The 57671-nt window shown below is 36.9% G+C and carries 42 protein-coding genes and 1 other RNA gene (2 of these 43 cut by a window edge); 35 read left to right on the forward strand and 8 right to left on the reverse strand.

From position 1 onward, the window contains the following. Positions 1-1936, forward strand: the 3' portion of a protein-coding gene (gene metG, locus WMO42_RS09965) for a methionine--tRNA ligase (protein WP_055306988.1). The gene continues 71 nt to the left of window position 1, outside the view; only the last 1936 of its 2007 coding nucleotides appear in the window; its start codon lies off the left edge, out of view; its stop codon occupies positions 1934-1936. Positions 1937-2063: 127 nt separating this feature from the next. Here the strand turns inward: metG and WMO42_RS09970 are convergent, their stop codons facing one another. After that, on the reverse strand, positions 2064-3284 hold the full coding sequence (locus tag WMO42_RS09970; RefSeq protein ID WP_055177401.1) for a helix-turn-helix domain-containing protein: 1221 nt from the start codon (positions 3282-3284) through the stop codon (positions 2064-2066). 194 nt (positions 3285-3478) lie between these two features. Between WMO42_RS09970 and WMO42_RS09975 the strand changes: the two genes are divergently transcribed. From WMO42_RS09975 to WMO42_RS10025, 11 genes are all read left to right on the forward strand, one after another. After that, positions 3479-5734, forward strand: coding sequence for a glycoside hydrolase family 2 TIM barrel-domain containing protein (locus WMO42_RS09975; protein WP_349172629.1), 2256 nt, complete (start codon positions 3479-3481; stop codon positions 5732-5734). 12 nt (positions 5735-5746) lie between these two features. Further along, positions 5747-7138 (forward strand): MFS transporter, encoded by a 1392-nt coding sequence (locus WMO42_RS09980; protein ID WP_022501305.1) that lies wholly within the window; start codon positions 5747-5749, stop codon positions 7136-7138. 648 nt (positions 7139-7786) lie between these two features. After that, the gene (locus tag WMO42_RS09985) at positions 7787-9616 is read left to right on the forward strand and encodes a Firmicu-CTERM sorting domain-containing protein (protein ID WP_055177405.1); all 1830 of its coding nucleotides are present in this window, start codon (positions 7787-7789) and stop codon (positions 9614-9616) included. Next, a complete protein-coding gene (gene xrtG / locus WMO42_RS09990; protein ID WP_055306986.1) occupies positions 9616-10227 on the forward strand; it encodes an exosortase family protein XrtG in 612 nt (203 codons plus the stop codon). Before WMO42_RS09985 ends, xrtG begins: the two co-directional genes overlap by 1 nt. Continuing rightward, positions 10202-11740, forward strand: a complete 1539-nt coding sequence (locus tag WMO42_RS09995; RefSeq protein WP_349192194.1) for a TIGR03111 family XrtG-associated glycosyltransferase — start codon at positions 10202-10204, stop codon at positions 11738-11740. Before xrtG ends, WMO42_RS09995 begins: the two co-directional genes overlap by 26 nt. A gap of 23 nt (positions 11741-11763) precedes the next feature. Further along, entirely contained in the window at positions 11764-12834 is a 1071-nt protein-coding gene (locus tag WMO42_RS10000) for a hypothetical protein (RefSeq protein WP_349192195.1), read from the forward strand. A gap of 45 nt (positions 12835-12879) precedes the next feature. Beyond that, complete coding sequence (locus tag WMO42_RS10005) at positions 12880-13344, forward strand: 6-carboxytetrahydropterin synthase (RefSeq protein ID WP_022501300.1); 465 nt, start codon at positions 12880-12882, stop codon at positions 13342-13344. A gap of 8 nt (positions 13345-13352) precedes the next feature. Next, a complete protein-coding gene (locus tag WMO42_RS10010; RefSeq protein WP_349192196.1) occupies positions 13353-15944 on the forward strand; it encodes a 6-pyruvoyl-tetrahydropterin synthase-related protein in 2592 nt (863 codons plus the stop codon). After that, positions 15931-16707 (forward strand): TatD family hydrolase, encoded by a 777-nt coding sequence (locus WMO42_RS10015; RefSeq protein WP_055177414.1) that lies wholly within the window; start codon positions 15931-15933, stop codon positions 16705-16707. Before WMO42_RS10010 ends, WMO42_RS10015 begins: the two co-directional genes overlap by 14 nt. 65 nt (positions 16708-16772) lie before the next feature. Then, positions 16773-17639, forward strand: coding sequence for a 16S rRNA (adenine(1518)-N(6)/adenine(1519)-N(6))-dimethyltransferase RsmA (gene rsmA / locus WMO42_RS10020; RefSeq protein ID WP_055307005.1), 867 nt, complete (start codon positions 16773-16775; stop codon positions 17637-17639). A gap of 90 nt (positions 17640-17729) precedes the next feature. Then, positions 17730-18818, forward strand: a complete 1089-nt coding sequence (locus WMO42_RS10025; RefSeq protein ID WP_349192197.1) for a DUF6128 domain-containing protein — start codon at positions 17730-17732, stop codon at positions 18816-18818. Here WMO42_RS10025 and WMO42_RS10030 read toward each other — a convergent pair. Continuing rightward, complete coding sequence (locus tag WMO42_RS10030; protein ID WP_022501295.1) at positions 18806-19348, reverse strand: GNAT family protein; 543 nt, start codon at positions 19346-19348, stop codon at positions 18806-18808. The two genes, WMO42_RS10025 and WMO42_RS10030, sit on opposite strands and share 13 nt — an antisense overlap. A 58-nt stretch (positions 19349-19406) precedes the next feature. Beyond that, positions 19407-19952, reverse strand: coding sequence for a tRNA adenosine(34) deaminase TadA (gene tadA, locus WMO42_RS10035; RefSeq protein ID WP_022501294.1), 546 nt, complete (start codon positions 19950-19952; stop codon positions 19407-19409). Positions 19953-20404: 452 nt separating this feature from the next. Between tadA and WMO42_RS10040 the strand changes: the two genes are divergently transcribed. The 19 genes from WMO42_RS10040 (at position 20405) to WMO42_RS10130 (ending at position 46483) form a co-directional block, all read left to right on the forward strand. Further along, positions 20405-20770: a GntR family transcriptional regulator gene (locus WMO42_RS10040; RefSeq protein ID WP_022503089.1), complete on the forward strand. Its 366-nt coding sequence runs from the start codon at positions 20405-20407 to the stop codon at positions 20768-20770. Between the two features lies 1 nt (position 20771). Next, positions 20772-21647, forward strand: coding sequence for an ABC transporter ATP-binding protein (locus WMO42_RS10045; protein ID WP_022503088.1), 876 nt, complete (start codon positions 20772-20774; stop codon positions 21645-21647). 13 nt (positions 21648-21660) lie between these two features. After that, the gene (locus WMO42_RS10050; protein ID WP_055306981.1) at positions 21661-22344 is read left to right on the forward strand and encodes a hypothetical protein; all 684 of its coding nucleotides are present in this window, start codon (positions 21661-21663) and stop codon (positions 22342-22344) included. Between the two features lie 19 nt (positions 22345-22363). After that, a complete protein-coding gene (locus tag WMO42_RS10055) occupies positions 22364-23071 on the forward strand; it encodes a hypothetical protein (RefSeq protein WP_055306980.1) in 708 nt (235 codons plus the stop codon). Positions 23072-23142: 71 nt separating this feature from the next. Beyond that, positions 23143-24471, forward strand: a complete 1329-nt coding sequence (locus WMO42_RS10060) for a diguanylate cyclase (RefSeq protein WP_116444289.1) — start codon at positions 23143-23145, stop codon at positions 24469-24471. A 43-nt stretch (positions 24472-24514) separates the two neighbouring features. Next, positions 24515-24777: signal recognition particle sRNA large type (gene ffs, locus WMO42_RS10065), an RNA gene on the forward strand. Between the two features lie 664 nt (positions 24778-25441). Beyond that, positions 25442-27103 (forward strand): DNA polymerase III subunit gamma/tau, encoded by a 1662-nt coding sequence (dnaX, locus tag WMO42_RS10070; protein WP_349153850.1) that lies wholly within the window; start codon positions 25442-25444, stop codon positions 27101-27103. Next, positions 27103-27453, forward strand: a complete 351-nt coding sequence (locus WMO42_RS10075) for a YbaB/EbfC family nucleoid-associated protein (protein WP_022205992.1) — start codon at positions 27103-27105, stop codon at positions 27451-27453. Before dnaX ends, WMO42_RS10075 begins: the two co-directional genes overlap by 1 nt. Next, the gene (gene recR, locus WMO42_RS10080) at positions 27453-28049 is read left to right on the forward strand and encodes a recombination mediator RecR (RefSeq protein ID WP_022503083.1); all 597 of its coding nucleotides are present in this window, start codon (positions 27453-27455) and stop codon (positions 28047-28049) included. The genes WMO42_RS10075 and recR overlap by 1 nt, the downstream gene beginning before the upstream one ends. Positions 28050-28185: 136 nt before the next feature. Continuing rightward, positions 28186-29718, forward strand: a complete 1533-nt coding sequence (locus WMO42_RS10085; RefSeq protein WP_349192200.1) for a hypothetical protein — start codon at positions 28186-28188, stop codon at positions 29716-29718. Beyond that, positions 29708-30412 (forward strand): DUF6063 family protein, encoded by a 705-nt coding sequence (locus tag WMO42_RS10090; protein ID WP_022503081.1) that lies wholly within the window; start codon positions 29708-29710, stop codon positions 30410-30412. Before WMO42_RS10085 ends, WMO42_RS10090 begins: the two co-directional genes overlap by 11 nt. Before the next feature lie 41 nt (positions 30413-30453). Further along, positions 30454-34914, forward strand: a complete 4461-nt coding sequence (locus WMO42_RS10095; protein ID WP_349192201.1) for a hypothetical protein — start codon at positions 30454-30456, stop codon at positions 34912-34914. A gap of 117 nt (positions 34915-35031) precedes the next feature. After that, the gene (locus tag WMO42_RS10100) at positions 35032-38076 is read left to right on the forward strand and encodes a hypothetical protein (protein ID WP_349192202.1); all 3045 of its coding nucleotides are present in this window, start codon (positions 35032-35034) and stop codon (positions 38074-38076) included. 50 nt (positions 38077-38126) lie between these two features. After that, positions 38127-40118: a transketolase gene (gene tkt, locus WMO42_RS10105; protein WP_116444285.1), complete on the forward strand. Its 1992-nt coding sequence runs from the start codon at positions 38127-38129 to the stop codon at positions 40116-40118. 155 nt (positions 40119-40273) lie between these two features. Continuing rightward, a complete protein-coding gene (locus tag WMO42_RS10110) occupies positions 40274-41359 on the forward strand; it encodes a hypothetical protein (RefSeq protein WP_349192203.1) in 1086 nt (361 codons plus the stop codon). Continuing rightward, a complete protein-coding gene (locus WMO42_RS10115) occupies positions 41349-42740 on the forward strand; it encodes a hypothetical protein (protein WP_349192204.1) in 1392 nt (463 codons plus the stop codon). Before WMO42_RS10110 ends, WMO42_RS10115 begins: the two co-directional genes overlap by 11 nt. A 91-nt stretch (positions 42741-42831) precedes the next feature. Beyond that, the gene (locus WMO42_RS10120; RefSeq protein WP_090140346.1) at positions 42832-44112 is read left to right on the forward strand and encodes a DNA cytosine methyltransferase; all 1281 of its coding nucleotides are present in this window, start codon (positions 42832-42834) and stop codon (positions 44110-44112) included. 267 nt (positions 44113-44379) lie between these two features. Continuing rightward, positions 44380-45591, forward strand: coding sequence for an iron-containing alcohol dehydrogenase (locus WMO42_RS10125; RefSeq protein WP_022502522.1), 1212 nt, complete (start codon positions 44380-44382; stop codon positions 45589-45591). A gap of 724 nt (positions 45592-46315) precedes the next feature. After that, positions 46316-46483, forward strand: coding sequence for a hypothetical protein (locus tag WMO42_RS10130; RefSeq protein ID WP_022502521.1), 168 nt, complete (start codon positions 46316-46318; stop codon positions 46481-46483). A 714-nt stretch (positions 46484-47197) separates the two neighbouring features. On the opposite strand, the gene WMO42_RS10135 is transcribed toward WMO42_RS10130, so the two are convergent. From WMO42_RS10135 to murC, 4 genes are all read right to left on the reverse strand, one after another. Further along, positions 47198-48379, reverse strand: coding sequence for a ribose-phosphate pyrophosphokinase (locus WMO42_RS10135; protein WP_022502520.1), 1182 nt, complete (start codon positions 48377-48379; stop codon positions 47198-47200). 255 nt (positions 48380-48634) lie between these two features. After that, positions 48635-49633 (reverse strand): ATP-binding protein, encoded by a 999-nt coding sequence (locus WMO42_RS10140; protein WP_022502519.1) that lies wholly within the window; start codon positions 49631-49633, stop codon positions 48635-48637. Positions 49634-49646: 13 nt separating this feature from the next. After that, on the reverse strand, positions 49647-50774 hold the full coding sequence (locus WMO42_RS10145; protein ID WP_055177435.1) for a DnaD domain protein: 1128 nt from the start codon (positions 50772-50774) through the stop codon (positions 49647-49649). Positions 50775-51077: 303 nt separating this feature from the next. Beyond that, the gene (gene murC, locus WMO42_RS10150; protein ID WP_349192205.1) at positions 51078-52457 is read right to left on the reverse strand and encodes a UDP-N-acetylmuramate--L-alanine ligase; all 1380 of its coding nucleotides are present in this window, start codon (positions 52455-52457) and stop codon (positions 51078-51080) included. Positions 52458-52669: 212 nt separating this feature from the next. Between murC and WMO42_RS10155 the strand changes: the two genes are divergently transcribed. Further along, positions 52670-53944: a glucose-1-phosphate adenylyltransferase gene (locus WMO42_RS10155; RefSeq protein ID WP_055177438.1), complete on the forward strand. Its 1275-nt coding sequence runs from the start codon at positions 52670-52672 to the stop codon at positions 53942-53944. Further along, positions 53941-55056: a glucose-1-phosphate adenylyltransferase subunit GlgD gene (gene glgD / locus WMO42_RS10160; RefSeq protein ID WP_022502515.1), complete on the forward strand. Its 1116-nt coding sequence runs from the start codon at positions 53941-53943 to the stop codon at positions 55054-55056. Before WMO42_RS10155 ends, glgD begins: the two co-directional genes overlap by 4 nt. A gap of 97 nt (positions 55057-55153) precedes the next feature. Here the strand turns inward: glgD and WMO42_RS10165 are convergent, their stop codons facing one another. Next, positions 55154-55990 carry an AraC family transcriptional regulator gene (locus tag WMO42_RS10165; protein ID WP_022502514.1) on the reverse strand — a complete coding sequence of 279 codons (837 nt, stop codon included), beginning with the start codon at positions 55988-55990 and terminating at the stop codon, positions 55154-55156. Between the two features lie 367 nt (positions 55991-56357). Here WMO42_RS10165 and WMO42_RS10170 point away from each other — a divergent pair, with 367 nt between their 5' ends. Both WMO42_RS10170 and pth read left to right on the forward strand, forming a co-directional pair. After that, positions 56358-57023, forward strand: a complete 666-nt coding sequence (locus WMO42_RS10170; protein WP_022502513.1) for an ABC transporter ATP-binding protein — start codon at positions 56358-56360, stop codon at positions 57021-57023. Between the two features lie 160 nt (positions 57024-57183). Further along, a protein-coding gene (gene pth / locus WMO42_RS10175) for an aminoacyl-tRNA hydrolase (protein WP_022502512.1) crosses the window boundary here: on the forward strand, positions 57184-57671 show its 5' portion. It continues 73 nt past the right edge of the window; the window shows 488 of its 561 coding nt (coding positions 1-488); it begins with the start codon at positions 57184-57186; its stop codon lies off the right edge, out of view.

Here is a 57671-nt window from a genome sequence, read left to right on the forward strand (position 1 = left end):
TAATACTTATGAGATAGTTCTTGCCGATAGTATTGCAAGATTCAGACGTCAGGAGGGCTATGATGTTTTTTTCCAGACAGGAACTGATGAGCATGGACAGAAGATTGAATTAAAAGCAGAAGAAGCAGGAATTACACCTAAGGAATTCGTTGATAATGTTTCTACAGAGATAAAGAGAATATGGGATTTAATGGATACATCTTATGACAAGTTTATAAGAACTACAGATGATTACCACGAAAAGCAGGTTCAGAAGATATTTAAGAAGCTCTACGATCAGGGAGATATATATAAGGGTTCATACGAAGGTATGTACTGTACACCTTGCGAGTCTTTCTGGACAGAGTCACAGCTTGTTGACGGAAAATGTCCTGACTGCGGACGTGAAGTTAAGCCAGCTAAGGAAGAAGCTTATTTCTTTAAGATGAGTAAATATGCCAACAGACTTATCGAGCATATTAATACACACCCAGAATTCATACAGCCTGTTTCAAGAAAGAATGAGATGATGAATAACTTCCTTCTTCCAGGACTTCAGGATTTATGTGTATCAAGAACATCATTTAAGTGGGGAATCCCGGTAGATTTTGATGACAAGCATGTAGTATATGTATGGCTTGATGCACTTACTAACTATATCACAGGTATCGGGTATGATGCTGATGGCAACTCATCAGAACAGTATAAGAAGTTCTGGCCGGCAGACCTTCACCTTATTGGAAAGGATATTATAAGATTCCATACTATATACTGGCCTATATTCCTTATGGCACTTGGTGAACCACTTCCTAAGCAGGTATTTGGACATCCTTGGCTTTTACAGAATGACGGCAAGATGAGTAAGTCTAAGGGAAATGTTATATATGCAGATGACCTTGTAGATATGTTCGGTGTTGATGCTGTAAGATACTTCGTACTTCACGAAATGCCATTTGAGAACGATGGTGTTATCTCATGGGAGCTTATAGTTGAACGTATGAACTCAGATCTTGCTAATACACTTGGTAACCTTGTCAACAGAACAATTGCTATGTCTAACAAGTATTTTGGCGGTGTAGTTAATAAGACAGGTGTCACAAGTGAGGGAGCAGGCGTTGATGAGAACGGTGCAAGCCTTGACTTCGATGCTGACCTTAAGGCTGTTGTTACAGGAACAAGAGATAAGGTTCAGAACAAGATGGCTACACTTCACGTTGCTGATGCTATGACAGAGGTATTTGCATTATTTAAGAGATGTAACAAGTACATTGATGAAACAATGCCTTGGGCTTTAGCAAAGGACGAGAGTAAGAAAGAAAGACTTGAAGAAGTTCTTTACAACCTTGTAGAGAGTATTACAATCGGAGCTAACCTTTTAAAGGCATTTATGCCTAATACAACAGAGAGTATTTTAAAGCAGCTTTATCCTGACAATCCAGCCGCTGGTGACAGGGATTTTGATGATCTTGACAAGTTCGGCTTAAGAGAGTCTGGAAGTAAAGTTACAGATAAGCCAGAAATCCTTTTTGCAAGACTTGATATTGAAGAAGTTATGAAAAAGGTTGAAGAATTACAGGAAGCACAGAGAAAGGCTAATGGAGTACCAGAATATCCGGTAGTTGAGAAGAAGCCTGAGATAACATTTGACGACTTTGAAAAAATCCAGATTCAGGTCGGAGAAGTGCTTAAGTGCGAGCCTGTAAAGAAGGCAAAGAAGCTTCTCTGCTCACAGATAAGAGTTGGTGAGGAAGTAAGACAGATTGTATCTGGAATATCGCAGTATTATAAGCCGGAAGAGATGGTTGGCAAGAAGGTAGCAGTAGTTACTAACCTTGCACCTCGTAAGATATGCGGCGTTGAATCACAGGGCATGATTCTTGCGGCTATGGACGATAAGAACAATCTCTCTGTTATGACAGTTGATAAGGATATAATCGCAGGAAGCGAAATCGGATAGCAAAAGAGTGAATTATATATAATAAAAAGCTCCCTTCCGGGCTGGCAGGTAAAATCACCTGCGGCTTGGAAGGGAGCTTTTTCTTGTACTGCACTTGTACTTACAGGTTAACAGAAGTAGCAAGGCATTATTTATCCAACATTTTTTTGTATTCGCGTGGACTGATGCCAATGTGTCTCTTGAAAAGTTTCGAAAAATAACCGAAATCAGGAATACCGACAGCTCCAGCCACTTCAGCAACACTCATATTTGTGGTATTAAAGTAGCGTAAAGATGCCCGGATGCGCTGCCTTCCAATATAAGAAGTCAGCGTTTCGCCGACTTCTTTTTTAAATGCATTTGACAGATAAGATGGATTTTTGTCAAATTTTTCGGCAAGTATGGATAGCGTTAACTCTGAGTATAAATGCTGGTCAATGTAATTTACAACAGTTCGGATCAGATAAGAGTATTTTTCATACGTATAATTCTTAGCAAGCATAGAATATTTTCGGACCATGTCAAATGGCAAGTGTGCAAACTCTCCTTGGCTGTTAGCATCTTTTATGCGAAGAGAAAAAGCTTCAGCCTGCTGGTATACATAAATCGGATGTACGGCGGTCCCAAACATACGGGAAGCTAGAAAAAAATTTAAGGAGGCGATTCTGCTTCTTATTTCTTTTGCAGGAAGAGACTGAAAAGAAGCAGAATAGTCCAAAGTCTTTTTCATGAAGTCAATGGCCTGGGCAGTGTTTCCGGCAGTCATTGCCTGACAACAATGTTCTAGTCGTGAAATCAGTTCCGCGATGTAATCGGAAGAGAATTTCTGAAAACGTTCTTCGTTTGGCGAAGTGTTATGAGACTCTGTTTTATAATTGACATACTCAATGCTGCATGTTTTGAACGCCGGAATAAAAAAACTAATAAAATGCTGCAACATCAGTGTGAGTTCATCAATGTCTACGACAGGAAGAGAGTAATAAAAGTGTAACAAGACAGAGTTGTATTTCGGATCAATGTGATTATCACGAATGAGCCGGTTGATTGTTACCTGATTGATTGGTTCGGCCAAAAAAGGCATAATACCAAGAATATCTGGTTCAGCGTCCGTGGTCAGACTGACAATTACATTGTAAAACCCAAGGGAACTCTGCAGTACAATGATTTGATAAGGAGAGCTGCCAAACAAAGAAAAAAGTGGGCTGTTCGTTTTGTAGTTGCCCCAGACCATGCGTCTTAGTCCCATATCCATTTTCTCAAAATTCTGATAAGGAGCATGCATCAGATAAGAATCTATCTTAAAGGTATCGGACAAAGTTTGCTGGAGCAAAGGGAAAAAATCATCGGTATTCATGTTTTCAAATGTCATAATAGGACTCCTTTCCTAGTAGGTTTCTCGTTTTATTTGTAAAAAATTTGCCATAATTATATTTTGTGTAAAAATTTTACCAAAACAACAAAACTAAGACAAGAGCAAAATCCGTTGAATTGTTATACTGAGTACATCAATGAGATTGACGGAAAGAGAGAAAGACTCTTTTTATGAACAAGAAGGAGGTAAAAATGGCAACAAAGAACATTAATGCATCTTGGCAGTTTACAAAAGATGCTATAACTGTCGCAGAAGGATATTCTGTATTAACACAGGGCAACTGGGAGGCACTTGACTTGCCTCATACATGGAATGGTAAGGATGGACAGGATGGTGGAAATGATTACCACCGCGGTACATGTTACTATGTAAAGAACATGAAGCGTGAGGAGTTTGGTAGCGAACCAATCACTTATATTGAGTTTAACGGAGCAAACTCTAGTGCATGGCTTTATGTTAATGGAAAAGAAGCTGGACATCATGATGGTGGATACTCTACATGGAGAGTGAATGTAACAGACTTTTTGGCTGATGAAAATGAAATTGTAGTTGCAGTAGATAATGCACCAAATGATCATGTATATCCACAGATGGCAGACTTTACATTCTATGGCGGTCTGTATCGTGATGTAAATGTGATTTCTGTACCAGAAACACATTTTGATCTGGATTATTATGGAACACATGGCATTGCAGTAACACCTATCGTAGAAGGTGCAAATGCAAGTGTTGAAGTAGAAGTATTTGTTACAGATGCAACAGAGGAAGATACTTTAGAATATGTCATCAAAAATGGTGATGAAGTTATTGCTACAAAGAGCGTTTCTGCAAATGAGACAAAGGTTACATTCGAGATTGAAAATGTTCATCTTTGGAATGGCCGTAAGGACCCACACCTTTACACAGCAGAAGTTACATTAAAGAGAAACGATACTGTTTTAGATGAGAGAAGTACTCGCTTTGGATGTAGAACTTTTGTTATTGATCCAGAGAAGGGATTTATCTTAAACGGAGAGCGTTATCCACTTCACGGTGTGTCTCGTCATCAGGATAGACCACACATTGGAAATGCTTTAACTCATAAAGAACATAAAGAAGATATTGAACTCATTCTTGAAATGGGTGCAAACACAATCCGTCTTGCTCATTATCAGCACGACCAGTACATTTATGACCTTTGTGATGAGACAGGTCTTGTACTTTGGGCTGAGATTCCATATATTTCAAAACATTTGCCAAACGGACGTGAGAATACTATTTCACAGATGAAAGAACTTATTATACAGAATTACAATCATCCAAGTATTGTAGTATGGGGACTTTCTAATGAGATTACAATGGGTGGCGGAGAGGATGATGACCTCATTGAGAACCACAACATTTTAAATGATTTATGTCATCAGATGGATCCAACAAGACTTACAACAATGGCCGTAGTTTCTATGTGCAGCATTGATGCAAAATATATTCAGATTCCGGATGTTATTTCTTATAACCATTATTATGGATGGTACGGTGGAACAACAGATATGAACGGTGAGTTCTTTGATGATTTCCACAAGAAATATCCAAATATTCCAATTGGATTAAGTGAGTATGGATGTGAGGCTTTGAACTGGCATACATCAAATCCTGTTCAGGGTGATTATACTGAGGAATATCAGGCATACTATCATGAAGAACTGATTAAGCAGCTCTTTACAAGAGATTATATCTGGGCTACACATGTATGGAATATGTATGACTTCGCCGCTGATGCAAGAGCAGAAGGTGGAGAAAATGGTATGAACCATAAGGGCTTGGTTACATTTGATAGAAAGTACAAGAAAGATGCTTTCTATGCATATAAGGCATGGTTATCAGATGATCCATTCGTGCATATCTGTGGTAAGCGCTATGTAGACCGTGTAGAAGATACAACAAAGGTTACGGTATACTCTAATCAGCCAGAAGTAGAGTTGTTTGTAAACGGTGAAAGCCTTGGTAAGCAGACAAGTGATGTGCATTTCTTCTACTTTGATGTGCCAAATGCAGGCGAAAGTACACTTGTTGCAAAAGCAGGTGATTGCAGTGACGAAAGCAAGATTCGCAAGGTAGATACCTTTAACGAAGAATATCGTTTGAAAGAAGAAGGCGAGGTTCTCAACTGGTTTGATATTGATATGCCAGAGGGATACTTCAACATCAATGACAAGATTGGTGATATCATGAAGGCCAACGAAGGTAAGATGTTCATCGATGAATTGATGCTTAAGATTATGAAAGGCGCTGATGGCGGTGCAGCAGAAGCAGCAGCTGGTGCTGGCAGCGAGGGCCTTATGAAGATGTTATCAGGTTTTACAGTAAAGCGTATGCTTAATCTTATGGGAACTGCAGGCGGTGGAAAGCAGTTTACTAAGGAAGAACTTCTTGAGTTGAATAGCAAGCTCAATAAGATAAAGAGATAGGAGGATATTACCATGAGTAAAACTAGAGAAGTAAGACCTTTCGGTGCACGTGACAAGTTTGGTTACCTGTTCGGAGATCTTGCAAATGATTTTTCATTTATTTTTGCCAGTACTTATGTAATGGTATTCTACACAAAGGTTATGGGTATCTCAGCGGCAATGGTCGGAACTATGTTTCTTATTGCTCGTTGTATCGATGCTTTTACAGATATCGGTATGGGACGTATCGTAGATAATTCAAAGCCAACAAAGAACGGACGTATTCGTCCATGGATTCTTCGTATGTGCGGATTTGTTGCACTTGCATCATTTATGATGTATCAGTCATTTTTGGTAGATGCTTCTTACGGAGCTAAGGTTGCATATATGTTTATTACATATATCCTCTGGGGTTCTATTTTCTATACATCTATCAATATTCCTTACGGTTCAATGGCATCTGTTATTTCAGGTGACCCAAAGGACAGAAGTTCGCTTTCTGTTTTCCGTTCAGTAGGTGGAACTGTTGCTGGTATTATGATTGGTGTTGTAGCTCCAATGTTAGTATATAAGACAGATGCTTATGGTAACCAGGTTGTTTCTGCAACAAATATATCTATTGTAGCTGGAGTATTCTCTGTAATTGCAATTGTATGCTATCTGCTTTGCTATTTCCTTACAACAGAGCGTGTTGAATATGTTGCAAAGCAAACATCTGAGAAGCAGTCAGTTGCTAAGACATTAAAGACATTACTTACAAGCCGTTCATTGCTTGGTATGATTATCGCAGCTGTACTTCTTTTGTTGGCTTCATTAATGTCACAGGGTGTCAATACTTACTTGTTTGCTGATTACTTCAAGAACACAAAGGCTCTTTCAGTATTCTCATTATTAATGCTTCCATGTATTATCATCTTGGCAACATGCTCTACGAAGCTTGCTACTAAGTTTGGTAAAAAGGAATGTGGTGTAGTAGGAATGTTTGCATCAGGTATCCTTTACTTCATTCTTGGTATTCTTCATATTAAGAATGTATGGGTATTCGTAGTTGGTGCATTCGTAGCTATGCTTGGTATGTACTTCTTCCAGACACAGTGCTGGGCTCTTGTGACAGACGTTATCGATGATATGGAAGTACAGACAGGAAATCGTGACGATGGTACTATTTATGGTATCTACTCATTCTCAAGAAAGATTGGACAGGCAATTGCTGGTGGTCTTTCCGGATGGGCACTTGGATGGATTGGATACAATGAACTTGCAGCAGGACAGACAGAGGCAGTTGCAAATGGTATTTACAACTTGGCTACTTTCTTCCCAGCAGCTATCTATATTCTTTGTGGATTAGTACTTATGTTCATTTTCCCTCTGAATAAGGCAAGAGTAGATGCAAACGTTGCAGAACTTAAGAGCAGAAGAGGATAAACAAACAAGTTCATATCAATAATAAAGGCTCAGACTCCGTGCACCTTTGGGTGTGCGGAGTTTTTTCCTTTGGTAAAATATATGTGTATCAGCAATAGAGTCCGGATGGCGTTATCCAAGGAGACCATTCTGATAATTTTTCGGCCTGACTCATACTGCACCCAGCTTTCATACGTATTTCTTCGGTGTTACATTCGATTAATTTCTGGCGGTTAAAGATTGTAATCATAGGCTTATCACTCCGTTTATCATTTTTATTTCCGCAGCACTTGCATAAGACGTGTTGTACATAAATAAAAAAATAACTGTTAATAGTAGTGAAATAAAACGATTATGTTTCATAAAAATATCCTCCTTGTATATTATATTTAACAACTAATTGTTAAGCGTAAATTATCATATAATAATTATATTGACAACAATTTTCTGCTAACTTGTAATATAATTATGTATTTTCTGATATTTATTTAAGATATATTGATTAGATAGTTAATTCGCCTTAATATAATATTGTGGCATATTAGCCGATACAATTATTGACTATTTATAGCAATAGCCGTACAATATAATTTGAGTATTTATATTAATACAATAAAGCATATCAATTTTAATGCTATTATAAGAATAGCGTAATTTTGGAGGTTTACTATGAGGATTTTTAAAACGGGAGAATATAGTAATAAAAGACGTCATAGCTGCAAGAAAATGGTATTATCCGCTGGAATGGCATTAATGCTGGCAGCAGCCCCTGTAACAGCAATGGCTGGACAGGTATATGGCAGCAATACAGGTGTGACATCTGCAAACAGCGTGATGAATAATATAGCAGCCGGCCTTAGTATGAGCAATAAGATTGATGTATCAACATTAAAGAATAACAAGAAGGTGGGCGGAGATGATATTACTCTTGATAATGACCTTACAGACTGGAAGAATGTGACAGAAAGAAAGGCTTTATCAGATAAGGTATCAAGCTGGAAAGCAGTAATCTCAGCCGATTACTCTACATTATACATAAGCTATGAGGGAACAGCACAGTCAGAGTGGGATTATGGATATACAGGCCAGCAGAACCTTGTTGATATTACATATGCCACAGGGCTTAGTGACTCAACCAATCATATTCAGTTTGTTGCGTGGAATGGTGGAGCACAGGTTAAGAACGGCTGGTATGGTGATATAGAGGGTGCTAAGATGGTTACAGTTAATGAGGCACACCAGAATACAGCAGGACCATATACAGTTGAGGCTTCAATTCCTATGAATTTCTTTACGGAGGGTAATTTCAAGATAACATTTGCTGGTGTTACGGTAGATTTAGCAGATATAGAAGTGCTTGACGGCAGTGCGATTAAAGAGGATACAACAGAGGCTGTCTATGAGGGCATAACAATAGATGGCAGTTTTAAAGACTGGGATGCAGTTGCCAGGTATAATGCAGCGTGTCCTAATGAAGCACACAAGGACTGCCTTTCAAAAGCAGCTATGGTGTTTGATGGAGATTATGTATACATATACTTAAAGGACGGAGCAACAGGAAGTGCTTATGGTGCTGGAACTCATTCCAATGGCAGGTATTCAATAAAGACAGACTTGGGCAGAGAACTTGTATTTCAGCTTACACAGGATGGACAGGTTAATGGTATAGATGGTGTTTTGTGTCAGCATGTTGGAAGGCAGTGGGAAATAGCGGTTCCTAAGGATAAGCTTCCGATTTATAATAAGACAATATCATTTGGCTTATACCTTTCAGAGCCATTTGTTAAAGATGTAGCTAATCTTAAGGATGATGGCAGTAATGACAGTAGTGATGGTAATTATGATATAGCATATGATGGCTTATATGGCGACTGGAACAAATATCCACATACAACAATTCAGTATGCAACGCCAGGAACTCACGAACACGTTGCAGATGCCAGTGCTGCAATATATTGTGATGGAACACAGCTTTTTGGACACGTTGAAACTCCAATGCAGGCACATTTAACTGAAGCAGGTGGAGAGTTAACACAGGCAATTACAATAAAGTTTAATGATAATTGGAGTCAGGTATTTTATCCAAGAATGGAGACAGTAGACAGTGATGGTAACATTAACTGGAATTCTCAAAAAGGTGGACTTTCCGAAGGTACATATGAATTCTACATTTTTTCAACAGATGCATGGCATACTTCAGCTAATATTAATAGCACTAATGAAGCAGATACATGTTATGGAAAAATGATGGTGACTATTGGAAGTGATAAGGACGAATGTGAGTTTATAATAGACCTTAAGAAGGTGGCTGATAAGCTTGGATGTGATGTGAGTGATTTCAAGCAGATTGATGCACAGTTTGGAAGATTAGGGCAGCAGTGGGTTACAACAGCAGGTGCTTCAACAGGTGCCTGGCTTGGACTTTGCATATGCGTTCTTATAACAGTAGGTGTTCTCGTTTATCAGAAAAAGAAAGGCAGTAATCAGGTAACAGAATAATGAGTGTTAATCCAATCGTGGCAGTGGCAGTTATAGCAGTGTGGCTGTATATACTTTCAGTATTAACAAGAGCAAAGCTTTATGCGTGGAAGTTTATGTGGGGAAGCTTTGGGTTGTTTCTTATAATGATGATAACTATACGTCCCGTGCTTACTATGCCGCTGGCACGTTGTGTATCAGCACTGGCTGGTGTAGTTGGAAGTGTGACAGGAGCATTTACATCATATTTCAAGTATGGAATTATATTTATTCATACAGGAGTTACACAGGCGACACTGCTGATAGATTTTGAGTGTTCAGGAATTATTGAGATTATGGCATTTATATCATTGCTGGCATTCTTTAATGTATACAATTTCAGCGAAAAGGTTATGGTGGGAATAGGTGGTTTTTGCTATATAATGCTCTGTAATGCTTTGAGAATTGTGATGATATGTATGTCAGTATATTTTTGGGGAATGGGAGCATACTATGTGGTTCATACATTTATTGGAAGAATATTCTTTTACGTTCTAAGTGTATATCTGTATTTCTATGTATTTACCAAACCTCAGGTTATAAAGATGAAAGTAGGCAGCTTCTCATATGGTAATAATAAAACAAATTCTTAACTCATTTCTTTTCTGGGGCGGCTGGATAATCATTCCATTTATTATGGAGATTGTCCCGGCACTTGGAAGTGTATTTCTTCTTATCAGGAGAAATCTAAGACATAAGAAGAAAAGAAAAGAGATGAAGATATATCCAGAGATATCTCTTATTATTCCTGTATATAATTCAGCGGATACTCTGTATGGATGTATCAAGTCGGTTAATGACAGTACTTACCCTAATGATAAAATCAGAATATTCCTTGTTAATAATAAAGGTCAGGACAACAGCTTCGCCGTATATGCGGACTGTCAGAAGAAGTTTCCTGACCTTCTTATGCAGTGGCTTAATGCAGAGCAGGGCAAGTCAAGAGCACTTAACCTGGCCTTGTATAACAGTGACGGCAAGTATATTATTAATCTTGATAGTGATGGAATATTAGAGAAAAATGCACTTGTCAATCTTATTACAAGATTTGAACAGGATACAGATCTTAACTGTATGACAGGAGCTATTCTTACAATTCCTGAACAGATACAGGCATATAAAGGATTTTTTCCAAGACTGCTCCGTAATCTGGAATTTATGGAATATGCACAGGCTTTCCTTGCAGGCAGAAGCTATGCTTCCGAGATGAATGCAGTGTATACATTATCAGGAGCATTTTCCGCATTCAGAAAGTCAGTTGTGTTAAAGTCGTGGATGTATAACACGGATACAATATGTGAGGATACACATATCACATTCCAGATGAAATACAGGCAGAATGAACGAGTCGAAGTGTGCGAAGATGCGATATTCTTTGTTGACCCAATAGAGGATATGAACAAATTGTACACACAAAGACAGAGATGGCAGAGAGGAAGCCTTGAAGTAGCCAAGATGTTTATGGACAAGTCCTTTAAGGTAAAGAATATATTCAGCAATGTAAGCGTAAAGACTCTTCTTTATGACCACACATTTGCGTTTCCAAGAATGATATGGTATCTGGCACTTATATGCCTTATGGCTATTGGCTATTCGGGTAAGATGATACTTGTATCTACAGGAATAATATTCGGCTTGTATACACTTGCCGGATATCTGTACTTTATAGTTGTCGCGTATTTCCTTAACATCAATAAGGATGTAAAGAAATATTATGTACGGCACTGGTGGTGCATATTGTTTCTGCCGTTCTTTAATTTTCTCGTATTCTTTATAAGAGTAGCAGGTATTATTAACAGCATACAGACAGATAGTGCATGGAAGACGATGAACTTCACAGATGAGTGCAAGGCATTTGCTAAGGTTGTGAAACAGGATATGCAAAAGCCGGCGGCATTTATTGGAAAGTTAAGAAAAGCAGTCAATTACGAGCCTATGGAGGATATGGAGCTTATAGAGGTAGAAGAAGCTGATACACCGGAGGCTGTTGATATTACAGAAGACAAATGTAACATTATGGAAGATAAAACTATGGCAGAAGACAGTAAAGAAGCCGCAGAGAAAATAGAACAGATTGAACTGATAGATGAGGATGAGTCTTTATAAAATGTGTTAGATGGGAGTAAGCTATGAAACTGAAAGACAGATTGGGTAAACACCCGGTGCTTATTATTACAACAATATGTGTAATATGTGTAGCTGTTATAGCAGGATTTACAGCACATATAGAACTTCAAAGGTATGAGGACGGAATTCTTGATGTGTGTGCGACACAGCAGGATGCGTATGTACAGCTTGTTCTTGACCAGATTAATCTTAAGGATAATAGAAATGATGAGCAGATTATTAAGGAAATCCTTGAGACAATGGATGCCTCGTCTAACCATTACTGGACATTTTCAAAGGACCAGTCAATGCTATTTGTAAAAGATATAACAGAAACTAATAAATATAAAGGCGTTACAGCTTCAACATATTATATGTCAGATAGTGCCAAGGAGTTCATAGATGGTCTTATACAGAATAAGGTTGTGCATAAGACAATTAATATTAACGACAACGATTATATTGCCTCAGGAGTTCTGTTTGAATATAAGAATGAGCCATACAGATTATGCCTGCTTACACAGAGGGGTGCACTTCTTGATAACAACAGTTATCTTGGTGTAAAGACACAGATGACTACATTATTCGTGGTACTTCTTCTGATTATTGTCTTAGTGCCAATGCTTATGGCTTATTATATAAGACATATGTTATTCAAAATGGACGTACAGAAGGATACAATCGATACGGTCAACAGACGACTTTCAAAGATTAACCAGAAGCTTATGGAAAGCGACCTTCACGATACAAGAAATAATCTGTGGAAGCAGAAGGCTATTATTCCGTTTCTTGAAAAGATTACTAAGAGGGAGATATATCCGGTCACATTTATACATATCAAATGCAGGAATATTGAAAGCAGGGTTAAGTTTATAGAAAGAGCAGTATATATTCTTGATAAAAATGTTCTGAGATTTGAATATGGCAGGACGGATCTTGTGCTTATATTTATTAAGATTGATGAAAAGCGTGCTCTGGACAAGATTAATATACTTGTAGATGATAATTCATCAGTTGAGAACAGCCAGCTTGTTAATAATGAAGCTGATATTAGTAAACTTAAGGACAGATATAAACAGAGTAAGGCTGTATAAATACAGTGTATATGCTTAAAATATCAGACAGGAATGGAGATTAATATGGCAGTTAAGTTGTACAGGGAATATAGAATTAAATTTTACCTTAATATGAGGCATTACATAATTATTGATGGCAAGAAGGGTGAAATACATCCACACACATGGGAGTTCGCTCTGGATATTAAGTTTGGAAGAAGCTCATTTGTTGAGTTTAATATATTCGAGAAGGGAATTGCCAATTTCCTTGAAAAGTACCAGAATAAGGTGCTTAATGATGAAGAGCCTTTTGACAGCATAATGCCGACACTTGAGAATGTAACTGATTATTTTTCAAGTGAATTCTACAGGATAATTCATGATATCGGTGGAATGATGACAAGATTAGAGGCGAGCGAAACTCCTACAAGAAGTTATATTGTTAATATGGCAGAGCAGGAGGGAAATGCACAGATTAACGCAGATACAGAGAATATAATATTATCTGAGGTTATGGATGCAGTATTAGATGATTTAACAGAAGGATGATGGCTGTTATGAATAGAAATGATGTGAACAGGAAGACGTGGTATCTGTTAATTCTTATGCCAATAATATATCTGGCAGTGTCAGTGCTTGTTGTATTCTTAGTTAAGAATAATGGGGCATACCCTACAGGTTCAGATACTATGTATCATATATTCCGTGGAGATTATGTATACAATTCTATAAAGGAAGGCAGCTGGTATCCTATATATAATTCTATGTGGTATAACGGCGTGGAGATTATGCGTTACTGGGCACCACTTACAGCATATTATATGGCATTATGCCAGATGATTGCAGGTGGAGGACAGCTTGCAGGATACCTTATATTCGTGGGCTCAGTCTGCTTTTTTAACAGCATATTATGGCTTATAATAGGCAGGAAAATGAATAGGCCATATCTTGGTGCATTTGTTGGACTTATATGGTTCTTTATGCCTAATAATCTGCTTGCATTGTTTGTTGAAGGTAATCTTGCAAGATCATTGTGTATGATATTTCTGCCTGTATTCATATATGCGGTATGTGAATATCTGTCAGAGAGAAAGAGAATATATATTCCTATAATTATAGTTACATTCGCACTTATGGCAATGTGTCATCTTGGCTATGCTGGTATGATTGCACTGGCAGTGCTTATATACTGCATAGTGTATATGTTCCAGCAAGGCAATAAGAGAGCGGTATTGGAAGTGATTGTCAGCATACTGCTTGGATTTATGGTTCTTGGAATATGGCTTGTTGCTTCGCTTAATGGAGGAATAACATCACTTGATAACTCAGAAAATATGGCTAACTTCTTTCAGAAGCTTGTTGTTACTCTTAATCCGCTTGATAGAATTAAGAGCAATAACTCCCATTTCTACTATGGGATTGCAGCGTGCATAATAGCGGTATGCGGAATATTCCTTGGATATAAGAAGTCAAGAGCGGGATTTGTGACAGCGGTAGTCATTCTTGTATGCACTACTACAGCTATGTATCCGGTGTTAAGCCTTCTTCCAGGAAGCCAGTATCTTTGGATGTTAAGATTTATTTCCATAGCATTATGCTTTATATTGTACAGCTTTCTTAAGTGGGATACATTAAAGAAGCCGTTGGTGCTATTGATGTGTGTTCTTCTTATAGCAGATATAGTGCCATCACTTACATTGATAACAGGCGGAAGTCTGTTTACAGAAGATAATAAAATATCTTTAAGTGGAATGTTCAGCCGGTATAATAGTACATCAGAGGATAATTCTTCTGATACATCGCTTATTGATGATATTTTATCATTAAATATGACAGATACAAGTGAGGCAGAGGACAGGATTAATCAGATACAGAACTATACACTTATATCAAAGGCACAGAGCATAACAGGACAGAGGCTTGCACTTATGGATGCGAGCAGTCTTGGAGCTATGGGTGCGTGGCTTACAGCAGACTGGAATAACGGAGTGCCGGCTGCATTTGGTGCGGGCTGGGAAGCGGCTAACACATCAACTAACATAGCCAATCTTAATAAGGCTATGGCTGAAAGCAGATTTTACTATATGTTTGACAGATGCGAGGAGCTTGGTAACGACACAGTTGTTGTAAGGCTTTCACAACTTAATAAATATACAGGAACTCTTGATAAGCTTGATGAGGCGGCAAATGCTGTGGGTTATAAGCTTGTTGACTACAATGGTGATTACAGGCTTTATCATCTTGATGTTAATGGTAACTGGGGAACTATAAGCACTTATGAAGCTATAGGAATAGGAAGTGGTGCTTCAGGAATTTCTTTAAGATTTCCAGCGGTAGAAGAAACGGACTCTTATAATCTTGATGATTATACATTTGAGCAGTTATCGCAGTATAAAGAGATATTCCTTGACGGCTTTACTTATAATGATAAAGAGGCGGCAGAGGAGCTTATTATAAGACTTAGTGAGGCAGGGGTTAAGATTATAATCTCAGCAGACTCCATTCCGCAGGATAAGAGAACCCATACACAGACATTTCTTGGAGTTACCTGTAATGCGGTTAAGTTCGAGAATGGTTATCCAGAGATGAATACAAGAATTGGGCGTGTATATACAGATATGTTCCCACAGGGACACACTGAGTGGAATACTGTATATCTTGATGGACTTGATACTTCTTACGGAAGTGTTGACGATAATGGACTGAGTCTTGATTTCTATGGAACAGTTAAGAATGATAATATAATAATGTGTGGTCTTGGCATTATGAATTTCTACAGTATGACAGGTGATAAGACAGTTGGAAGACTGCTTGAGAATATGTCGGGTCTTACACAGGAAACATTGCCACAAAGAAAGATAGTTCCTCTTACAATTGATTATACAGGCAGCACGATTACAATAACATCTAATGAGGATAATGTTAACACTGCACTTGCTTATCACGACATATTCAGCACAGCACAGAATATTGAAAAAAAGAATAATCTTATGTATATACAGAAAGGTACAACAGTTATTAATATTAAAGTGCCTTATGTATGGCAGGGAGCAATTGTCAGCATAGCAGGAATTATCCTGTCAGTTGTATGGGTGATTGCTCTTGGAAAGACAGGAAAGTCAGGGAAGAATAAGAATGAGAATATTTGATACACACGCACATTATGATGATGAAGCATTTGATGTAGACAGGGACGAACTGCTTAATAAGCTTTTATCTACAGACATTGATACTATTGTAAATGTCGGTGCAAGCATAGAAGGGTGCAGGAAGACTTTAAATCTTGCGAAGCAGTATAAGAATATATATGCGGCTATAGGCGTTCACCCAGATGATTATGACAAACTTAATGAGGATATTATAAGCTGGCTTAAGGAAGAAGCACTAAGCAATCCGAAGGTTGTTGCAATAGGTGAGATTGGACTTGATTATTATTATGATGAGCCAGAGAGGGCAGTACAGCTTAAATGGTTTGAAAGGCAGTTACAGATGGCTGTTGAAGTTAATAAGCCAGTGATTATACATTCCAGAGAAGCCTGTGCGGACACAATTAACATTTTAAAAAATGGAAATGCGGACAGGATAGGTGGAATAATACACTGTTATTCATATACTAAGGAGTCGGTCAAGACATTTTACGATATGAACTTCTACTTTGGAATAGGCGGCGTGCTTACCTTTAAGAATGCAAGAAAGCTTGTTGAGGCGGCGGAGGTTATACCAATGGAGCGCATATTATTAGAAACAGACTGCCCATATCTTGCACCAGTTCCTAACAGGGGCAAAAGAAATGACAGCAGTAATATAAGATATGTCATAGAAAAGCTGGCAGAAATCAAGAAAATGTCTTATGATGAGATAGTGGACATTACTAATAACAATGCGAGAAGGTTATTCTTTAAAGAGGCATAACATATTCGTCAATCAGTAATTATAAGAATGGAGATTATACAGTGGATAATAAATACGCACACGTTATGCACCTTGGCAATCCGACTAATACAATCGCGGTGCTTAACAGATACGGTTTTAATTTTCAGAAGAAGTTCGGTCAGAACTTTCTTATAGATGAAAATGTAGTTGAAAAGATTGTGAGGGAAGCCGGAGTTACGAAGGATGATTTCGTGCTTGAGGTAGGACCGGGTATTGGAACTATGACACAGATACTCTGCGAGAATGCAAGAGAGGTTGTAGCTGTCGAGATTGATAAGAAGCTTATACCAATTCTTACAGAGGATACACTGTCGTGGTATGATAACGTAACAGTTATCAATGAGGATATATTAAAGCTTAATATTAAGGAACTTGCAGACAAGAAAAATGGTGGTAAGCCAATAAAGGTTGTTGCTAACCTTCCTTACTACATAACAACTCCTATTATTATGGGACTTTTTGAGAGTGGTGTGCCTTTGGACAGCATAACTATTATGGTTCAGAAGGAAGTGGCAGACCGTATGCAGGTAGGTCCGGGAACTAAAGATTACGGTGCACTTTCATTAGCAGTGCAGTATTATGCCAGACCTAAGATTGTGCTTAATGTTCCAGCAAGCTGTTTTATGCCACGTCCAAATGTAGACTCAGCGGTAATAAAGCTTGAAAGATACCAGAAGCCTCCAGTTGATGTGCTTGATGAACATCTTATGTTCAAGATAATAAGAGCTTCATTTAACCAAAGAAGAAAGACTATGATGAACAGTGTGGGTAATAGCGGTGAAGTCAATGTATCCAAAGAGGAACTGCTTAAAGCATTAGAACAGTGTGGATTTTCTGCTACAATAAGAGGAGAAGCACTCACATTAGAGCAGTTCGCGGCTCTTACTAATGCGATAATTAATAACAGATAACAGACGGCACATAATTAAGGCAATGAATATTTACCTCCCTTAGGACATAAGATTGATTAGTTAATCTTATGTCCTAAGGGAGGTTTTAAAATGGCTGATTATCAACGTTTTGTGTCATATATCTATTCATATCCGGGTGGAGTTAAGGATAAGAATGTAGGCTTTGCAAAGGTTGAAGTTGTCAGGGGAGAAATCCGGTTAAATATTAATCTAAGGGGTGTATATACTGATACTCCGGAACTATTCGGGGTGTATCTGTTATTCGCAGGTTATAACAGTGGTGAATACCAGCTTTTAAAGGCTGGCGACTGCATGGTGCAGAATGGTATGGCTGTGTACAAGGGCATATTTAATTCGTCCAACATTGATAGTACAGGGTACGCATTTTCTGACATATGCGGCATTGGAATAGCCAATCAGGTGGATGCATTCTATATGATGTTCTCAATGTGGAAAGATGAGAGCATTAATACACAAAAAATCCACTTCGTTGACAAAGAAATGTTGATTAATGAAAGAAAAAGAGCTTCTGTTGTTGATAATTTCAAAGATAGTACCAATAAACCAGACAATGCCAGCCATAACGTAGCAGTGGATAATAATGCACCAGAAAATGCTAATGCTTTGCAGAATATGAATGGAACAGTCAGTGCAGCACAGTCAGACAGTAATACAGCATACACCAATGGATGTATGATACAGGAGAATAAGGATGTTGCAATTATGCAGGCGGAGACTTTGGATAACTGCACCGGTCAGGGTAATAAGATAATGGAAAGTGATAATGATAAGTCAAAAAGAAAAAAAGCAAAGACCAGCTTTGACAAAAAAGTCGATAAATTATTGTATGCAAAGCCTGATTATATTGACGCATTTGATGATGACTATCTGTACGACTGCGTAGAGGTGTCAACAGAGGTGCTTAAACAGCTGTTGTCCATAGAGAATGACATAATAAATAACAGTTTTTTAATACACGGATATTATAATTTCCGGCATCTTTTGTTTGGCAGGGTGTGTGAAAATGAGAATAACACACATTATTTTATTGGCGTGCCGGGAATGTACTGCAACAGGGAGAGGTATATGGCTTCAATGTTTGGCTTTAACAATTTTAAGAAAAGCCATAGAAGCGATTATTCTAATCCATATTTTGGATACTGGTATCAGGAGATATAGACAAAACGTCTGTGATCCTGCCATTTGCCGTTAAGCTTTACATAAGAATGTGCAATGCCTTCATCAATAAATGACATTTTGTCCATAAGGTGGAGTGAAATCTTATTGTCAGGATGAATGTAACATTCTGTGCGGTGGATACCTAAATCGGGAATTACCACATCAAGCATATGGGCAATCATAAGGGAAGCAAGCCCTTTGCCGCGGTTAAGACGGTCTATTTTATATCCCATATTAGCAGATGGTGATGAGCCTCTGTTGATGTGGGATAAAGAAATAGTTCCGATAATGTAGTCGGGATTGTCATTAGATACAAGAAAAAATCTTACAAAATGTAAAGACATAAGAGCTTTGTTCTCAGCATTGAGCATATTCTTGATGAATTCTTCTGTATAGAAAGCTTCTGGCTTATCACTTTCATATATATCAAAATCGTTGCGGTTTCTGTAATAGAAATCCAGAACATCAAGGCTTTTATCACAGCCTAATACTTTAAGCGTGTAATCTCCAAGACTGTATCTTACGTTCATAGGTAGTCCTCCAGGTGTTAAATGCACTTTAAATAATTATGTTAAGGTATTCCTTGAATTAACGGTTAATAAATCCCTGATTGTTATCTGCGTCAGAGCTTTCAGCAAGTGCCTTTTCTTTGAGTATTTTTTTCTTCTCGCGCAGTTCCTTAAAGAAGGAGCTTAGCATAGTTGAACACTGTTCTTCGCATACGCCCCTTACAACCTCAGCCTGATGATTAAATTGTGGCATTTGCAAAATGTTAAGAACAGAACCGGCACAGCCAGCCTTAGAATTCATTGAACCGATAACTACACGTGGAATTCTTGCTTGAATAATAGCGCCGGCACACATCTGGCAGGGCTCTAATGTTACATACAGGGTACAGCCTTCAAGTCTCCAGTCCTGCATATAACGGCTTGCTTTTTTAATTGCGGTTATCTCAGCGTGTCCAAGTGTAGTCTTGTCGGTATTACGTCTGTTATATCCTCTGCCAATAATCTTACCATCATACACGATAACACACCCGATAGGCACTTCATTAATCTTAGCCGCTTTCTTCGCCTGTCCAATCGCCAGTTTCATAAAATGAATATCCATATTGTCAAATTCGTCATTAACCATAAAATCCACCAAAATCCGATCTAAACTTTTAAGATGAGCACTTTTGTGCTCATTATATCACGATTCGTAGCTTCGCTACTCTCCGCTGCTATCGCAGCTATCGTAATCGTCATTCGCCGTTCGCCAGATATCTGCTAGCAGCTTTCTGGCTCTCTTGCGCTCATTATATCATATGCCCTGCGTTGCTTTTCCACGAATCCGAAGTTTCGAAGAAACTTCTAAGTGACTACGAAGTAGTCATATTATATCATATGCCCTGCGTTGCTTTTCCACGAATCTGAAGTTTCGAAGAAACTTCTAAGTGACTACGAAGTAGTCATATTATATCATAAAAAAGAAATTTTTAAAAATATATTGACAAACCTGCCTCTTAGTTGTATGGTTAGTTACATAAGTAATGAACCAAATAACGAATTATGGTGATTAACAAAATAACAGAATGGAGAGATTGCATGCAGGAACATTTGACGCAGGAAAAATCCATATATATACAGATAAGTGAGATGATAGAAACAGATATCTGCCGTGGAATTCTGCTTGAAGAAGAAAAAGTTCCAAGCACGAATGAGCTGGCGAAGCTGTATACGATTAACCCTGCAACGGCGGCCAAAGGTGTCAACATACTTGTTGATGAGGGAATACTTTATAAGAAAAGAGGTATTGGAATGTTTGTAAGTAAGGGTGCTAAAGATATGATACTTAATAAAAGAAAAGGTGCATTTTATGAGAACTATGTCAAGTCATTGATAGAAGAAGCCAAGAGTATCGGAATAACAACTAAAGAATTAATCAATATGATTGAAGAAAGCGAGAGTTAATATGAGTGGTCTGGAGTGTAAGAATATAAGTAAAAGCTATAAGGATAATAAGGTGCTTGATAATGTGAGCCTTAATATTGAACAGGGAAAGATATATGGTCTTATAGGAAGAAATGGTGTTGGAAAGACAACACTTATGTCAATTATGACAGGACAGAATCCAGCTGACAGCGGAGAAGTTACATACAATGGACAGCCTGTGTGGGAAAATGCAGAGGCGTTAAGCCATATATGCTTTTCAAGAGAGATTAATACCAAGAGCCTGCTTGGAATGAACAACCAGAAGGTTAAAGAATATCTTCGTCTTGCTTCAATATATTATAAGAACTGGGACAAGGATATGGCAGAGGAACTTGTGAAAAGGTTTGGTATTGATAAAAAGAAGAAGGTATGTAATCTTTCAAAAGGAATGTTGTCAATGCTCACAGTGATAATAGGACTTGCAAGCAAGGCGGAGATAACAATTCTTGATGAGCCGGCAGCAGGGCTTGATGTTATCGTCAGGGAAGAATTCTACAAGCTTATTATAGATGAGCAGCAGGAGAATGGCAGAACATTTATAATATCAACACACATCATTGAAGAAGCGGCAAATGTATTCGAAGAAGTCATAATACTTAAAGATAAATGTGTATATTTAAAGGAAAATACAGTTGAATTACTTGATAAATGCCGTTATGTATCAGGTCTTGAAGAAGATGTAAAAAATGCTGTTGATGGCTGCAAAATTATCAATGAAGAACATATAGGAAGAAGCTACGCTGTTACAGTAATGCAGGATGGCGATGGGAAAATCAAAGCAGTTCAACATGTTACGGTACAGCCGGTTTCACTTCAGAATTTATTTATTGCGATATGTGGACAGTCGAATATGTAAGGAGGGGTGACCTATGAATTATGGATTGGCAAGAATAATCAAAGAACCATTGTATCAGGCATTGAGGAACACTATGTATATAATAATAGGTGCATTTGCATTGACAATATATAGTATGTTTGTAGTTAATGATAAGGGAGCACATTCCGCTTTGGCAGTTGGAATGTTGTTTTCCCAGTGTATTATATATATTGGTGGATATGTCATAGTATTATTTATGATTTGTTATACCTGTCAGAATATTTCACTTGCAGTTTCTTTTGGCTGCACAAGAAAGCAGGCTGTGGTGGGGGTCTATATTATTGAGTTTCTAATGGGCATTTTCTTAATTATTGTGTCAGTAGCAGGAGCCTTAACAGCTGGTTTAATGGGAGTTGATATCAGTCTTGGAATATGGATATTGCAGGCGGTACTGGTTATGCTTATATGTATAGCTGTGGCTAATATAGGTTCAAGCATAACATTAAAAGTGGGAAGAATAGGTTATATGTCAATGGTTTTAATAATGGGATTTGTAATGGGAATTATGACGGTTTTCATCAAATCAACATTAGCTGCAGGATATAGCATTATGGGTGGATTTATAAATCTTAATGCAGGCACCTGTACTACAGGAATAATAGCCGCATTTATAGCTGTGTTAATATCAATGTATATATATTACCTTGCGATAAGAAAGCTTGTAGTGAGAAGCTAGGGCTGGAATGGAGAAGAATATGGAAGAGATAGCGAAGATTTTTAAAATAAACAAGACAGGTATAATGCAGACATTTATGATACTCATAATATGTTCGGTTGCAGGGAATATTATCCACGATGTAATTATGTTAATGGAGAACATAGGACTTGTAGAGAAAGATTATACAGTATTTCCAATGGGAAGCTTTATGGTAATAATTGGAATTATTGCCACAGTTATATTTGCAGCGACAACTTATAACTACACAAGATTCAATATGGATGTATCATATGGATGCACGAGGAAGATGTATATTATAAGACAATGGGTGTTTGATATTGTGGTTATTATTATGGCGTGGGCAGGATTAGGTATTACATATCTGTATGAGAACTGGAAGTTTGCGGCATTTTATTCAGAATATAGACTGGAGCTTAGCATAACACCGCTTTTTCACTTCAAATATTTTGTTGTTTCATTGATAATGTTAAGTTCATTTAATATGCTTATTAGTTCACTGATTATAAAATATGGAATAAAGGGCAGAAGAATAATGGCATTCGCATATATGATAATCTGCTTCTCGATGGCTAAGGCAGAGAATATATATCAGGGGATATATGAGAGAATATTAACCCTGCCAATTGGAACAGATATATTATTATGGCTGGTGACATTAATTATAGCGGCTGTATCAGCAGTGGTGGCAATACTATTAATTAAAAAACAACAGGTTGCAAATTAGAGTGGTAAAATCAAAAAAGAATGTTATAATAAAGTATCACACATTGTAGTATATATTTAAAGGAGCAAGTGATGGATACTTTTAATGCAACTAAGGGGGCAACAATACTTATAGTTGATGATTCACGTTTCCAGCGTACTATAATAAGGGAATTGTTAAGGGAACATTTTAATATTTTTGAAGCTGAATCTGGTGAAGAGTGTCTTGGTATAATTAAAAAGGACAAGGTGTCTATTGATTTACTCATTCTTGATCTTGAAATGCCGGGAATAGGCGGCTTCGATGTTTTAAGGCGGCGACAGGAGATACAGCATTTTGCTGATATACCTGTAATAGTCCTTACAGCGACTAACAGCAGTGATGTTCAGGCAAGTGTGTACGAGCTTGGAGCTAATGACTTTCTTATTAAGCCGATTGACCCTAAGACAGCATTTTTTAGAATTCAGAACCTTCTTAAGTCAAAGCACAGAATAGCAAGTCTTATTAAAGAGTATGACGATTTCAAGTTTAAATCAAAGATTGATGAGATGACAGGACTTCTTAATAAGTCAGCAACAATAAAGCTTATAACGGATGCATTAAAAGAATATTCGAATGGACTGCACGCTTTGATGGCAGTGGATATTGATAATTTCAAGGCAATTAATGATGTGTATGGACATACAGTAGGTGACCATACAATATCTATTGTTGCAAGCGTTATGGCATCACAATTTGAAAAAACAGACATTGCAGGAAGAATAGGCGGCGATGAGTTTGTATTATTTGTTCGTGACATTGAAAGCAGGAAATATGTGTATGAAAAGGCACAAAAGATTGTTGATATAATATCAGCCAAAGAGAATATGTCTATTCCAGAGGATGTAACAATTAGTATAGGTGTTGTATTTACTGATGGAACAGAGAAAGATTATACAGAGTTATTTGCCAAGGCAGATGAAGCACTTTATGAGTCAAAGCATGCAGGAAAGTCGTGTTACCGCGAATATGGTGTCAAGCTTGACGGCAGGAAGGCATCAAAGACAATACCTGTTATTACACGCTCAAGAAATGTGATAAGTATAATTGAGTTCGTGCACGAATCATCTTATGATATAAGAAAGATAGATAATGTTAATGATTTTGAAGAATTAATTAGTGGGGTAAAGAATATTCCGTGCATTTATGTAGATATATCCGAGATGGAAGATAATGGATATAGGGTACTTGAGGATATAACTAATACAGACAATTTAATAATAAAGAATATGCCAATTGCCATTATATGTAAAGAGGGAAGTATGGAGCAGATACGTCTTGCAGCAGGCTATGATTGTGTTAAAGACATATTATTTGCACCAATTGAGCCACAACAGCTCAAACGCCGTATCGCAGCTTACAGGAGTAAGATAAGTGATTAACTTTACTTGACAGAGTTGGTATATAACATTTATAATAAAGGAACCGTGCAGCCGGGGAGTTAGCGGCACCTTGTACCTGCAATCCGCTATAGCAGGGGTGATGTTCGGCAGAGGGCGAGATTTTATGGAGCCGCCCGATATAAGTGGTGATGACATTTGGGTCTTTCGCAACAGGAATTCATGAACCATGTCAGGTCAGGAATGAAGCAGCATTAAGTGAAACCTTCTGTGTGCCGAAAGGCAGCCTGGATCGAGCTAACTGTATCGGTAACGTCTGTGGATGATCATTCGAAGCTGAACGCACGGTATTTTTGCGCAAGTAACGATGAGAATGGATTGAAAGAAGGACGTTTCCTGCTAGCAGGAAAAAGGCCTTATTGCAATCGATTCGAGGAGCACCGCGACAGTGACAGAAGCGGAAGCTTCTGGAACGCCATCGTTACGAGTTGAGCGAAGTGTAACGTATTGTAATATGCGATGAGAATGGATTGGAAGAAGGACGTTTCCTGCTAGCAGGAAAAAGGCCTTATTACAATCAATTCGAGGAGCACCGCGACAGTGACAGAAGCGAAGCTTCTGGAACGTCATCGTTACGAGTTAAGCGAAGTGTAACGTATTGTAATACGCGATGAGAATGGATTGAAAGAAGGACGTTTCCTGCTAGCAGGAAAAAGGCCTTATTGCAATCAATTCGAGGAGCACCGCGACAGTGACAGAAGCAGAAGCTTCTGGAACGCCATCGTTACGAGTTAAGCGAAGTGTAACGTATTGTAATACGCGATGAGAATGGATTGAAAGAAGGACGTTTCCTGCTAGCAGGAAAAAGGCCTTATTGCAATCAATTCGAGGAGCACCGCGACAGTGACAGAAGCGAAGCTTCTGGAACGCCATCGTTACGAGTTAAGCGAAGTGTAACGTATTGTAATACGCGATGAGCGAAACACCTCTTCAGAAAGGAAGTCCTCTAAGTATGTCATATCAGGCCCTATACAGAAAGTGGCGTCCTGACACCTTTGAAGATGTTAAAGGTCAGGATCATATAGTTACAACATTAAAAAATCAGATATTGGCAGACAGAATAGGACACGCATACCTTTTCTGTGGTACCAGGGGAACTGGCAAGACGAGTGTTGCAAAGATATTTGCCAGGGCAGTTAACTGCGAACACCCGGTTAATGGAAGTCCATGTGGCGAATGTCCTGCATGTAAGGCAATTGCAGCAGGAACGTCTATGAATGTAATAGAGATTGATGCGGCATCTAATAATGGTGTCGATAATATAAGAGAGATAAGAGAAGAAGTACAATACTCTCCAACAGAAGGGAAGTACAAAGTATATATAATAGATGAGGTTCATATGCTGTCTATAGGAGCGTTCAATGCACTGTTAAAGACACTTGAAGAACCACCTGCATATGTAATATTTATACTTGCAACAACAGAGGCGGCTAAGATACCGATAACTATTATGTCGCGCTGTCAAAGATATGATTTTCACAGAATATCAATAGAAACAATAGCAGACAGGCTCACTCAGCTTATGAAAGCAGAGAATATAAGCGTTGAGGATAGGGCAATAAAATATGTAGCCAAAGCGGCTGATGGTTCTATGCGAGATGCACTCAGTCTGTTAGACCAGTGCATAGCATTTTATCTTGGCAAAGAGCTTAAGTATGAAAATGTACTTGACGTGCTTGGAGCAGTTGATACAGAAGTGTTCAGCAAGATGTATAAGACAATAAAGACATCAGATGTTGCAGGCTGTATGAATCTTATGGAAGACATAATTATGCAGGGCAGGGATTTGTCTCAGTTTGTGACAGATTTTGTGTGGTATTTAAGAAATCTTCTGCTGATTAAGACAACAGATGATATAGATAAGATAGAAGATGTTATCGAGGTATCCAAGGATAATATTAAGGATATGATAGAAGATGCCAGGGACGTAGATGTTGACAGTATAATGCGTCATATAAGAGTTCTGTCAGAGCTTTCCAATGAGATGAAGTATGCAACGCAGAAGAGAGTTAAGGCAGAGGTAGCTTTTATTAAGCTTATGAAGCCGGCCATGGAAAGTCCTAAGGATATGCAGGAGCTTGCAGGCAGGGTAAATGACCTTGAGAACCAGTTAAGTGAAGCTCTTAGTAAATTACAGTCAGGTGCATATATAACTAAGGATATGCTTGATAATATGTCATTACAGTCAGGTGGTGCTGGTGCTTTAGGCACTGGCAGCAGGAATGATGTAGTACAGGAAGAAAAGCCTGTTCTTAGAAGAAATTATGATGCAGTCACAGATGATATAAAGCAGATAGCAGGACAGTGGAGTCAGATAGTGGCTTCAATGGATGATGCACTGCTTATGAATTTGTTAAAGCAGGCTGATGTTACTGTAACAGAGGATGGTAATAGCCTTGAGATTATGGTAAAATCTATTAGTGGTTATAACGTGATAAGCAGGGAAGAAACAATCGCTAAGATAGAAGAGCTTATCGAAGAAAGAACAGGTATATCAGTAAGAGTGGTATGCACAAGAATTGATGAAGATGAGGATTTTAACAGGCGTTATATAGCATTAGAGGAGCTTGTTGGAATGGATATCGAAATAGATGATAAGGAGGAATTTATATAATGGCTAAAAGAGGTGGATTTCCAGGAGGAATGCCTGGCAATATGAACAATCTTATGAAGCAGGCACAGAGAATGCAAAGACAGATGGAGGAACAGCAGGCAGCTCTTGAGTCTAAAGAATTCACAGCTACAGCAGGTGGCGGAGTTGTTGAAGTTACTGTAACAGGTAAAAGAGAAGTGACTAAGGTTAAGATTGATCCAGAAGCAGTTGATCCAGATGATGTAGAAATGTTAGAGGATTTAATAGTTGCTGCAACTAACGAAGCACTTCGTAAATGCGAAGAAGAATCACAGGCTTCTATGTCTAAGATAACAGGTGGTCTTTCAGGACTTGGAGGAGGCCTTTTCTAATGGACATATACAGCGGTCATATTAATAAGTTAATAGAGCAGTTGTCAAGATTACCAGGGGTTGGGGCTAAGAGTGCCCAGCGCCTGGCATTTCACATTATAAATATGCCTAAAGAAGAAGTTGAGGGCATAGCCAATGCAATGATTAGTGCTAAAGAGCATATACATTACTGTAAAGAATGTTATACTCTTACTGATGAGGAACTTTGTCCTATATGCAAAGATCCTAACAGAAATCACAAGCAGATTATGGTCGTTGAACAGACAAGGGATATGGCAGCATACGAAAAGACAGGAAAGTATGAGGGCGTGTATCATGTACTTCACGGGGCTATAAGTCCAATGCTTGGAATAGGTCCATCAGATATTAAGCTGGCAGAACTTATGAAGCGTCTTCAGAAAGATGTAGACGAGGTAATAATCGCTACGAACTCTAATCTTGAGGGAGAAACAACAGCTATGTATATAAGCAAGATGATAAAGCAGGCAGGCATAAAGGTTACAAGAATAGCCAGTGGAGTGCCTGTAGGCGGCGACCTTGAATATATAGATGAGGTTACACTCTTAAGAGCACTTGAAGGCAGGACAGAATTATAACCATTTAATATATGGAGTTGAAGTTCTGTATAATTGCAACTTAATTAGGTGTATTGAAAAGATATAAAAGTTACATATTAATATTGAATAAATCGGACATATGCAGAATGGCATAATGATATGAAGAGGTATACATATGGCGGAGAATATGATTGGAGAGATAATAACAGAGCACAGAGAAAGAATGCTTAATCTTAAGAAATATTATCCTTTTTTCAAGCTTATTGATACTTCATTTTCCCAGTTTAAGGAGGGCAGATATGAAGCACTTGATATGGGATATATCGTGATGGCTGTTCTGCGTTTTTTTATTGAGGAAAATAACTTCAAGGAAAAGGAAGTTACATACAAGGAGTATCAGGAGTTCTTTAATAACATAATAAGGCACGACTTTGATATGAAGCTTACTGAGGAAGAAAGCGGGGAAGTAGCTGATTATGTCTTTGATAAGATGAAGAATGAGGGAAAGCCATTTGAGTATGCGTATTATGACCCTGTAGAGAAGAAGAAGAGAGTATCAAGGGTTAAGCTTATAGAAAGTACAATAAAAGATAATACTGTGTGGTACAGTATAAGCGCTGATGCGGTCGAGTTTTATCTTGATACGAAAGAGATTAAGGACGAAAGCCGTATAAGCGTGTCACAGCTCCTTTTGGAGAAAATGATTAATTCCAATAACTTTAAAGGCGGAGTAGAGGTTATAGAAAGAATTAATGAGGAAGTTGGAAGGCTTAAGGTTAAGAAGAATGAAGTTATGGATATGCTTTCCAAAGATGTAAAGACAGGACTTGAACATTATGAGGATTTTGTCAATACAGGAATGAAATGGTTCGTTGATGAGGAGAAGCTTTTTAAGAAGAACAAGGAACTTATTGACAAGGCAATAGAAAGGCTTGAGAGTAATTCATCAGCGACAGAAAGCTATTACAGGACATTAAAAGAAATCCATTATCTTGAGGACCAGCTTAAAATAGCAATGAACAAGCACGCGGAACTTCTTCGTGACTGTACTGATATGCAGAATAAGACAGATGAGGCAGTAAAGAAAGCAAAGCTTTCAAGGCTTCGTCCACATATGGATTTCACAGCTACACTCTCAGATATGATTAGGACAGATGATGCTTCATTGTTGGCATTTATAATAGAGCCGCTGTTAAAGCTTAATATAAAGAAGACATTTGACATAAAGACAATAGATGAAGCACTTCTTGTAAAGCCGGCAAGATATGATAAGAAGGAATATGTAACAGAGGACACACCAGAAGATATAGTATATGAAGATGAGATAGAAGATGAAAGAATAAGACATAATTACATCTTTATAATGAATAATCTTAAGGAGTGTATTAACAGGAAATGTATGAATAAATCGGACATTTTAACGCTTGGAGAATTCAATAATATAATGTCAGAAGCTTATGGAGAGGAAATTCTTAATAATGCTGATTACTACTCTTTCTTTGTTAATCTGTGCCAGAAGGACAGCTATGTTATCGGTGGAGATAATATGCAGTCAGAAACATTTCTTGATGACATATTAAAGGAGGGGTTTGAAGGAAGTGAGCCTGTACATATAATTATGGAAAAGGGAACAGAGGAAATAATAGATTACACCAATGTGCAGGTAATGAATATTACATTCAGAAAAGAGGCAGACGATGGAAAATAGAAATCTTGAAAAAGCATTGGATATAGTATCGAAGCTTATAACAGGTGAAGAACTTACTGAGCGTGGTGACAATAGTTCTTTATATCAGGAATATAACAACAATGCAGAAATCTATGACATAGTACATGTGTCACTTAAGAAGCTTAACCTTTCAATATATGAGTATAATAATGGACTATATGTCAGTGCAGGAGAGAACAACAGGGTGTTTGGCTATACGAATGAAGAACTGCGTAAAGAACTTGGCATTAAAGTGAATAAAGATTTATATATGGCATATTTTGTTATATACAATATTATAACAGAATTCTATACGGCATCATCTAATACGACTTATGTTGAGTTCGTAAAGGTTGAGGATATTGTTAAAAATGTTGATTATTCGGTGTCAGCAATTATAGATAAGAAGCTTGGAATGATTATTGATGATATAGAGGAGAACAGCTTTAAACAGATAGCTTTAAGCTGGGACGAGCTTCCGGTTATAACAGTTGAAGATACGGCAGATGTAAGAGCCGCAAGAAATTCTAAGACAGGTTTTGTGAAAATGGTACTTAACTTCTGTGTGTCACAGGGGCTTTTAATGGAAGCACAGTCAAGATATTATCCAACAGACAGATTTAAAGCACTTATCGAGAATTATTTTGATGAATATAAGGGACGTATGGCAGAGATTATGCAGTCTTTGATTTAACAGCTTAAGAATGTACTATGTAGTGCAGGAAAGAGGTAGATATGCCACAGATTAATAGAATAAGAGTTAATAATGTTAAATATAATTTTGGAACGCAGTTCTATGATGATTTTATAATGCGTTTTAATTGCAGAAATACAATATATGACCTTGCTAACGGTGGTGGAAAGAGTCTTTTAATGCTTCTTCTTATGCAGAATATGATTCCTAATTGCACACTTGATGAGAAACAGCCTATAGAGAAGCTTTTCAGAAAAGGGAGTGACAACACCTGTATACACTCGCTTGTTGAGTGGAAGCTTGATAACAATGCAGTTAAAGACGGTTTCAGATATATGACAACAGGCTTTTGTGCAAGAAAGGCAAGAGATGCGAAGGATGAAGAAAATGTTACTGACGGCACAGATACATTAACACAGGCACAGGCTTCATCATCTGATAATACAAGTGTAGAGTATTTCAATTACTGCATTTTCTATAGAAAGTTCGGGGAAAATGACATAAAGAACCTGCCGCTTGCTGTTAATGGTGAGAGGGTTACTTATAATGGCTTAAAGGCGTATTTAAGAGAAGCGGAGAAGTCAGATTATAACATTAAAGTATACATTTTTGACAGAAAGGGGGACTACCAGAGCTTTATATCACGTTACGGAATATATGAAAGTGCGTGGGAGATAGTAAGAGGCATCAATAAGACAGAGGGACACGTAAGAACTTATTTTGAGACTAATTACAGGACAAGCAGAAAGGTCGTTGAGGACCTTCTTATAGAGGAGATTATACAGAAGTCTTACAATAACAGGCTTTCAGTTGATAATGATGACTCTATGATGGCAAAGACACTACTTGATATTAAGGATAAGCTTATAGAACTTTCCAAGAAGAACAGTCAGATTAATGATTATGATAATCAGATAGAGGCTTTAACATATTTTAAAGATTATATTGCGACATATAAGGAATTCTATTCTAATAAAAGCAATATAGAGGACAAGCTTGCCAATATGCTCTTATCAGTGATTAATGCTGAGGGCAGAAAAGAAGCAGAGCTTTCAGAACATAATGAAAAAGAGCAGGAGCTTTATAATGAACTTTCTGATAAGAAATATAAGATAGCAGTAGCCAATGTATTAAAGGAAAAGAAGTCATTAAATGAGCTTGATAAGCTTGTCAAGGAAGCACTTTCAGATAGAAATAAGAAAGAGAACCAGATAAAGACTGCAAGGGAAAAGCTTATGCTTTTAGAGGCAGCTAATAATTATTGTGACTATATCAATTACGAAAAAGAACTTGTTAAAGTTAATACTGCAATTGACAGCCGTATGATAGAGGATGAGGACATAGCGTCAGAATTAAACAGGCTTGCAGCTATATATAAGCAGTATTATGACAAGGCAGAAAAAGAACTTTCAGCTAAGACTGCCAGAGCAGCTATAGATGAGAAGAATTTAAGAGATGAGCTTAAAAAGGCAGATGAGAAACATCAGGAAGACAAGAATAACTGTGCTGTTATACAGGGACAGGAAAGTGCTGTAAAACAGCAGATTGAAAAGGATGAGAAAGAGCTTAAAAGGCTTGCTGACGCTTATGGAATACTGATTGTTGATGATATTATATCCAAGATAGAGGAATTAAGGGTACAGCATAATGGTATTCTTAAGGCAGAGGCTCTTTTGGAAGAAAGCATTAAAGAAACAACCAAGTCGGTATACAAGACAGAGGAAAAGATTAATATTGCTGAGTCTAATATTGCGATGTTAGATGAAAGAATTGACCAACTTCAATCACAGATTATAAGCAGGCAGGAGAATGAGAGCAAGCTTAAGGATTTGCAGAGAATATATGGAATTGCAGGAGCTGACAGATTAAAAGAAGGCATTTTCAAAGAATTCTTAAGAATGAATGACAAATATAATGAAGACAGCCAGAAGGCAGTTAAGCTTGGAAAACTTATAGAAGCAGTAAGTGCAGGTTCTTATTATATAGACAATCCTTCTTACAATAAGTTCAGGGAATATCTTAAATCAGTGTGCGGTGAAGCTGTAACAGAAGGTTATAAGTATCTTGAAAATGCAAGCGAACAGCAGAGAAAAGATATTGTTAAAAGAATACCATTTATACAGTACAGCTTTGTAATTGACAGTGGTTTTGACAAGTTAAAGGAAGCGGAACTGGGAACTGAAACACAGGATAGTGCTGTATATCCGGTAATAAGTGCAGAGGCACTTAAAGATGAAAATATTAATATAAACAGCGATAAAGTTATATTTGCATTTAATGACATAAGTTATCTTACAGACGATAAAAGACGTGATGTAAAGGTACGCATTTTAAGGGAAGAACTTGATAATCTTAACGATACCATAACAAAGCTTAATAGCAGAAAGCAGACAGTTCTTGAAGATTATGTGCTTTCGGTTAATGCTGGTGATACATCAGCGGAAAAGCTTGATGCACCTGAGGAACTTCTTAAGAGAAAAAATGACATCAAAGAGAATATCGCCGCATACAGAGCAGAGCTTGGACGATATAATGATAAGAAGTCACAGGATATGGCAGAACTTGAAAATGTCAGAAAGTCCAAGAAGTCTGTTGAATTAAACATAAGCAGATATGAAGAAATCGCAGTTGTAAATGAGAGGGTAACGGCGGGATATGTGACATTAAAACAGCTTACTGAACAGCTTAAGTCTGCCGAAGCGCAGATTATAGAATGTGCAGATTATCTTGATAAAATAAGAGAAGACTATATTAAGGCAGATGAATATAAGACCAATGTTGATAATCAGTACTCAGAGCTTGTAAGCATTTGGGAAAATACCGTGTCGCATTTTTACAATGAGGGCATTGATTATAATAATGATGAAGCGGATAAGATTAACCCTGACGAACTTACCGCTAAGATAACAGGTCTTAAAGACATTTTGGCTAATAAGAATTCAGATGTTTCTGATAAGGAAAATCTTAGAAAGCACCTGAAAGCTTCTGTTGATAAATGTATTGAAGCTATTGAGTACAGAGGTCATACATTAGAAGAACTTAAGGGGATGTATGAGACTGGAACAATATCTGTAAGTGACAGGACAAAGCTTATGGGGCTTAACAATGAACTGCACGAGTATCAGAAGGAATATGATGAAGGAAGCAGGGAGACAGAAGCTAAAGAAGCACTTCTTAACAGACTTGAGGGAAGTATTGCACACGCTAAGAGTCAGATTGAAGAAAAATATGGAAGATATGAAGAATTTGAGTGTGACAATCCTGAAAAGTTCGCAGATGATATGTCTGTGGCAGTAGCAGAATTAGAGAAGAATATAGAAAAGTATGCACAGTTAAGAAAGCATATGTCAGATGAACTCAAAGAGATACAGCTTATAAGAAAAGACCTTGAAAGAATAACATATAATGCAGGAATTGATATTGAGAATTATGCGGAATTATCAGAATCGGACATTGAGATTAAAGATTTTGAAAGTGTTGCCAAAGAATACGAGCAGACAGCAAAAGAGTATTCATCTATATTAAAGCTTGAATACAAGAAAGCTGATGAGTTCAACAAATATAAAACAAAGCTAATAGATGAACTTAAGAACTATAATGGTGCTGAACTTGCCGTTGAGGTTAATGTATCGGTTGTGCTTCCTGTTAATGCCGCAAAGACAGAACAGCTTGTTAAATCAATAGAGGATACGAATTCATTTATTGAACTTGAGAAAGAGCGTGTTCACAAGGGAATAGAGGATATGGAACGTATCAAGGATAACTTTGAGAACAGATGTATACAGACATGCTGTAATATAAAGACTGAGCTTGAAAGACTTCCAAAGCTTTCGCATATCAGAATGGACAATGAAGATATTGCAATAATCGGGCTTTATATTCCTTATGTTAAGGAAGAAATGTATAAGGACAGAATGTCAGCTTACATTGATGAGACAATTGTTGCAGCAGAAAGCTTTAAGGAGCAGGAAGAACGTTTCAGATATATAAGAAGCAGGCTTTCATGGAAACGGCTTTTCTCAGTAATTGTAACGGATATGAATTCAGTAAGAATTAATCTTTACAAGAGAGAGAGAATAAAAGACCAGAGCAGATATTTAAGATATGAGGAAGCTGTAGGCTCAACAGGACAGTCGCAGGGGATATATATACAGTTCCTTATAGCTATTATTAATTATATTTCCAATATGAACACAGTATCAGATGGACAGCCTTTGGGTAAGACTATATTTATAGATAATCCATTTGGTGCGGCAAAGGATATATATATATGGGAGCCGATCTTTAAACTGCTTGCAGTAAACCATGTACAGCTCATTGTTCCTGCAAGAGGTGCAACACCGGCGATTACCTCAAGGTTTGATGTTAATTATATACTTGGGCAGAAGATGGCAGACAAAAGACAGCAGACAGTTGTTGTTGACTATTATAGTAATGTTAAAGAGACTGAATTGGAATACACAAGAATGGACTATGAACAGGCAAGCTTTGATTTCATATAGCAGGTTTACAAGGATACTCTACTGTGATAAAATTATACGGAATGTTTAAATTGGCATTAATATGCCGTATTATTGGAATTTGAGGGTCGATTCATTGACATAATGGAGGTCTTTAACGTGGATAAATATGAGTTTAATATAAAGTTGGAACAGATAAAGAAGCTTGCAGCTAAGAAAGAATATAAGCAGGCAGCAGAGATTGCAAAGCAGATGAACTGGAATAAAGTAAAAGACTGGTCTACGCTTGCAACAATAATTAATGTACAGGAAGCGGCAGGAGACTACGAAGAAGCAAGAGATATGGCAATTCTTGCATACAACCGTAACCTTGGAGGCAGAAAGCTTATATATAAGCTCACAGAATTCTTTATCAAAGTTGACGATTTTGAAAATGCTGAAGAATTATACAGGGAATACGCCAAATTATCAGCACACGATGTTAATAAGTATATCTTATATTACGACTTAAGAAGGGCACAGGATGCACCTGATACTGAGCTTGTTGATATACTTGAAAAGTATAAGGAAGCTGAGATTGACGAGAAATATATGTATGAGCTTGCCGAATTATATTACAAGACAGGAAGAAAAGAAGATTGTTCTAAGACCTGTGATAACCTTGTATTATGGTTTCAGGATGGCATATATGTAGAGAAAGCTGTAAAGCTTAAGGAAAAGCTGGGTGTTACTATGACTAACACACAGAAGAAGATTTTAAGTGAGATTAACGCAAGAAAGTCTGACGAAGAAGCTAACAAAGAAAGATTATTTATGGAGCAGAAAGAGCTTGCACGTCTTAAAAAGGACGAAGTCGGCGATCTGCTTGATGAAGATGATAAAGCTGATTCAGACAAAGCAGCACCTTCTAACAAGGCTTCAGATAGCAGGTATTCTAATGTGACTGATAAAGCTTTAAGATTTAAATCTGAAGATGTTGCAGGAGAACAGCCAGTGGGTAATATTGATTATACCGGAAATGACCGTTCAACAGGAAATGTTAATGTGGCGGGAAGTTCAGACGTGGCTGGTGTAAAAGATACATCTGGTTTATCAATGGATCTTGTCCAGAATGACCAGAGCAGTGCATTAAAAGAGTCAATTGTAAATGCTATTAGAAGACAGGAAGCAGAAGGGAATTCTGTAGATGAGAGTGCTGCAAAGCTTGAAAAAGAGCAGGACAACAGAATATTAGATGAGAGTGCAGATAAGAAGCTTAATGAAAATGTCAGCAAAGCTTCTATGTCATTAAAGGAGCTTATCGAGAACGCAAAAAGAAATATTGAGAACAGCTGTGATAAGATTACCAAGGAAGACGAGGAAGAAGCACGGGAGGCGGCAAGAAAGCGTATTGATGAGAAAGCTGATGCTATGGACATAGAGGTTAAAGTACCTAATTATAACCTTTATGATACTCATAATATTCAGGAAGAACTTGCTAAGAATATTAATGATATATTTAGTGATGAGGAGTCATTTAAGCCTCCATTTGAAAGAAAGACAGGAATGTCCGAAGCATTGAATGAGAGTCCGGCAAAGACAAGTGAGCTAAGAACTGATGGCACAGCAGATAGTAATGCAGGAAATGCTAATACTGTTTACGCAGATGGTGAAGCAGAGAACATAGAAGATGAGCAGATTGAAGGACAGTTAAGCATAGCTGACTGGATGGAAACTGTAAGAGAAGAAAAGTATGGCAAGCAGGATACAAGAGAGTTCTCTAAGGTTGAGTTAGAGCGTATGCTTGATGAGAAAGATGAGAAGAGTGAAGCTTACGAGAAGATTGTTGCCATGAAGAAAGAAGAGGCTTTAAGAAAGGGAACAGAATTCAGCGAGAGGGAGGCTAAGAGATTAGCTGATGCAGAGGTTTTACTTGGTGCGGCTAAGAGAGATCTGGCTATGAGAACGGGAAAGGCTTCGTTTATATTAGATCAGAAAATGACACAGGAGCTTGAGAGAGCCAGAGAAGCTTTAAAAGTGGCAGAAGATGTTAATAATAGCGAAGCAGTGAGCGGTAGCACAGGTGTTAATAACGGTGAAGCGGTGAGTGGTAATACAGTTGCCAATAATGTTGAAGCGGTGAGTGGTAATGTAATTGCCAATAATAGTGAACAGGCACATGACGACAGCGAATGGCAAAGACCAGAAGTATCAGATACTGTTAATGAAAAAGCCGCTGAACCTGAGAATGAAGAACTCACTCTTAACACAACACATTTTGAGCCAGTAACAGATGAGGTTCTTAACAATTATAACAACGTTAATAATTCAGAAGCAGAGTACAGCAGAGCCGCTGAGCCAGAGATTGCAGCTACAGATTTTGTTACGCCGGGTATGAATATGAAGTTCAATGTATCTTCAATGGATAATGAAGATGACAATGACAGGGTTTGGCATAATGATAAGAAATTATCCGGGGAGCTTGCTAAGATATTTAAAAAATACAGAGAGATGCCTGGACTTGAGGAGCAGCTTGTAGATTTATTCGAGTCACTTGATGAAGAGATGGCTATGACTAATTCTTCGTGTGGTAACATTCTTATATCAGGTAATTCAAGCTCTGATAAGACAGATCTTGCTAGAACAATTGTAAGAGCTATTAATTATGTATATCCTGACAGACCAAAGAAGATTGCCAAGACATCTGGCGAGAGTATTAACCAGAGAGGCATAACCAAAGCTATGGGCAAGCTTAAGGGTACAGCTCTTATCGTTGAAGGTGCAGGCACAATACAGCCTAAGAGGATTAATGAGATTATATCCTGTCTTAACGAAGATACAGATAGAATGGTTGTTATATTTGAAGATTCAGATGCAGAGATGAATGTGCTTGTGAACTTTAATCCGGATATGGTAAAGACATTTAACCATAGAATTACATTAAAGCAGTACACAGTTAATGAACTTGTTGATATGGCAAAGCGTTTTGCAAGAAAGAGACAGTATGAGGTTGATGATGATGCACTTCTTGAACTGTATTTAAAGATTGACAAGCTTCATAGTGTTAATGATAATATCAAGCTTGATGATATTAAAGAGATTATCAACAGGGCAATTGCCAACTCTGAAAAGAGAGCGTCAAGAAAGTTCTTTGGTGGACTTAAGAAGAAGCGTAGTGAACGAGGAGATGTTATATTCCTTACAGAAGCAGATTTTAAAGATTGATAATAAAATATAACTTATAGTGTGCATATGCACAAGAATGGAGGATACTTATGAATATTGAAGAAATGTCAGTAAACGCAATCAGGGTTTTATCCGCTGATGCGATACAGAAAGCTAATTCAGGACATCCTGGATTACCACTTGGAACAGCACCTGTTGCTTATGAATTATTTGCAAAACATATGAATTATAATCCACACAATCCAGACTGGGTTAACAGAGATAGATTTGTGTTATCAGGTGGACACGGCTCAATGCTTCTTTATTCATTATTCCATTTATTTGGAATAGGTAATCTTTCACTTGAAGAAGTTAAGAATTTCAGACAGTTTGGTTCACTCACACCGGGTCATCCGGAATATGGACATACTGTAGGTGTTGAGGCTACAACGGGTCCATTAGGACAGGGCATGGCAATGGCAGTTGGTATGGCAATGGCAGAGGCACATCTTTCATCAGTATTTAACAAGGAAGGCTTTCCGGTTGTAGACCATTATACTTATGTACTTGGTGGAGATGGATGTATGATGGAAGGTATTTCATCAGAGTGTTTCTCACTTGCTGGTACACTAGGACTTTCAAAGCTTATTGTATTCTATGATTCAAACAATATATCTATTGAGGGAAGCACAGATATAGCATTTACAGAAGATGTAGTTACAAGATTTAAGGCATTTGGTTTCCAGACAATAGAAGTTGAGGACGGCAACGACCTTGAAGCAATCGGCAAGGCAATAGAGGAAGCTAAGGCTGATAAGACAAGACCATCACTTATTAAGGTTAATACACTTATTGGTTATGGCTGTCCAGCTAAGCAGGGCAAGGCAAGTGCACACGGAGAACCTCTTGGTGTTGATAATGTGGCTGCTCTTAAGGAAAATATTAACTGGCCTTGCAAGGGTGATTTTGAAGTTCCTAAGGAAGTATATGACCATTACAAGGAACTTGCTGATAATATGGCAAAGGCAGAGGATAAATGGAATGAACTTTTTGCTGCATATGTGGAGAAGTATCCAGAAATGAAAGAATTATGGGATAATTACTTTGATGGATATGATATGTCCGATTTGTTCAATTCTGATGAATATTGGGCAAAAGGTGATAAGCCAGAAGCTACAAGAAGCACAAGCGGAACTATTCTTAATATGATTAAAAAGGCAATGCCTAATTTAATAGGTGGTTCAGCAGACCTTGCACCATCTAATAAGACTAATATGAAGGATGCGGGTGATTTCTCTAAGGATAATTATGCTGGAACTAATCTTCATTTTGGTGTAAGAGAGCAGGCTATGGCGGCAATCGGTAATGGACTTGCACTTCACGGCGGTTTAAAAGCATTTGTTGCAACATTCTTCGTGTTCAGTGATTATGTTAAGCCAATGGCAAGACTTTCAGCACTTATGAAGCTTCCACTTACTTATGTATTCACACATGATAGCATTGGTGTCGGAGAAGATGGACCAACACATGAACCAGTTGAACAGCTTGCTGCATTCCGTTCACTTCCTGATTTCACAGTATTCAGACCTTGTGACAGAACAGAAACAGCAGCAGCCTGGATGTATGCAGTAGAGAATGAATGTGGTCCAACAGGACTTGTGCTTACAAGACAGAATCTTCCACAGATGGAGGGCTCATCAAAGGATGCACTTAAGGGTGGCTATATAATTGCTGAGTCAGAAAAGGCAGTTCCAGATGCTATTATCATAGCAAGCGGTTCAGAAGTAAGCCTTGCGGTTAATGCCAAGGAAGAACTTAAGAAATCAGGCATTGATGTAAGAGTTGTAAGTATGCCAAGTATGGAGCTTTTCGATAAGCAGTCAGCAGAATATAAGGAAAGTGTACTTCCAAATGCTGTTAGAAAGAGAGTTGCAGTAGAAGCACTTTCAGACTTTGGCTGGTACAAGTATGTAGGTCTTGACGGCAAGGTTATCGCTATGGAAGGCTTTGGCGCTTCAGGTCCAGCAGCTACATTGTTTGAACATTTTGGATTTACAGTTGATAATGTTGTTAAGACTGTTAAAGAAGTTGTTAATGCTTAATGCTTAATGGGATTAGGTGTTAATGGTTAGATAATAATAATATATAGGACGTTTCAGATGTTTCTCTTAATGGAGAATGTCGGGAGCGTCCTTTTTATTTTTTGTGTTGTGTGTTGTGGAATTATGATACAATAAAATAAAAAGGTGTGATGTAAATGAAAGCAAGATTATTCGTTGTAAATAAAGATACTATTATAAATACACTGGATTCAATGGAAGTATCAGTGTTTGTTCCAGAACCCAAAGGTAAATTGAGATGGTATAAAACATTAACGGACATTATAAGTGATTTAATGCAGGTAGAAATAGGCGACTATATTTTTCTATGGGAGTCAGGTACAGAAAATATTTATGGAGTATACAGGGCTGTCTCTTTACCATTTTACAGAAAAGACGTTGGAGTAAATGCTATATTTCATATAAAAATTAGCGAAGCATATGTATTTGAAAGACCGATTAATGAATACGATGTAATTAATAATCCATATATGAAAAATAAATTGTGGAATATTATCGGAAAGAAAGTAGCAGGTAAGGCAAGAGGGTCAAGTCCGGTTACACCAGAGGAAATGCAGTTTTTAATACAATCTTTGATAGATGTCAATGATTCCCAGTATGAATTTATAAGAGAATATGACGTGATTGAAGTTGAAGACGAAATCACTTTAGATTATAACAATGAGAATAATCTAAAAGTTCCTGATAGTCTGTATGATTATGATTATGAGCCACTAAGAGTCCGAAGCGGCAATTGCATAAGATACGAAAAAGCAATTGAGTGTATATTAAATCAATTGTTCAGGGATAGAAGAAACGATAAATTGGCTGAACTTGATATAGTACGGGAAGATGTTATGTGGTATGCCAATTATCTGCCATATGGACTTGAAAGGTCTGAAATAGATTATATGGTAATGGAAAGTGTAGACGGTGTGGTTATAAACAGTATCGATGTAATAGAACTTCAACGTGATGTGATTGACCTTAATCACATAAACAGATGTTTAAAGTATTCTAAATGGGTTGCTGAATCAGTAACAAATGGAAAGAATATTGTAAGACCTGTGATTATATGTGGAGAAAACTCAAGAACTGTTAATAAAGGACTGAAAGATAAAGATATAAAATCTGCAATAAAGAGTCTGCCTGAAATTTATGGGTTTAAAGAAATAGACATATATACATATAGAATTGATGATGAAATAACATTTAATAAATATGAGGAAGAAAATGATGAATAATGCAGATTATGGTCTGAGCTTACAAAAGAAAATTTGTGAAAAATATAATTTAGATATTAATAATCAGGCAGAAGCACAGTTTAATGCTAATTATAACAGCGAGTATGATTCTGAATTAGAGAAGGTTATACCTGTTATTTTTGAGAAAGTTAACGCAGTTCCTATAAGTCTGCTTACATATACACAGGAATTGACTAAAGGAAGACAGACAACTTCACCACATAATTTTATGCTGGATAATGGCAAGACCCTTTCTATCAGAACGACAAAGAACAGTGATAAAGTCGCTCCAAGAACAGTTGGACAGGCTGGTTTTGGTATACTCAATGAATATTTTGCAGATATATATGGCAGTCAGATTAATAGTCAGGAGGATGTCAGAGTGCTTATTTATGAGCATATACATGAAATTTTGCCCGTATTTATTGATAATTTATTCCAGTCTGATTATACGGTGTTATTTTCAAGAAAGAATATATATGATGTGCAGTTGATAAAAAGTGAGGAGCTGGCTGAGTATTCATTTACAAGAGATGAATTTCGATTTACGAGAGATTTGTCTAATTGGACAGAAAGTACGACATTGAAATATCATAACAAGTCTATAGCAGAGATACAGACACATAAAGGAAGAACATTTAAGTTCAGATTTATTATATCCAGTATTCCGGAATGGTTCAGGATAGTAAAAGAAACTAATGAAACATTGGGAATGTCTGCTGAGGGTGCTGTTTGTGACTATTTTAATTTGAAAAAGCCGGAGAGTTTCCAAAAACGAGTTATGAAATCGTATGTTGAAAAATTAATGCCTGTAGTAAAGGAGACATTTAAAGAACTGCCAGCTGCAATAGAACACAGTGGTTCAACAGTAGGTGAACGTGGAGGACAAAGCAAGTGTTCGTATGATTTTGTGTTAAAAGGTAACCAGACTTTATCATTAAAAACCAATAAAGGTAAAATGGTGTGTCCTCCGGAAGTAGGACAACCGGGATCTAAGACATGTCTTTTGTATTTTAAGGAGTTTCTTAAAGAAGGAATAACAGAAGTTACCAGGGAAGCCTTTAAGAAAATGGTCTTGACACAGGTTGATAAGATTATGCCTATATATGTTGAAAATCTTTTTGATTCTGACTGGTTATTGTGGATATATGAAGTAAAGGATGCTTTTGATTATTTAGCTATATCTAAGGACGATATTACGGACTTTGAATGGGAGTTTGATAAATTTACATTTACAAAGCAAACGGTTGATGAATGGAATGAAAGTAATACTGTAAAATATAATGGAATGTCAGTTGGAGAATTTCAGGTACATAAGAATCGAAATTGTTACAAGTTCAGATTTAATATGCCTAATCTGCTTAGATTAATAAAAAAATAAGCGAAAAAAATTGACAAAGATTATTGTATTATGTAAACTAGATATAAATACATGTGAAGTGGACAAACTGATGTTCGGAGGAGATACTATAATGTCAGAATATTATACGATTCAGGATATAGCTTTAAAGACAGGAAAGAGCCAGAAGACAATTAGAAGGCATATAGCTGCAAAGAAATTAAAGGCTTCAAGAATTCAGAATAAGTGGAGAATATTGCTAGATGATTATGACAGATGGATACAGTCAGGGGATTGTGAAGAGGCTAATGATAAGGATACATTTGCAATTATGGGAAGCAATACAGCTACAGCATATAACGATGTTGTGAACTGGATTGATGTCAAAGATGAATGTACTAAAGAAGAGTATGATGGCTGGAAGCATAATGAGTTAAGAAATGGATATAATTTTGTTGATTTATTCTCAGGAGCAGGTGGATTAAGCTGTGGACTGACTATGGCAGGATTTACTCCGGTTGCATCAATTGAAATAATGCCAGAAGCTGTTGAAACATATAAGTATAATTTTGTAGGGCAGAAGAATTATAAAGAGGATGTTGAAGCAAGGGATATCAGAACCGAAGAAGCAAAGAAAGCTTTATATGAGAGTATTGGTGACAGACATATTCATTTATTGGCAGGCGGTTTCCCATGCCAGGGATTCAGTCTTGCTGGAAACAGGGTTGTAACAGATGAAAGAAACAGCCTTTATTTAGAAATGTTAAAAATAGTTGATCATATAAAGCCTGAATATATTGTAATGGAAAATGTTGAAGGTCTTAGGTCTATGCTGAACGGCAAAATAGAAGAAAAGATAATTTCAGACTATAGAGAAATAGGCTATGAAATTAATGTTACTGTGCTTAATAGTGCTGATTATGGTGTGGCACAGACAAGGCGGAGAGTTATATTTATAGGTAACAGAATTGGAGGAACTAATTACCATCCAAAACCTTTTATGGAGGAATACAAAACACTTGGTGAAGAAATACAAAGATTTATGGATATGCCAGAGAATAAATCAATAAATCATATTTTCAGCAGGCATACTGAGGATATGAAAAAGCGTATTATGAATGTACCAGAAGGTATGAGCTTATATGGCAATTATTCTGATGCGTGGAAGAAATCTCCATGGGATAAACCATCATGTACAGTTAAGGAGAACCATGGCGGGGTTAATCTTCATCCTAAGCTTCCAAGAGTGCTGACGCCGAGAGAACTTGCCGCGTTGCAGTCTTTCCCCGATGATTTTATATTTAAAGGATCTAAAAAATGGCAGCTGGTACAGATAGGCAATGCTGTACCACCATTGCTTGGAAGGGCGATAGGTGTTGCTGTAACAAAAGCATTAAAGGAAAATGATATTTAATTAATTTGAACTGTTGGGAATTAAAAGGACCTTAAGCCATTTATAAGTAGGCTTGTGTGAATATTCAGTTATTAAATAAGAATAACGGGAATAATGTAATGTAATAGTTAAAAGTACACAAAATACATATAAAATACAATAAATTATCATATATTTACTTGAAATAATAAAGACAAGGGTATATACTATTGATATAAAGATTGTTAGAGAATTAACAATCCATTCGAATCACTTATTAATGTTTTTATTTATAGGAGGTATTGGGTTATGGTACGTTTTACATTACCAAGAGATTTATATCATGGTAAAGGAGCTCTTGAAGCACTTAAGACTCTTAAAGGAAAGAAGGCTATCATCTGTGTTGGTGGTGGCTCAATGAAGCGTTTCGGATTTCTTCAGAGAGCAGAAGATTATCTTAAGGAAGCTGGAATGGAAGTTAAGTTATTCGAGGGTATCGAATCAGACCCTTCAGTTGATACAGTTATGAAGGGTGCAAAGGTTATGGAAGAATATCAGCCAGACTGGATAGTAGCTATTGGTGGTGGTTCTCCTATCGATGCAGCCAAGGCTATGTGGATTAAATATGAATATCCAGATACAACATTTGAGGATATGTGCAAGGTATTCGGCTTACCAAAGCTTCGTACGAAAGCTCATTTCTGTGCAGTCTCATCTACATCAGGTACAGCTACAGAAGTTACAGCATTCTCAGTTATAACAGATTATGAGAAAGGTATTAAATATCCATTAGCTGACTTTGAGATTACACCAGATGTAGCTATTGTTGATCCAGAGCTTGCAGAGACAATGCCTAAGAAGCTTGTAGCACATACAGGTATGGATGCTATGACACACGCCATTGAGGCATATGTATCTACAGCTAACTGCGATTATACAGATGCACTTGCACTTCATGCTATGAAGATGATTAAGGACGATCTTGTTGGTTCATATAACGAAGATATGGAAAAGAGAGATGCAATGCACAATGCACAGTGTCTTGCAGGTATGGCATTCTCTAACGCATTACTTGGTATCGTTCATTCAATGGCACATAAGACTGGTGCAGCGTTTGAAGGCGGACATATTATCCACGGTGCAGCTAATGCTATGTATCTTCCAAAGGTTATCAAGTACAATTCTAAGGATGAGACAGCAGCTAAGCGTTATGCATACATAGCTGACTTCTTAGGATTAGGCGGTGATACAACAGAAGCTAAGATTGATAACTTAATCGCAATGCTTCGTAAGATGAATGATGAGCTTAATATTCCACAGTGCATTAAGAACTATGGCGAAGGTGGTCTTCCAGCAGAACAGGGAATTGTTCCAGAAGATGAATTCCTTGCTAAGCTCCCAGAAGTAGCAGCTAATGCAATCAGCGATGCTTGTACAGGTTCTAACCCACGTCAGCCAAGTCAGGAAGAGATGGAGAAGCTCCTTAAGTGCTGCTACTATGATACAGAAGTAGATTTCTAATATTGTCAGTTTAATTTTCTTATTTTCATAATATTTAGGACAGAGTGGTGCATTATGTACCGCTCTGTTTTTTGTTAAAATATAAGTATAAAAATTCAAAAGGATGCAACAATTTATCTTAAAATGTTGCATCCTTTGAATATTTGTTCTACTCAATTACATTATTTATATCATCATATAATAATAATACTTTATAGCGAATACTAATAAAATTTATATTTGGGTAATGATAGATATGTTATAAATTAACACTCAGAAACACCGAGTCTTTATCATCTTGTATAATACCAAGATATCTTTTAGTTATTTCATAAGAAGAAGCGTAATAATAATGTATAGCATATGGCTGGTATATATCAGCTAGAATAATCAAAACAAGTATAAATCCCGGTTCATACAACTCATGTGAGTATGAGCTGGGATTTTTATTATAACATAAGCTTTGTGTTGTTCTTTAACGCATCAGAAGTTTCGAAGAAACTTCTGAGTGACTACGAAGTAGTCATATTATAGTGTCATTCGCCGTTTGTAAGTAACTTGTCAGCATCTTTCGTTCTTTCTTGCGCTAATTTTATTAAAATGCCTAAAAGTATCAAAAGTATATTGCAAAAATAATATATATGTGTGACATAATAAATAAAAGATATTATTAATAATATAAAATTAGCTATGTATTTTAATAATATGGACACAGAGAGTAAGTTTTAAAGATACAGAGGTGGATATGGAGATTAATAGAAGATTTAAAGACACGTTATTTAGAAAAGTATTTAATAACAAAAAAGATTTGCTCAGTTTGTATAATGCATTGAAAGATGGACGTTCAGACAAGCTTGTTAAATTAACAGATAAGAAAGAACTGGAAAGACTATATAAAGAATACGATATGTAGCAAAATATAAATATATCGGGCATAGTTACACGCCTATTATCCAGATTACGCAGAGGCCGGGATAACAGGCTTATTATTCGCAAATGTGTATACAATAATAATCAATTCACAAACAATTCAAACAATTTAATATAACACGCAAAAGTAAAATATAATTTAAAAATAAATTAAAAATAATCAAAAAAAGAGTTGACAAAATCATAAGTGAGTGTTAATATACAATTATAAACAAACAAGACCTTAAACATATTAATAAATCGATATAACAACATATATTAATTATATTAAAGAAGACAAGTTCAGCAGACAATATATTAATACATAGACTATATCGATACCATTCATTAAGAATGTTAATATAGATTATAAGGAATTGAGAAAGGCAGGTATAATCCAATGGAAATATAACACATACCAAGCATTATTAATAATTATATTCATTGTAGAATAGATAATTAGGTAAAGTAATGATTTGGAGGAAGAACAATTGAATAACTTAAAGTAACGGTTACTATATTACATAGAGATAATATAGTAACCGTTTTTATATGTATTTTATATGTGTTGCTTTATTTATCATATACCTTTATTTTAATAATATTTGTACTATCAGCCATTACTGAGTATTCTAATTAACTAAAAATATATAAAATAAAAAAAGGAACTGCACACTGATATTCAGTGAAACAGTTCCATATCTCATTTGTTTAATAATTATTTTGTATATCTTTCATTATATTCTTTAACTCTTTTCTGTATTCTGTCAACAGGATTAAGAAGGTCGCTGATTGAAGAGTCGTGGTTAAGTGTATCGATAAGGAGAGCCATATACTTGCTCATATCTACATTGATATACCAAGGCTTAGAAAGAAGTTCATCTGGCTGGTATACAAGATTAGTAGTAAGAATCTTATCAATGATACCTTTTTCGTAAGCTTCATCAAACTTATCGAAACCATTAGTGAAAAGACCGAATGTAGTAGCACAGAATACTCTGCTTGCACCTCTCTTCTTTAACTCAGAAGCAACATCAATCATACTTTCACCAGATGAAATCATATCATCAATAATAATAACGTCCTTGCCTTCTACATTAGTACCAAGGAATTCATGTGCAACGATAGGATTACGTCCGTTGACAATCTTAGTATAATCTCTTCTCTTATAGAACATACCCATATCAAGACCAAGTACATTGGCAAAGTATACAGCACGTCCCATACCACCCTCATCAGGGCTGATAACCATCATATGTTCGCTGTCGATGTGAAGGTCGTCAACACCAAGTAAAAGATACTTGATGAACTGATAAGTACAAGATACTGATTCAAATCCCTTAAGAGGAATTGAATTGTGTACTCTAGGGTCATGTGCATCAAATGTGATAATATTTTCAACGCCCATGGCTGTAAGTTCCTGAAGCATAAGTGCACAATCAAGAGATTCTCTTCCTGATCTTTTGTGCTGTCTGCTTTCATAAAGGAAAGGCATAATAACATTAATTCTTCTTGCCTTTCCACCTGCAGCTGCGATTACTCTCTTAAGGTCTGCATAGTGATCATCAGGTGACATATGGTTAGTTGTACCACAGAGTGAATATTCAATGCTGTAGTTGCATACGTCAACCATAATATATAAATCGTAGCCACGTATAGAATCGTTAAGGACACCCTTACCTTCTCCTGAACCGAATCTAGGTGTGCTTGCACTTACAACATAGCTGTCTCTTTTGTATCCGCTAAAAGCAAGATTAGACTGATTCTCATGTTCTCTTTGTTCTCTCCATTGTACAAGGTAATCATCAACCTTTTCGCCCATTTTAGAACAGCTCTTTAATGGTACTATTCCTAATGTTCCGTATGGAATTGTTGCAGTATGACGTTCGTCTCGTGGCATTGTATTGTCCTCCATTGTATATGATTATAAATATATTGGGATATGGGTATTATCACCCACGAATGTATGCGGAGTGCTTTGCATTACCGCATATATATTAATTCGGTTATAGAAGTAATATAAGCATTTACAACTAACTGAATAAACATACATAGTTAAATATAATCTTAATTACATTATAAGTCAATCACTTTAGCATAATTAAAATGATTAAAATGACTTCTACAACTGAAATATAATTAATGATATGAATTATCAATTCTTAAGCATCTTGGTTCGTTTAAGGTAACGTATATCAGTTCCAAATAATCTTAGAATTGTATATGAGCTTATTATTCTTGAGAATATTCTTTCTGAGTAGAAATCCTCAATCTGTGAAATTGTAAAATTTGATGATATTATCACACTTTTATTGCGGAGAAGCCTCTCATTAATTACATAAAAAAGTTTAGAATTAGTGTAAGAGTTGCTGCTTTCCGTACCAAGATCATCAATTATTAACAGGTCACATTCAAGAAAGTAATTAACATCTATACTGTTATCAAGGTTACGTCTGAAATCGCTGTTCTCAAAGCATTTAAAGAACTCAGTTGCAGTCAGGTATATCACACTGTGGTAAGTGTCTAATAATTCCTTAGCGATACAGTTGGCAAGAAATGTCTTTCCAACGCCGGTCTCGCCTGTTAATAGCAGGTTAGAGAAACTATTATCAAAGGTCTGTACAAAAGACTGGCATACATCAAGAACTTTGTGCATATTATTGTAAGGTGTGAGCCCTGTGACAGGATCGACCTGTTTCTTATCGTACCATTCAAATGAAAATGTAGAGAAATTCTCACTTGAAGTTATGTTCTTAAGGTTAGAGTCTTCATATATAAGGTCAATAGCCTTTTTCTTAAAACAAGAACAACGTGAACCATTAACATAACCGGTATCGTGGCATACCGGACATGTATAGATATCATCAAGATAATCTTTTGGTTTGCCGATTGAGGCGAGTAATTCAGCTTTTCTGGCAATCAGCTTTTTGAGTTTTAAGTTATATTCATCTAAATCCGTGTCTGATGAATCAGAAACAATACGCCTTGAAGCTTCTTTCATAGAAAGCGTGATTATCTCATTCTCAATTAAACTATATTCAGGACATTTATTAACGACTTCGTTATAGCGTTCAGTCTGTAATGCCTGATTATGTGAGCGTATATCGTCATATACACGCATAACTGAGGCATATTGGGTATTGGTAAGCGGCATAGTTTAAACCTTTCTAGTTATTGTTGCTAAGTAGTGAATTGTACCAGTCATCAGACTTCTTGTCTCTTTGCTGGAAATTGTTAAAACGGTTGTTAGCCGGCTTTGAAGAAGCTGTCTGTTTAGGCTTTATATTGTTGCCAGCGGCATATGCGGCATCGGCTTTTTTAACATCTTCTAATGAGCTTACATTGGAATTCTTCCAGTTAGCAAGTATGGTGTCGGCATATTCAAAGCTTGGCTGGTGTATAGCTTTGATTGTCCTGTTGCAGGCCTCAATTATCATATCGGTATCAAAGCAGTAAGTGTCAGCCCATTTGGCAATCATAGCCTTTTCGTGCTGTGCAGGTTCTCTGTTAGATAGGCCAAATGCTTTCATAATCTGGTATACATAATCTGTGTGGTTAGAAGTCTCCTCTTTAGCTTCGGCGATTGTATGTATATTCTTGGAAGCCCACGAAAGAGCGACTTTTTCAATGTAGTTAATGCTTTTTTTGTTGTGTTCTACACAATATTCAAAAAGATATTCAATAAGGTCAGTTGAAAGCTTCAATCCATCGTAGAAATATACAATGGAATTGGTTTCCTTAGTGGAAAGTGGACGTCCCATATACTGCTCAATAACGAACAGAAGCATTGAAAAGTTGTCATTAGCAAGAAAACCGTTAAGCTGTTCCTTTGAATAGGATACTTTTGAAGGCTCTGCTGTGTATATAACCTCGGTCTGTTTAATATCAGGCTTGGCAGCTCTCACAGTTTCAGTCTGGTATGAAGAAGTACTATTAACTGAAGCACTTTCAGCAGCTATTGGGTCAGCCATAGCATTAGCAGCTTGCCCAGTGTGCTTAATATCACGAAGTACAATGTTGGACAGGCCGTTGCCGGGACCATTAAAGGAAAGTGATATAACATCAAGGCTGTCCCAGTAACGCAGAGCTCTCATAATATCAGCTTCTGTCTGGTTAAATGTATCAGCAAGCAGGGAAATGCTTATGTTATTGCTTCGTAACGACATAAGGTGCAGAAGATAAAGGTAAACTTTTACAAATTCACCATTAGCACCAGGAACATACTCGCTGATAAAAATATTAGAAACGGATGTGTATCCTTCACTTGATTCTGTGGATAAAATTAAACTACTCATATATCTATGTTAATAAGTCTGTAAAGGCAGACTTACCCTCCTTGTTCCCACTTATTTGTGCTCATTATAGCATAGTGGATAATAAATGAAAAGCAAGCTAAAAGCAGGTGGTTATCAATGTGGATAATGTGGATAATGTGGATAACTCGTGGATAGAATTAAGAAAAGTCAGTAAATTGCTGTATTTTTAACAATGTGATTTTTCACAAAAAAATCCACATTCTTAAACCGTGCATAACGGGATAAAAATGTGGATAATGTGGATAACTTTGTTGACAAAATATAAAAATGTGTAAAAAATGGCTATTTTAGAAGTTCTTCGCCAATTTTATATACATCTCCGGCCCCCATAGTTATCAACAGGTCGCCGTTGATACAATTATTTAATAAAAATTTTTCGATGTCCTCAAAAGATTCGTAATAGTAGCAATCTTTGCCTTCTGCTTTAATAAGTTCCATAAGGTCAGCAGAACTTATGCCAAGATTATCTGTTTCTCTTGCAGGATATATTTTGGCGAGCACAATATTATCAGCAAGGCTTAATGCTTTAGCAAATTCTGGCATCAAAGCTTTGGTTCTTGAATAAGTATGTGGCTGGAATACGCACCATATTTTATTATGTGGATAATTCTTAGCTGAATTAAGGGTAGCTGTTATCTCATCAGGGTGGTGTGCATAATCATCAATTACGGTGACACCATTGAATTCGCCTTTCTTTTCAAATCTTCGGTTAGTACCTGTGAAATGCTTAAGACCGGCCTTGATATTGTCTATGCTTATGCCAAGCTTAAAGGCTGCAGCTACAGCTGAAAGTGAATTGTATACATTGTGAAGACCAGGAACTGATAATTCAATTGTTCCACTATCTTCATTATTAATAAGAAGAGTATATGAACAGCAGCCATATTTGTCGTAAGTGATATTTGTTGCACTATACATACTCTTTTCAGGGTTAGAACCAAATGTTATGACTTCACAGTCAGTATCCTTATAAAAATATTCATAATTGTCTATGTCTGAGTTGATGATAAGTGTTCCGTCAGATGGAAGCTTTTCAGTAAAAAGCTTGAACGAATGACGTATATCATCAAGGTCTTTGAAGAAATCAAGGTGGTCAGCTTTGACATTAAGTATAATATTGATAGTAGGGTTAAATGATAAGAAGCTGTTAGTGTATTCGCAGGCTTCTGTAACGAAAAGGTCAGAACGTCCAACTCTTATATTACCGCCTATGCTGTTAAGTATGCCTCCTACTGAGATTGTAGGGTCAGCATCAGCAGCAAGAAGAATTTCAGTAATCATAGAAGTTGTAGTAGTCTTACCGTGAGTACCAGCTACATTTACTGCGGTATGGTAATTCTTCATAATCTGTCCGAGAAGCTCAGCTCTTGTCAGTGTTGGGATACCAGCATCAACAGCAGCTTTAAGTTCAGGATTATCAGGGTGGATTGCGGCTGTGTATACAACAAGGTCAATGTCACCTGTGATATTGTCAGCAGACTGTGGATAAGAGATTATACATCCGTCCTGCTGTAATTCAGTTGTTAAATCTGATATATGTGCATCAGAACCGGATACGGTAAAATGACGATCAAGAAGAATCTTTGCAAGACCGCTCATGCTTATTCCGCCGATTCCGATAAAATGTACATGTATTGGAGTATTAAAATCAATTGTAAACATAGGAATTTCCTTTCTTAAACTAATTCAAGTAAGATTATATGCCTAAAAGCTTTTTTTTTCAAATTGTTTTGTTGTTAAGTACTTAAAAAATACTGATTAAGAAATTGTACGAAAAATTATCAAAAAAATGCAAAATTATTTTTACTTAATGGAAAATATATGATATAATTTATACAACTTAAGATAGTAAAATAAACATCAGAGGTGGTAGCATGATTAAAAAAGAAATGATAGCAATGCTGTTAGCCGGTGGACAGGGTAGCAGACTCGGTGTTCTGACGGCTAAGGTTGCGAAACCAGCAGTAGCATTTGGTGGTAAGTACAGAATAATAGACTTTCCATTAAGCAACTGTATTAACTCAGGAATTGATACGGTAGGTGTCCTTACACAGTATCGTCCCCTTCGTCTTAATTCCCATATAGGAATAGGTATTCCTTGGGATCTGGACCGTAATGTAGGTGGTGTAACAGTTCTTCCTCCATATGAGAAGAGTACCAATAGTGAATGGTATACAGGAACTGCTAATGCTATCTACCAGAATCTTGAATATATGGAACAGTACAATCCAGAGTATGTTCTTATATTATCTGGCGACCATATTTACAAGATGGATTATAAGATAATGTTAGATTATCACAAGGCTAATAATGCCGATATTACAATCGCAGCTATGCCTGTTCCAATTGAGGAAGCAAGCAGATTTGGTATAGTTGTTACAGATTCGGACAACAGAATAACAGAATTTGAAGAAAAGCCAGCTAATCCTAAGAGCAATCTTGCTTCAATGGGTATCTACATATTTAAGTGGAGTGTATTAAAGGACGCACTTATTAAGCTTAAGGATCAGCAGGAATGTGATTTTGGTAAGCATGTAATTCCATATTGCTTCAATAATAATAAGAGAATATTTGCATACGAATATAACAGTTATTGGAAGGATGTAGGAACATTAAGCTCATATTGGGAAGCTAATATGGAACTTATAGATATTATTCCAGTATTTAATCTTTATGAAGAATTCTGGAAGATATATACAAGAACAGATACAATTCCACCACAGTATATTGCGGATAATACATTTATAGAGAAGAGTATTATTGGTGATGGAACAGAAGTATATGGAAGAATATATAATTCAGTAATAGGTTCTGGTGTTACTATCGAAGAAGGTGCCGTAGTCAGAGATTCAATTATTATGAATAATTCTGTTATTGGTAAGAATACAATCGTTAATAAGTCAATAATTGCAGAGGAAGTTGTTATAGGTGACAACGTAGAGCTTGGTGTAGGAGAAGAAGTACCTAATGTTAAACTTCCTAAGATATATAATTCTGGACTTGTAACAATTGGTGAGTGTTCAGTTGTTCCTGATGGAGTTAAGGTTGGAAAGAACACAGCTATATCAGGTGTTACAACTGTTGAAGATTATCCAGATGGATTGTTGCCAAGCGGAGGAATTATTATTAAGGCAGGTGAAGTTGAATGAAAGCAATAGGTATAGTATTAGCAGGTGGTAATAACAGAATGATGCGCGAATTGACTAATAAGAGAGCTATTGCTTCAATGCCTGTTGCAGGAAGCTACAGAGCAATAGATTTCGCACTTAGTAATATGTCGAATTCGCATATCCAGAAGGTTGCAGTAATAACACAGTATAATGCACGCTCACTTAATGAGCATTTAAGCTCATCTAAATGGTGGGATTTTGGTAGAAAACAGGGTGGACTTTATGTGTTCACACCTACTATCACTGCTGAGAGCAGCAGCTGGTACAGAGGAACAGCAGATTCATTGTATCAGAATATAGATTTCTTAAAGTCAAGCCACGAGCCATATGTTGTAATAGCCTCTGGTGATGGAATATATAAGCTTGATTATAACAAGATTCTTCAATATCATATTGAGAAGAAGGCAGATGTTACAGTTGTCGTAAAGAAGCTTGATAACAGAGCAGATATTGGAAGATACGGAGTTGTTGCACTTACAGACGAGGGACGTATAACAGATATTGATGAGAAGCCGTTAGAGACTAATCTTTCAACAGTATCAACAGGTATCTATGTTGTAAGAAGAAGGCTTCTTATTGAACTTCTTGAGAAAGCTGCTGAAGAAGACAGATACGATTTTGTAAGGGATATTCTTGTAAGATACAGAAATATCAAGAAGATATATGGCTATATGCTTGATACATACTGGAATAATATATCATCAGTAGATTCATATTATAAGACCAATATGGACTTCTTAAAGAGAGATGTAAGAGATTACTTCTTCAAGCAGTATCCGGATATATATTCTAAGGTTGAGGATCTGCCACCAGCTAAGTATAATTATGGGGCAAATGTTTCTAACAGCCTTGTATCCTGTGGCTGTATCGTTAATGGTACAGTTGAGAATTCAGTGCTGTTCAAGAAGATATATATTGGTAATAACGCAGTTGTTAAGAATTCAATAATTATGAATAATGCTTATATAGGTGATAATGCTTATATTGAGAACTGCATAGTTGAAAGCAACAGCACTATAAAAGCTAACTCAAGATATGTTGGCGAGAATGGTGTTAAGATAGTTATTGAGGACAGCCCATCATATTATTAATGCCATTTTGATATTAAATAATTAATAAAAGCCTCCGGTGTATATAACACTGGAGGCTTTGTTAGTTATTTTTATGTGCCGGGGATGCACACTCGCACTATATTCCTTTATTACCCTTTGCTTTGCGGAATTGTGTTGGCGATAAGTGGTTGAGGTGTTTGAAGGCATCACCAAAATAGTTGCTGTTATCATAACCGCATTCAAGTGCAATCTCTGTTATGCTCATATCCGTTTCTAAAAGAAGTTGCTCAGAATGGTTAATTCTTATTGTATTGAGGTATTCCTTAAATCCAAATCCGTTAACAGCTTTAAACTTTTTAGAAAAATAAGATGGGTTCAGATGAAGCATATCAGCTATTTCATCAAGTGTAATATCTTTATTATAATTAAGCATAATATAATTCATAGCCTTTTGTACGGATACATCTGCGATGGATACAGTATCAACAAGGCTTGCAGGGGAAGCAGGCTTGTTATCACAGTACCGGCAGAGCAGTATTAACAGATTTTGCAGGTAATTCTTGTATACACAGGGTGAAAGAGCATTACTGTTCTGTCTTTCGTTAATCAGAACACTGAATATAGATAGGAATTCGTGCCTGTGATTATCCGGTATTGAGAAGAAGTGCATATAAAATGTATCTTTAAACTGTTCAAAGCCTAGTATGTCGATAAGGTCGCTTATATAATCGTCAGTGAATTCTATATAAAGGCGTTCGTGATAAGCGTTATTAAGATAAGTGGTCTTATGAAGCACGTTATCAGGAATAAACAATATTGTGCCAGCTTCCATACGGTATGTATTATCGTGTATAAACATATTGCACGAGCCATTCATAAGATAATAAAGCTCATAATATGAATGTGAATGGGCAGAGTGCATAGCATAGGCTGAATTATAAATCTGCTGTGATATTTCAAATCTTGAAGCCATAGAATACCTCTTTCGGTGTTAGGTGTGCTATAGGTAAAAAAGTTATTTTGCTAAGGAATAATAACTTTTATACTTTTAGTATCTGCATTATATGATGTTGGGGTCAAAAGCCCCCACCTATGAGCAAGCTTATGCGGGTTTAGACCCTTTGACTCTGGTATCATTATATAATAATATTACACACGATTAGCTGTAATGTAAATGAATTTATAATTATATATTAATGACAGATTATTAGTGTATACATGTACATTGTGTATATACAATTAGCTTAAAAAGTGTTATTATAAATAAAGCTATAAGTGATTTTAATGTTAAATGATTATAATAGTGAATAACTTTAAAAGAGTAATGAGGAGGTACGCATATGGGTACAGTGGTAAGACTTGAAGATTATTGCAAGTCATTCAAAAGTGCTGAGGTATTAAAGAATATTAACCTGACACTAGAGAGCGGGAAAGTTATAGGACTTAAAGGTAAGAATGGTTCAGGTAAGACAATGCTTATGAGGGCTATAAGCGGGCTTATACTTCCAACATCAGGAAAGGTATACATTAACGATAAGGAGCTTGGCAGGCACATTTCATTTCCGCCAAGTATAGGGATTTTAATTGAGAATCCTTCATTTATAAGCAATTATACAGGTTTTAAGAACCTAAAGATACTTGCATCTATCCAGAACCGTATTAGTGATGATGAGATAAGAGATGCTATAAGAAAGGTCGGACTTGACCCGGACGATAAGAGAACATTTAAGAAATATTCATTAGGAATGAAGCAGAGATTAGGAATTGCGGCGGCTATAATGGAACGCCCTGATATAGTTATTCTTGATGAGCCTATCAATGCACTTGATGAGGCAGGAGCAGGACTTATAAAGGGACTTTTAGATGAGCTTAAAGCCAATGGTTCACTTATAATAATTGCGTGCCACGACACAGAAGAACTTAACTATCTTTCAGATGAGATATACGAAATCTATGACGGCGAAATCACAGGTCATATAGAACACCCAGACGAAAAAGTATCTTAATGAAATAACTGCCATCAGTCTACTAACCTGATGGCAGTTTATTTTTCCAGCACACCTGATAATACACCCAATAATATATTCAATAATACATTGAATAACCTCCCCAAAATCTGTACAATATAAAATAATTATAAATCCCCACCAAAGGAAGGAACAAAATATGTATATAATAGCAGGATTAGGCAACCCAGGAGCACAATACGCAGGAACAAGACACAATGTTGGTTTCGCCTGCATAGATGAACTTGCCGACCAATATAATATAAGTGTAGACACATCTAAACATAAAGGCCTTATAGGAAAAGGTGTTATAGAAGGACAGAAAGTAATTCTTGTAAAGCCTATGACTTATATGAATAATTCAGGCGAGTGTATAAGAGAAGTTATGGATTATTACAAGGCAGATATAGATGATTTAATTGTTATATTTGATGATATAAGCCTTGAACCGGGAAGGTTAAGACTCCGTCCAAAGGGAAGTGCAGGCGGACACAATGGAATTAAGAGCATAATTGCACACCTTGGAAGTGACCAGTTTAAGAGAGTTAAATTCGGAGTTGGGGATAAGCCAAAGGGCTGGGATCTTGCTGACTGGGTTCTTGGAAGATTTCCGGAGGAACTTTATCCAGCTTTAAGAGAGGGAACTAA

Origin of the sequence: Lachnospira sp. CLA-JM-H23 (genome assembly GCF_040096425.1) — a bacterium.
GTDB classification, from domain to species: Bacteria; Bacillota; Clostridia; order Lachnospirales; family Lachnospiraceae; genus Lachnospira; species Lachnospira rogosae.

What these genes read in the sequence shown, in the direction of transcription:
- WMO42_RS10125 (WP_022502522.1), top strand. Translation starts at nt 44,380, where the DNA reads ATGGTACGTTTTACATTACCAAGAGATTTATATCATGGTAAAGGAGCT.
- recR (WP_022503083.1), top strand. Translation starts at nt 27,453, where the DNA reads ATGGACATATACAGCGGTCATATTAATAAGTTAATAGAGCAGTTGTCA.
- xrtG (WP_055306986.1), top strand. Translation starts at nt 9,616, where the DNA reads ATGAGTGTTAATCCAATCGTGGCAGTGGCAGTTATAGCAGTGTGGCTG.
- WMO42_RS10055 (WP_055306980.1), top strand. Translation starts at nt 22,364, where the DNA reads ATGGAAGAGATAGCGAAGATTTTTAAAATAAACAAGACAGGTATAATG.
- WMO42_RS10115 (WP_349192204.1), top strand. Translation starts at nt 41,349, where the DNA reads ATGATGAATAATGCAGATTATGGTCTGAGCTTACAAAAGAAAATTTGT.
- glgD (WP_022502515.1), top strand. Translation starts at nt 53,941, where the DNA reads ATGAAAGCAATAGGTATAGTATTAGCAGGTGGTAATAACAGAATGATG.
- WMO42_RS10130 (WP_022502521.1), top strand. Translation starts at nt 46,316, where the DNA reads ATGGAGATTAATAGAAGATTTAAAGACACGTTATTTAGAAAAGTATTT.
- tkt (WP_116444285.1), top strand. Translation starts at nt 38,127, where the DNA reads ATGAATATTGAAGAAATGTCAGTAAACGCAATCAGGGTTTTATCCGCT.
- WMO42_RS10050 (WP_055306981.1), top strand. Translation starts at nt 21,661, where the DNA reads ATGAATTATGGATTGGCAAGAATAATCAAAGAACCATTGTATCAGGCA.
- WMO42_RS10135 (WP_022502520.1), bottom strand. Translation starts at nt 48,379, where the DNA reads ATGCCACGAGACGAACGTCATACTGCAACAATTCCATACGGAACATTA.
- WMO42_RS10155 (WP_055177438.1), top strand. Translation starts at nt 52,670, where the DNA reads ATGATTAAAAAAGAAATGATAGCAATGCTGTTAGCCGGTGGACAGGGT.
- rsmA (WP_055307005.1), top strand. Translation starts at nt 16,773, where the DNA reads ATGCACCTTGGCAATCCGACTAATACAATCGCGGTGCTTAACAGATAC.
- WMO42_RS10095 (WP_349192201.1), top strand. Translation starts at nt 30,454, where the DNA reads ATGCCACAGATTAATAGAATAAGAGTTAATAATGTTAAATATAATTTT.
- WMO42_RS10025 (WP_349192197.1), top strand. Translation starts at nt 17,730, where the DNA reads ATGGCTGATTATCAACGTTTTGTGTCATATATCTATTCATATCCGGGT.
- WMO42_RS09980 (WP_022501305.1), top strand. Translation starts at nt 5,747, where the DNA reads ATGAGTAAAACTAGAGAAGTAAGACCTTTCGGTGCACGTGACAAGTTT.
- WMO42_RS10040 (WP_022503089.1), top strand. Translation starts at nt 20,405, where the DNA reads ATGCAGGAACATTTGACGCAGGAAAAATCCATATATATACAGATAAGT.
- WMO42_RS10145 (WP_055177435.1), bottom strand. Translation starts at nt 50,774, where the DNA reads ATGAGTAGTTTAATTTTATCCACAGAATCAAGTGAAGGATACACATCC.
- WMO42_RS10060 (WP_116444289.1), top strand. Translation starts at nt 23,143, where the DNA reads ATGGATACTTTTAATGCAACTAAGGGGGCAACAATACTTATAGTTGAT.
- WMO42_RS10110 (WP_349192203.1), top strand. Translation starts at nt 40,274, where the DNA reads ATGAAAGCAAGATTATTCGTTGTAAATAAAGATACTATTATAAATACA.
- tadA (WP_022501294.1), bottom strand. Translation starts at nt 19,952, where the DNA reads ATGGTTAATGACGAATTTGACAATATGGATATTCATTTTATGAAACTG.
- WMO42_RS10075 (WP_022205992.1), top strand. Translation starts at nt 27,103, where the DNA reads ATGGCTAAAAGAGGTGGATTTCCAGGAGGAATGCCTGGCAATATGAAC.
- WMO42_RS10045 (WP_022503088.1), top strand. Translation starts at nt 20,772, where the DNA reads ATGAGTGGTCTGGAGTGTAAGAATATAAGTAAAAGCTATAAGGATAAT.
- WMO42_RS10165 (WP_022502514.1), bottom strand. Translation starts at nt 55,990, where the DNA reads ATGGCTTCAAGATTTGAAATATCACAGCAGATTTATAATTCAGCCTAT.
- WMO42_RS10085 (WP_349192200.1), top strand. Translation starts at nt 28,186, where the DNA reads ATGGCGGAGAATATGATTGGAGAGATAATAACAGAGCACAGAGAAAGA.
- WMO42_RS09985 (WP_055177405.1), top strand. Translation starts at nt 7,787, where the DNA reads ATGAGGATTTTTAAAACGGGAGAATATAGTAATAAAAGACGTCATAGC.
- dnaX (WP_349153850.1), top strand. Translation starts at nt 25,442, where the DNA reads ATGTCATATCAGGCCCTATACAGAAAGTGGCGTCCTGACACCTTTGAA.
- WMO42_RS10090 (WP_022503081.1), top strand. Translation starts at nt 29,708, where the DNA reads ATGGAAAATAGAAATCTTGAAAAAGCATTGGATATAGTATCGAAGCTT.
- murC (WP_349192205.1), bottom strand. Translation starts at nt 52,457, where the DNA reads ATGTTTACAATTGATTTTAATACTCCAATACATGTACATTTTATCGGA.
- WMO42_RS09975 (WP_349172629.1), top strand. Translation starts at nt 3,479, where the DNA reads ATGGCAACAAAGAACATTAATGCATCTTGGCAGTTTACAAAAGATGCT.
- WMO42_RS10170 (WP_022502513.1), top strand. Translation starts at nt 56,358, where the DNA reads ATGGGTACAGTGGTAAGACTTGAAGATTATTGCAAGTCATTCAAAAGT.
- WMO42_RS10010 (WP_349192196.1), top strand. Translation starts at nt 13,353, where the DNA reads ATGAATAGAAATGATGTGAACAGGAAGACGTGGTATCTGTTAATTCTT.
- WMO42_RS10000 (WP_349192195.1), top strand. Translation starts at nt 11,764, where the DNA reads ATGAAACTGAAAGACAGATTGGGTAAACACCCGGTGCTTATTATTACA.
- WMO42_RS09995 (WP_349192194.1), top strand. Translation starts at nt 10,202, where the DNA reads ATGGTAATAATAAAACAAATTCTTAACTCATTTCTTTTCTGGGGCGGC.
- WMO42_RS10120 (WP_090140346.1), top strand. Translation starts at nt 42,832, where the DNA reads ATGTCAGAATATTATACGATTCAGGATATAGCTTTAAAGACAGGAAAG.
- WMO42_RS10005 (WP_022501300.1), top strand. Translation starts at nt 12,880, where the DNA reads ATGGCAGTTAAGTTGTACAGGGAATATAGAATTAAATTTTACCTTAAT.
- WMO42_RS10140 (WP_022502519.1), bottom strand. Translation starts at nt 49,633, where the DNA reads ATGCCGCTTACCAATACCCAATATGCCTCAGTTATGCGTGTATATGAC.
- WMO42_RS09970 (WP_055177401.1), bottom strand. Translation starts at nt 3,284, where the DNA reads ATGACATTTGAAAACATGAATACCGATGATTTTTTCCCTTTGCTCCAG.
- WMO42_RS10015 (WP_055177414.1), top strand. Translation starts at nt 15,931, where the DNA reads ATGAGAATATTTGATACACACGCACATTATGATGATGAAGCATTTGAT.
- WMO42_RS10030 (WP_022501295.1), bottom strand. Translation starts at nt 19,348, where the DNA reads ATGAACGTAAGATACAGTCTTGGAGATTACACGCTTAAAGTATTAGGC.